Annotated in this window: 33 protein-coding genes (1 of these 33 cut by a window edge); 20 read left to right on the top strand and 13 right to left on the bottom strand. The window is 67.7% G+C overall.

Annotation, left to right across the window (positions count from 1 at the left end; all coding sequences use genetic code 11):
- Positions 1 to 771, top strand: partial view of a LamG-like jellyroll fold domain-containing protein gene (locus ACM0PK_RS13505; RefSeq protein WP_414607101.1) — the end only. The gene continues 798 nt to the left of window position 1, outside the view; only the last 771 of its 1,569 coding nucleotides appear in the window; the start codon falls outside the window, past its left edge; it ends in the stop codon at positions 769 to 771.
- 104 nt (positions 772 to 875) lie between these two features.
- Positions 876 to 1,379, top strand: a complete 504-nt coding sequence (locus tag ACM0PK_RS13510; protein WP_414607100.1) for a hypothetical protein — start codon at positions 876 to 878, stop codon at positions 1,377 to 1,379.
- Between the two features lie 248 nt (positions 1,380 to 1,627).
- On the opposite strand, the gene ACM0PK_RS13515 is transcribed toward ACM0PK_RS13510, so the two are convergent.
- On the bottom strand, positions 1,628 to 1,957 hold the full coding sequence (locus ACM0PK_RS13515) for a hypothetical protein (RefSeq protein ID WP_252745503.1): 330 nt from the start codon (positions 1,955 to 1,957) through the stop codon (positions 1,628 to 1,630).
- Between the two features lie 83 nt (positions 1,958 to 2,040).
- On the bottom strand, positions 2,041 to 2,193 hold the full coding sequence (locus tag ACM0PK_RS13520; RefSeq protein ID WP_227838078.1) for a hypothetical protein: 153 nt from the start codon (positions 2,191 to 2,193) through the stop codon (positions 2,041 to 2,043).
- Between the two features lie 1,033 nt (positions 2,194 to 3,226).
- Between ACM0PK_RS13520 and ACM0PK_RS13525 the strand changes: the two genes are divergently transcribed.
- Together ACM0PK_RS13525 and ACM0PK_RS13530 are read left to right on the top strand one after the other, a co-directional pair.
- Entirely contained in the window at positions 3,227 to 4,078 is an 852-nt protein-coding gene (locus ACM0PK_RS13525) for an alpha/beta hydrolase (protein ID WP_414607099.1), read from the top strand.
- A gap of 82 nt (positions 4,079 to 4,160) precedes the next feature.
- Positions 4,161 to 5,099: an alpha/beta hydrolase gene (locus ACM0PK_RS13530; RefSeq protein ID WP_414607098.1), complete on the top strand. Its 939-nt coding sequence runs from the start codon at positions 4,161 to 4,163 to the stop codon at positions 5,097 to 5,099.
- A gap of 37 nt (positions 5,100 to 5,136) precedes the next feature.
- Here the strand turns inward: ACM0PK_RS13530 and ACM0PK_RS13535 are convergent, their stop codons facing one another.
- Positions 5,137 to 5,562 (bottom strand): response regulator, encoded by a 426-nt coding sequence (locus ACM0PK_RS13535; RefSeq protein ID WP_414607097.1) that lies wholly within the window; start codon positions 5,560 to 5,562, stop codon positions 5,137 to 5,139.
- 94 nt (positions 5,563 to 5,656) lie between these two features.
- On the bottom strand, positions 5,657 to 6,424 hold the full coding sequence (locus ACM0PK_RS13540) for a CPBP family glutamic-type intramembrane protease (RefSeq protein ID WP_414607096.1): 768 nt from the start codon (positions 6,422 to 6,424) through the stop codon (positions 5,657 to 5,659).
- A 150-nt stretch (positions 6,425 to 6,574) separates the two neighbouring features.
- On the opposite strand from ACM0PK_RS13540, the gene ACM0PK_RS13545 reads away from it, so the two are divergent.
- Entirely contained in the window at positions 6,575 to 6,895 is a 321-nt protein-coding gene (locus ACM0PK_RS13545; RefSeq protein ID WP_061480338.1) for a TFIIB-type zinc ribbon-containing protein, read from the top strand.
- An 87-nt stretch (positions 6,896 to 6,982) separates the two neighbouring features.
- Here ACM0PK_RS13545 and ACM0PK_RS13550 read toward each other — a convergent pair whose 3' ends face one another.
- From ACM0PK_RS13550 to ACM0PK_RS13575, 6 genes are all read right to left on the bottom strand, one after another.
- Complete coding sequence (locus ACM0PK_RS13550) at positions 6,983 to 7,495, bottom strand: GNAT family N-acetyltransferase (protein WP_227838075.1); 513 nt, start codon at positions 7,493 to 7,495, stop codon at positions 6,983 to 6,985.
- An 81-nt stretch (positions 7,496 to 7,576) separates the two neighbouring features.
- Entirely contained in the window at positions 7,577 to 8,572 is a 996-nt protein-coding gene (locus tag ACM0PK_RS13555) for a copper resistance protein B (protein ID WP_414607095.1), read from the bottom strand.
- A complete protein-coding gene (locus ACM0PK_RS13560) occupies positions 8,569 to 10,380 on the bottom strand; it encodes a copper resistance system multicopper oxidase (RefSeq protein ID WP_414607094.1) in 1,812 nt (603 codons plus the stop codon). Before ACM0PK_RS13560 ends, ACM0PK_RS13555 begins: the two co-directional genes overlap by 4 nt.
- Positions 10,381 to 10,455: 75 nt before the next feature.
- Positions 10,456 to 10,839 (bottom strand): CopL family metal-binding regulatory protein, encoded by a 384-nt coding sequence (locus ACM0PK_RS13565; RefSeq protein WP_414607093.1) that lies wholly within the window; start codon positions 10,837 to 10,839, stop codon positions 10,456 to 10,458.
- A gap of 93 nt (positions 10,840 to 10,932) precedes the next feature.
- Positions 10,933 to 12,738 (bottom strand): DNA helicase RecQ, encoded by a 1,806-nt coding sequence (recQ, locus tag ACM0PK_RS13570; RefSeq protein WP_072167681.1) that lies wholly within the window; start codon positions 12,736 to 12,738, stop codon positions 10,933 to 10,935.
- Between the two features lie 511 nt (positions 12,739 to 13,249).
- The gene (locus tag ACM0PK_RS13575) at positions 13,250 to 13,798 is read right to left on the bottom strand and encodes a Dps family protein (protein WP_005418469.1); all 549 of its coding nucleotides are present in this window, start codon (positions 13,796 to 13,798) and stop codon (positions 13,250 to 13,252) included.
- A gap of 86 nt (positions 13,799 to 13,884) precedes the next feature.
- Here ACM0PK_RS13575 and hrpA point away from each other — a divergent pair, with 86 nt between their 5' ends.
- Positions 13,885 to 17,967: an ATP-dependent RNA helicase HrpA gene (gene hrpA / locus ACM0PK_RS13580; protein WP_414607092.1), complete on the top strand. Its 4,083-nt coding sequence runs from the start codon at positions 13,885 to 13,887 to the stop codon at positions 17,965 to 17,967.
- Positions 17,968 to 18,042: 75 nt separating this feature from the next.
- Here the strand turns inward: hrpA and ACM0PK_RS13585 are convergent, their stop codons facing one another.
- Positions 18,043 to 18,567, bottom strand: coding sequence for a hypothetical protein (locus ACM0PK_RS13585; protein WP_414607091.1), 525 nt, complete (start codon positions 18,565 to 18,567; stop codon positions 18,043 to 18,045).
- A 130-nt stretch (positions 18,568 to 18,697) separates the two neighbouring features.
- On the opposite strand from ACM0PK_RS13585, the gene ACM0PK_RS13590 reads away from it, so the two are divergent.
- The 7 genes from ACM0PK_RS13590 to tsaB all read left to right on the top strand — a co-directional run bounded on the left by ACM0PK_RS13590 (position 18,698) and on the right by tsaB (position 30,001).
- Positions 18,698 to 20,854, top strand: a complete 2,157-nt coding sequence (locus tag ACM0PK_RS13590) for a RelA/SpoT family protein (protein ID WP_061480346.1) — start codon at positions 18,698 to 18,700, stop codon at positions 20,852 to 20,854.
- 30 nt (positions 20,855 to 20,884) lie between these two features.
- On the top strand, positions 20,885 to 22,456 hold the full coding sequence (locus tag ACM0PK_RS13595; RefSeq protein WP_414607090.1) for a hypothetical protein: 1,572 nt from the start codon (positions 20,885 to 20,887) through the stop codon (positions 22,454 to 22,456).
- A 186-nt stretch (positions 22,457 to 22,642) separates the two neighbouring features.
- Positions 22,643 to 23,596: a glycosyltransferase family 2 protein gene (locus tag ACM0PK_RS13600; RefSeq protein ID WP_111202043.1), complete on the top strand. Its 954-nt coding sequence runs from the start codon at positions 22,643 to 22,645 to the stop codon at positions 23,594 to 23,596.
- Positions 23,597 to 23,672: 76 nt separating this feature from the next.
- Positions 23,673 to 26,099, top strand: coding sequence for a penicillin-binding protein 1B (mrcB, locus tag ACM0PK_RS13605; protein ID WP_072167685.1), 2,427 nt, complete (start codon positions 23,673 to 23,675; stop codon positions 26,097 to 26,099).
- Positions 26,096 to 26,632: a hypothetical protein gene (locus ACM0PK_RS13610; protein ID WP_050562713.1), complete on the top strand. Its 537-nt coding sequence runs from the start codon at positions 26,096 to 26,098 to the stop codon at positions 26,630 to 26,632. Before mrcB ends, ACM0PK_RS13610 begins: the two co-directional genes overlap by 4 nt.
- Positions 26,633 to 27,229: 597 nt before the next feature.
- Entirely contained in the window at positions 27,230 to 29,278 is a 2,049-nt protein-coding gene (yoaA, locus tag ACM0PK_RS13615; protein ID WP_414607527.1) for a DNA repair helicase YoaA, read from the top strand.
- 9 nt (positions 29,279 to 29,287) lie between these two features.
- A complete protein-coding gene (gene tsaB / locus ACM0PK_RS13620) occupies positions 29,288 to 30,001 on the top strand; it encodes a tRNA (adenosine(37)-N6)-threonylcarbamoyltransferase complex dimerization subunit type 1 TsaB (RefSeq protein ID WP_072168547.1) in 714 nt (237 codons plus the stop codon).
- Positions 30,002 to 30,457: 456 nt separating this feature from the next.
- Here the strand turns inward: tsaB and ACM0PK_RS13625 are convergent, their stop codons facing one another.
- Positions 30,458 to 31,342: an energy transducer TonB gene (locus ACM0PK_RS13625; protein ID WP_414607528.1), complete on the bottom strand. Its 885-nt coding sequence runs from the start codon at positions 31,340 to 31,342 to the stop codon at positions 30,458 to 30,460.
- Complete coding sequence (gene gshB, locus ACM0PK_RS13630; RefSeq protein ID WP_065196658.1) at positions 31,342 to 32,289, bottom strand: glutathione synthase; 948 nt, start codon at positions 32,287 to 32,289, stop codon at positions 31,342 to 31,344. Before gshB ends, ACM0PK_RS13625 begins: the two co-directional genes overlap by 1 nt.
- A gap of 240 nt (positions 32,290 to 32,529) precedes the next feature.
- On the opposite strand from gshB, the gene pilG reads away from it, so the two are divergent.
- From pilG to ACM0PK_RS13665, 7 genes are all read left to right on the top strand, one after another.
- Positions 32,530 to 32,931 carry a twitching motility response regulator PilG gene (gene pilG, locus ACM0PK_RS13635; RefSeq protein WP_005418455.1) on the top strand — a complete coding sequence of 134 codons (402 nt, stop codon included), beginning with the start codon at positions 32,530 to 32,532 and terminating at the stop codon, positions 32,929 to 32,931.
- An 18-nt stretch (positions 32,932 to 32,949) separates the two neighbouring features.
- Positions 32,950 to 33,312 (top strand): response regulator, encoded by a 363-nt coding sequence (locus ACM0PK_RS13640; protein ID WP_005410717.1) that lies wholly within the window; start codon positions 32,950 to 32,952, stop codon positions 33,310 to 33,312.
- Positions 33,312 to 33,842: a chemotaxis protein CheW gene (locus tag ACM0PK_RS13645; RefSeq protein WP_005418454.1), complete on the top strand. Its 531-nt coding sequence runs from the start codon at positions 33,312 to 33,314 to the stop codon at positions 33,840 to 33,842. The genes ACM0PK_RS13640 and ACM0PK_RS13645 overlap by 1 nt, the downstream gene beginning before the upstream one ends.
- 41 nt (positions 33,843 to 33,883) lie before the next feature.
- Positions 33,884 to 35,920 (top strand): methyl-accepting chemotaxis protein, encoded by a 2,037-nt coding sequence (locus tag ACM0PK_RS13650; RefSeq protein ID WP_414607529.1) that lies wholly within the window; start codon positions 33,884 to 33,886, stop codon positions 35,918 to 35,920.
- Between the two features lie 100 nt (positions 35,921 to 36,020).
- Positions 36,021 to 42,752 (top strand): Hpt domain-containing protein, encoded by a 6,732-nt coding sequence (locus tag ACM0PK_RS13655; RefSeq protein ID WP_414607530.1) that lies wholly within the window; start codon positions 36,021 to 36,023, stop codon positions 42,750 to 42,752.
- Positions 42,739 to 44,076, top strand: a complete 1,338-nt coding sequence (locus tag ACM0PK_RS13660; protein ID WP_414607531.1) for a chemotaxis protein CheB — start codon at positions 42,739 to 42,741, stop codon at positions 44,074 to 44,076. Before ACM0PK_RS13655 ends, ACM0PK_RS13660 begins: the two co-directional genes overlap by 14 nt.
- Positions 44,073 to 44,537 (top strand): chemotaxis protein CheW, encoded by a 465-nt coding sequence (locus tag ACM0PK_RS13665; protein ID WP_005418442.1) that lies wholly within the window; start codon positions 44,073 to 44,075, stop codon positions 44,535 to 44,537. The genes ACM0PK_RS13660 and ACM0PK_RS13665 overlap by 4 nt, the downstream gene beginning before the upstream one ends.
- Positions 44,538 to 44,608: the final 71 nt, after the last annotated feature.

The raw sequence follows: 44,608 nt of genomic DNA on the forward strand, positions 1-44,608 counted from the left end.
GTCGCTGATATCCGCGACTACGCTACAGAGGTCCTGCTCGACGCCCCGGTGGCTTACTGGAAGTTGGACGATGCTCTGGGCGCCGTGAGCTTTGCAGACAGCAGTGGGAACGGCATTTCGGCCAGGACGATCCGTACTTGGGCAGGTGCTGCTACCGAGCCCCTGATGCAGCGTGGGCCGCTGCGCACGGATGGCCAATCCGGCTGGTTCGACGGAATCTCGAACATCGGCGTTGAGCCTGGTGACAGTGGATTCTCCAATCTGGCCATCTCTCCTGCAGGCATGTTTGCCGTGGAGTGCGTGCTGGAAACGCCGACATTCCTGGGGAATTCCACACCGTACATTCTGCGCAAGCAGGCGGAGACGTCTACGGCCCACTACGAGGACTACCTGCTTGGCTTCGCTGGTAATCAGACGTTCCAGCTTGTGTTCGGCTGGACCAACAGCGGGGCAGGCAGCGCCCGGCATGTCACTGCGCCGTTTGCATTGGAGCCTGGGCGGATCTATCACATTCTCGGCGTGTGCGATGTTGTCGGCGGTGTGGTTACCGTCAGCCTCTACATCAATGGCGAGCTGGTCGCGATGCGCGACGACAGTTCGATGCAGCAGCTTCCCATCGATTCGGCAGGTGCCTTCACCGTCAATGCGCCACAGAACTGGGGCGCATGGAGCTTCTCGGGGCGGATTTCCGATATCGCCCTCTATGCCCACCCGCTGTCGGCGGCTCGGGCGTTGGCCCACGCGCGGGCGGCAGGCTTGGCCGCTCTGTGACCGGGGCGGCAGGGTCGAGCCAGAGCTCGGCTCTGCCCGAACGATTCAGGTAGGTGGCCGGCCCGTTCGCAGGATCTGCGACGGCTGGCCGTATCCTTCCGGCCATGCGCTCTTCCAACGGCTTCCGCACCGCCCCGATCCCCTCTGGCTGGGTCCAGACCGGCGAGCGCTGGGCGCTTTGGTACAACGGCCGCGAGACGGCCAGCGTCACGCCCGACGGTGGTCCCGGGGTCCGGCTATGGATGGAAGGGCAGAAGATGTGGCAGGTGAAGGAAGTGCGCGCGGCCAACGTCAGGCAGGCGAAGCGGTACGCCGAGCGCTGGTGTGCGGCTAGGCTCTATCCCGATCTGCCCCTGCGCCAGGCGGTTGTCCGGCTGACCGACAGCACCCCGATCCAGCCCGAGCCGCCGCTGCCCGGCCTGCCGCCGACCCGCGAGCAACAGCAACAGGCTCGGCGCCTGGCCGAGGCTGGGGCGAAGGAGGTCGAGCGGATCAAGGCGGCGCTCGAACCTCGCAAACCGCCGGCAGAGACGAAACCCCGCGCGAGGGACGTCCGCACCAAGGCGTGGGTGAGGGCAGGGCTGCAGCAGATGCGGCGGGGAGTCTGACCTGCCCCATGGCGCTCCGCAACGAGGGAAGGCGCCAAGCCACATAAGGGTTTCAGGGCGCCGTTGCAGATAGTGTTGCGGAGCGGATTTTGCGGCCAAAGCCTTGTGCCGCAACGGTTCTTCGTCAGACTTTTAATCTTTTGGTCGAAGGTTCGAATCCTTCACGGCCCACCAATGCGGTCAATGACCCAAGTCATTCAAAAAGGCACCGCTCAGCGGTGCCTTTTGTGTTGTTGCCCGCAAAATGCCTATTTCGCTTTGGCGCCGCGCGCCCGCGCCGCCTCGTGTTCGGCGGCTGCCTGCGCGGCGACCGCTGCGGCGTTGGCGGCAGCATTCGCAGAGCGTTCCGCTGTCGCACGATCCGCATCGAACCGCGCCTGCCGCTGGGCGCTGTAGGCGCGTTCCAGTTCCAGCGAGGCAAGGAAACTGTCTGGATGCTTCGCCGCACACGCCCGCTGTACCAGTTGCACAGCATGATCGGACAGCCCGGGCTGGATATTGCCCAGCAGGCAATCGGCATACGGTACGGACGCAGCGGGGCCAGCAGCCAGCGCGGCAACGATCACGACATTCAACACGCAAACCTCCTTGTAGGTTTCGATGGGACCCGGTACCGGCCGGTCCGGCCCCAGTATGGCCCGGTTTGCAGTACAGGGTGAGGCTACTCCGGCCGCACGTCCCGGCACACCAGCTCGGCCAGACTGCGGCAGGCAAAGAACAGCCCTTCAACCACGCCGGCATCCAGATGCCGGTCCGGCGTGGCCATTGCTCGGCAGCGGTCGGCGGCGTGCAGCATTTCCGCCACGGTCAGCATGCCAATGGCGGCTCGTTCCACCCGCGACAGGGCAACCCCGCGCCCTGCAGATAGGCTGGTTTCAGGCCAGGGCAGGCCATCGGCGCCTTCGCCCGCGCGGATGCGTTTGAGGCAGCCAGAAACGTGCTCAGTTCGGGCGCAGGGTTGTCGTCGTCATCGTGGGTGCTGGCGGCGTATGAAGCATAGGGCGGACGGTCGGTCATCTCGGCTTCCTCAGCTCTGGAGTGGGCGTGCCACCGCGCAGGGCGGGTGGCAGGCGATGCGTGGCTGCAAGCCGGAATGACATCACGTAGTAACCGGCGGGTCCGAAGACCCCCACGCACCGCCCGCCATGAAGGCCGACGGATCACCCGCCGGCACGGTCCAAAGACAGTGTCGGCGGGTGAGCGCAAACAACAGCGTGAATGTCATTACGGGCTTGCAGGCCCGCTGCCACCCGTTGTCGGTGGCGCAGTATGGTGTTTACGCCTGCGCCTGGAGCTCAATGAGGATTTTCCGAAGAACGATGCGGAATCCAGGCGCGCGACGATGGTGGCGCAGGCCGCGCCGACGCAGCAAGCGACAGGGCGCGACGCATGTGCTCATGCGCTCGGCCGGTCGCGTTGGACAATGTCGGCAACTGCCGCTGACGGCACGTTTGCCGTGGTGGGGAACATGGAAAGTGCGCGCCACGTTTGCCAGCCGTGGTGGTACGGAACAGCGGGTCACGCACTCAAAAAGCGGTGCATCTGCGACGTCCAAGGTGTTGTAGAGCCGAGCCATGCTCGGCTGCGGTTTGCGCGGTGGGCTGAGCCGAGCGTGGGCTCGGCTCTACAGTGATCCGTCCCATCCGCGACGGTTGAACTGTTGTAGAGCCGAGCCATGCTCGGCTGCGATTTGCATGGGAAACCGAGCCGTACCCGGTTGCGCGCGGGGAGGTCATCCCCCGCATGGCATGGATCTATGCATCTGGCAGGGATGCTGAGCGTGCAGAAGCCGCCAATGCCTGCCGCTGGGCGCTATGCTCGGCCTCTTTCCCAGGAGGGGCCGTCCCATGCGCTTGATCATGCTGTCGCTGTTGTTGTCCGCTGTCCCCGCCACGCCGTTGATGGCCGCCGAACCGGCGCCGTCCGTACAATCAACGGCCGCAACCCCGCTGGTGATCGGCGAAACCTTCACCCTCGAATCGAAGGCGTTGGGCGAGACCCGCCGCATCAATGTCTACCGCCCGCAGCCTTGGGGCCTGGACCCGAAGGCGCCGCTGCCGGTGCTCTACATGCCCGACGGCGGCATCGGTGAGGACTTCCTGCACGTGGCAGGACTGGTGCAGGTGCTGAGCGGCAATGGCAGCATGCGCCCGTTCCTGCTGGTCGGCATCGAGAACACCGAGCGCCGTCGCGACATGACCGGCCCCAGCAGCGATCCGCAGGACCAGAAGATCGCGCCGCGCGTTGGGGGTTCCGCGGCCTACCGCACGTTTCTGCGCGATGAACTGATGCCGCAGGTACGCCAGCGCTACCCGACCACCGACGAGCGCGCGCTGATCGGTGAGTCGCTGGCCGGCCTGTTCGTGGTTGAGACGCTGCTGCAGGAACCGGCGCTGTTCAACAGCTACATCGCGCTGGATCCCAGCCTGTGGTGGAACCGCGGCGCGATGCTGGCCGGAGCGGCCAGGCAGTTGCTTGCGGTGACGCGTGCGCAGCCGCATGTGTTCCTGGCCAGCAGCGGGCAGCCGGAGCTGGCCGCCTCTGCCGCACGACTGGCCGCATTGCTGCAGCACGCCTCGCCGTCGCCGCTGGTGAAGTACCTGCCACTGCCGGAGGAAACGCACGCGACGATCTATCATCCGGCCGCGATGCAGGCGCTGCGCACGCTGTTCCCGGCACCACCGCCGGCCTCGCCCTGACCGCACTGGCACCGGGCTGCACGCCATGCAAGGATGCGGCAGCGGTGCCATGCGGTGCGCCGCCCGCAATGGGAGAGTGTGGATGCAGCGTGTGCGTGGATGGAGTATGGCGGCCTGCCTGGCCATGAGTGGCTGTGCGATGTCGGTGGCGCCACCGGCAACGCAGAATGAAGCGAAGGAAAGCGCGGCCACCGCTGCGCCGGGCGTGGTGCTGCCGGATACCGAAGCGCTGCGCGTGCACGATCCGGTGGGCCGCGATTATCCGATCTGGGTAGCACTGCCGGCTGACTACGCGGCGCATCCGGAGAAGCGCTATCCGGTGCTGTACGTGACCGATGCGCTGTACAGCTTCCCGCTGGTGCGCAGCGTGCGCAACATGGTGGGGCAGAAGGGCGTGAACCTGGAGGATTTCATCCTGGTCGGGCTGCCGCCGCAGGAGGGCCTGACGTCCAAGCAGAGCCGCTCGCGCGATTACACGCCCAGCGATCCGATGCGCACCGATCCGCGTGACTACAGCGACGACGTCAGCTACGGCGGCGCGGCACATTACCGCGATTTCCTCGCCGAGCGCGTACTGCCGCTGATCGATGCACGCTACCGCACCGATCCGTCGCGGCGCGCCTATGCCGGTCATTCCTATGGCGGCCTGTTTGGCGCCTACGTGCTGACCACGCGCCCGGACATGTTCCACAGCTACATCCTGTCAAGCCCGTCGCTGTGGTTCGACAACCATCGGGTGCCGCGCATGCAGGCCGAGGCCAAGGCGCCCACGCAGCCGACCACGGTGGTCCTGTCGATTGGCAGCTTCGAAACGGTGAAGCCGGAGCCGCGCTATTTCACCCGCAACGACATGCTGCGCCACAACGCCGAGTTCGCCGAGCAGCTGCGCGCCAGCGGGCATTCGTTGAAGGTGGAGAACATGGTGATCGACGACGAGGACCACTTCACCGTGTATCCGGACATGATCACCCGCGCGCTGCTGAAGGTGTTCCCGGGTACCGGACCGTACAGCAGCGGTTGATTGCAGGTTCAATCCACGCCATGCGTGAATGATTGCCTCAGGCCGCGCTGGCCTGCGGCGGCGGCATCAACGTGGCATCCGCTGCATGGCGGAAGCACAGGCGGATGGCATCGAGCAGCTCGCTCATGCTGTACGGCTTGGGCAGGAAGTGGATGCCGGCGCGCAGCTGCGGCAGCACATGATGCTGGTCCATGCCGGAGGTGACCAGGATCGGCAGCTGCGGCAGATGCTCGCGCACGCGGTTGGCGGTTTCGATGCCGCTGATCCCGCCCAGGCAGACGTCGGTGAACAGCAGGTCGAACGGCTCGCCGGCGTTGAGCAGGCCCAGCGCGGCCTCGGCACTGCTGACAGCGGTGACCTGGCAGGCCTGGCTTTCCAGGGCGAGGCGGCTGAGTTCCTGGGTTTCCTCGGCGTCCTCGATCAGCAGGACGCGCGGTTCCACAAGGCGCTTGGACAGCAACATGACGCGGCAACTCCGGACAACAGGGGGAGCAAAAGGCGCGCAAGTATGCGCAAGCCGGGGGTGATCCCGGCGTGCACGCCAGGCTAAGTGGGCGTTACAGCCGATGCTGCTGCCGGCGGCGTACCTGCCAGGCCAGCACCGCCACCGCCAGCAGCGCGGTGCCGATACGCAGGCTGGTGGCCTGCCAGCCCAGCGCGACGGCGTCATCGAGGCTGAACGCGTTCCACGCCATGTTCATCGATACATGCAGCACCAGGCCGCACCACAGGGTGTCGCCGTCCAGATGGTCGAGCCAAGCGAAGATGAAGCCGCCCAGTGCGATGACCGCGCCGACGAACAGGGCAGTGCCGCCGCCGTCGAAGCCGCCGAAGCCCAGCCAGTGCACCCAACCGAACAGCAGCGCCTGCGGCAGCGCAAGCAGGGACCACGGGCCACGCATGAGCTTCACCAGCAACACGAAGCCGAGGCCGCGGAACAGCACTTCCTCGGCCAGTGGGAACAGCACGGCGGGCATCGTTGCATCCAGGGTGGTCAGTGCGGTGTTGGGCGTGCCCAGCAGCGCCAGGCCCAGCCAGCAGGGCAGGCTGGCCAGCAGCACCCACATCGGGCCGCGCCAGCCGTTGCCGCGCAGCCCCAGGCTGGCCATCAGGCCTACCCCATGGGGGCGCAGCAGTGCGGCCAGCAGCAGTGCCAGCAGCACGGCCAGTGCGTTGTCCAGCAGGCTGCCGCCGTAGGGCATGGGCAAGGCGGGAATCGGCGCGCCTGCGGCCGCAGCGACATCGCGCAGATTGAGGCCCAGGCCGACGCCGAGGAGCACCAGCAGCAGGCGCGCCGCGTTGGGCAGGCGGGACAGGACGGTCATGCACGCACTCCCTGCGGAACCAGCGTGCAGTGTGGAAGGCGGCCGGGGACGCTGGCACGCGCCGGAAGTCCCTGTGCCATCGGTCATGTGTTGCCGCACAGTCATCCGTGGGCAGGTAGAGTCGTTGCCAGACCTTCAGGAGCCATGCCCATGCTGTGCCCCGTGTGCAAGACCCAGACCCTGCAGATGGCCGAGCGCCATGGCATCGAGATCGATTACTGCCCCGGTTGTCGTGGCGTGTGGCTGGACCGTGGCGAGCTGGACAAGATCATCGAACGTGCCGGCGCCGGTGCTGCGGTGCCGCCGCCCGCCCCTGTGCAGGCACAGCCGGCCGCTGCGCCGCCGCCGGTGATGCATCGCGATACCCGCCACCTGGGCCAGCGCTACGAGGACAACCGGGGCCAGCAGTACGGCCATGGGTACAAGAAAAAGAAGAAGGACAGCTTCCTGTCGGAGTTGTTCGACTTCTAGGTGCTTCGCTTTTGTAGAGTCGAGCCATGCTCGACTGGCTGTTGCCAAAGCAGTCGAGCATGGCTCGACTCTACATGTGCAGCATGGTCACAGCCGGCGCAGGATGAACTCGCGGTCGCGCGTATCCCCGACGATGAAGTCGTACTCGCCGACCTTGCTGCAGCCGTAGCGCGCGTAGAAGCGCTGCGCGCCGAAGTTCTCCTCCCAGACGCCCACCCACAGGGTGCGGCGCTGCGGCTGGTCCAGCCAGGCCATGAACGCGTCCATCAGGCGCGCGCCGTGGCCGCCGTTCTGGTAGTCGGCCAGGATGTAGAAGCGCTTCAGTTCGATGTCGCCTTCGCAGGCATCGGCATGCGGCAGGGTGTTGGCACCGGCAGCCAGGTAGCCGACCACGTTGTTGCCGTCCATCAGCAGCCAGATCGCGCTGCGCGGGTCGGACAGTTCGGTGCGCTGCGGTTCGCTGCTGTAGTGCGCCTGCAGGAAATCCTGCAGCTCCTGCGCCGGATACGAGTCGCCCCAGGTTTCGTTGTAGGTGGTGATGGCGATGGCCGACAGCGCGTCGACATCGGCAAGGGTGGCGCGGCGGATCTGCAGCGACATGGCGGAGCCTGCATTGGAACGTGGCGCAGTGTAGCCGGCCCCGGCGTTTGCCGGGGCTGGCGGTTGCTCACACCCCGCTGATCAGAACCACATGCGAACGCCGGCCACCCAACGCGTGTCGCGCGCGTGGTCACCGGCGTAGTCGGCGGTGTCGCCAAACGTGCGCTCGTGGCTGATGCCGATGTACGGCGCGAAACGGCGGCTGAACTCATAACGCAGGCGCAGCCCGGCTTCGACCTTGTTCAGTCCGCGACCAATGCCGTACTCCGGTTCATCCTTGGCTGCGATGGTGGCTTCCAGCAGCGGCTGCAGGATCAGGCGGTTGGTCAGCAGCACGTCGTACTCGACCTCGGCCTTGGCCAGCACCTGGCCGCCGGAACCCATGTACAGCGTTGCCGAGCTCTCGAACTTGTACGGTGCAAGGCCCTGGATGCCGATGGCCGCCCAGGTGCGCGAGTCGGCCGGCTGGAAGTCCTGGCGCACGCCGACCAGCACGTCCCACCACGGCGATACGCTGCGACCATACAGTGCTTCCAGTGACGACGATTCCGTGCGGCCGCGGCTGCGTTCGCCATCGGTGCGCAACCACAGGCGGTTGATGTTGCCACCGATCCAGCCGGTGGCCTCCCAGGCCTGGCCGGTGCTGTTCTTGCCGTCCCAGTGTTCGAGGCGATCGATCAGCAGCAGGCTGTTGATCTGCGGTGCATGCTCCATCGCATCGTGCGCGATCGGTGGGAATGCGGCAGCGCGGTCGGCATCGGTGGGAACCGGGATCGGCTCGCGCGGTTCGATCGGTGCGGGCGTGCCGTGACCCATCCCCTCGTGGTCCATCTGTGAATGGTCCATCTTCGAGTGGTCCATCGTGGAGTGGTCCATGCCGGCGTGATCCGCCGCGCCCATGTCCATCTTTGAATGATCCATCTTCGAATGATCGACCGGTTCGGCCGGCGGGTTGGCGGTCTTTGCGGGCGGATCTATCGCGCCCATGTCATGGCCAGCATGCGACTGCGCGAATACCGGCCATGCCGCGGCCAGGCCCAGGGCCAGCAGGCTGGGGGAAAGCAGTGAGTGGCTCATTCTTCGATCCTCACTTCGCGCATCATGCCCGCTTCCATGTGGTAGAGCAGATGGCAGTGGTAGGCCCAGCGACCGAGCGCATCGGCACGCACGCGGTAACTGCGGCGGGTGCCGGGTGGCATGTCGATGGTGTGCTTGCGCAGCTGGAATTCGCCCTGCGCGTTTTCCAGATCACTCCACACGCCGTGCAGGTGGATCGGGTGCTGCATCATGGTGTCGTTGACCAATACGATGCGCATGCGCTCGCCGTAGTTCAGCCGCAGCGGCTCGGCGCTGGCGAACGGAATGCCATCGAATGACCAGGAGAACTTCTCCATATGGCCGGTCAAGTGCAGCTCGATCTCGCGGCTCGGCTCGCGGCCATCGGGGTCCTCGAACAGGCTGCGCATCGCGCCGTAGGTGAGTACCTGGCGACCGTTGTCGCGCAGGCCGATACCGGGATCGTCCAGCTTCGGTTCGGTGGCCGAGCTCTGCATGTCCACCAGCGGGTTGTTGCGTTCGCTGGCCGGGTGCTTCGGTGCCTTGCTGGCGGCATCGCTACCGCCGTGCGCACCGTGGCCCATGCTGGCGCCGCAGCCGCCTTCCATGCCCTTCATCGCGGCCATGTCATGGCCACCATGGCCACCACTACCCATGTTGTGCCCCATGTCGCTCATCGTCAGCAACGGGCGTGGGTCGCGCGCGGGAATCGGTGCCTGCAGGCCATGGCGGACTGCCAGCGTTCCGGCGGAAAAGCCGGTACGGCCCATGTCCTGGCAGAAGATGGTGAACGCGTCCTGCCCGGTCGGTTCCACCAGCACGTCGTAGGTTTCGGCCGGCGCGATGCGGAACTCGTCGATGCTGACCGGATGGATGTACTGGCCGTCGGCGGCGACCACGGTCATCTTCAGGCCGGGAATGCGCACGTCGAAGTAGGTCATCGAGGCGCCGTTGATGAAGCGCAGCAGTACTTTCTCGCCGCTGCGGAACAGCCCGGTCCAGTTGCCGGCCGGCGCGGTGCCATTCATCAGGTAGGTGTAGGTGTGCGCATTGATGTCGGAGATGTCGGTGGGCGTCATCCGCATCCGCCCCCACACGCCACGGTCGGACAACGCGGCCGACCAACCGTCGCGCTTCACGTCACGCAGGAAGTCGGGCAGGGTGCGCTTGTAGTAGTTGTCATGCTCGGCGAGCTTCTTCATGCGCCGGAACAGCGCGCCGGGGTCCATGTCGGTCCAGTCGGACAGCAGGATCACGTGCTCGCGGTCGTGCTGGTAGGGCGCCGGCTCGGCCGGGTCGATGATCAGCGCGCCGTACAGGCCGGCCTGCTCCTGGAACATCGAGTGGCTGTGGTACCAGTAGGTACCCGACTGCTTCAGTTCGAAGTGGTAGTGGTAGGTCTCACCGGGGCCGATGCCATTGAAGCTCAGGCCGGGCACGCCGTCCATGTTGGCCGGCAGCAGGATGCCGTGCCAATGGATCGAGGTCGGGTGGCGGTCCAGCGTGTTGCGCACGAACAGGTCCACGGTCTGGCCTTCGCGCCAGCGCAGGATGGGTGCCGGCAGCGATCCATTGACGGTGATCGCCGGACGGGTGCGGCCAGTGAAGTTGGCCAGCGATTCGCCGATGGCCAGTTCGATGCGGGTGTCGCTGAGCACGGCGGGGGCGCCGGCCAGGCGTGGGGCGGCAGTGGCGGCGGCGAGCGCGCGCTGCGGCACGCCGACAGCGGCGATGCCGGCAACCACGCCACCGGCGGCCAGGCCCTGCACGAACAGGCGGCGCGACGGCATGGGCACAGCGCCCGGACCGCGGGGGATGCGGGTATTCATGGTGGTGACTCCAGACACGTAAAGACGCCGGCAGGCGGCCGGCTGCGGTGCGCAGGGCGCACGGTGCGTGTGGAATCAGCCGATGGGAGGGCGTGAGATCGGCGGCAGCGGCGGCGCCGGCCGGCCGGTGGCCGGCATCGGCTGCGGGGCCAGCGACAGTGCCGGTCCGGCAATGAACGGCAACGGCTGCACCACCAGCAGCGGGTGCTGGGCGCAGCTGCGCACGCAGTCCTTGATCTGGCAGTGGGCGTCGTGGGCCGGGGCCTTGGCCTGCGGGGCCGGGTTGGCCTGCGTGCCGGCGTGGTGGTGGCAGTCGGCAGTGCCGCCATCAACAGCAGCGGCTGCGGCGTGGGCCATCCGCCCCATTTCTTCGTGACCACGGGCCATGGCCGCGTTCAGCCCGTTGAGCAACAGGCTGAGCATGAGCACGACGCGGAGCAGGGTCGAGGCCAGGGACATGGCGCTAATTTAGCCGCAAGCGGGTGCGGATGCACTTCCGGCTGAATGGCCGGTTCAAGGTTGGAGCCGCACCAATGTAGAGCCGAGCCCGGCTTACCCCTCTTCGCGCACGATCTCGACCAGGCGCGGGCCATAGCGGCTCAGCTTGGTACCGCCGATGCCGCCGACCCGGGCCAGTTCATCCAGGCTGGTCGGGCGCCGCTCGGCGATGTTGCGCAGCGTGCTGTCGTGGAAGATCACGAACGCCGGTACGTTCTGTTCCCGGGCCAGTTCGGCGCGCAGGCCGCGCAGCGCGTTGAACAGGGCCAGGTCCTGCGGCAGTACCGACAGGCCGGTGCGCTGCGCGCTGCGCTCGCGTCCGCTGCTGCTGCTGGCCGGGTCGCGGCGCATGCTGATCTGGCGGCGGCCGGTCAACACGTCGCGGCTGGCATCGGTCAGGCGCAGGCCACCGTGACCCTCGCTGTCCACTTCCAGCAGGCTGGCCGCGACCAGCTGGCGGAACACGCTGCGCCAGGTGCGTGCATCGAGGTCGCGGCCGATGGCATAAGTGCTCAGCTTGTCGTGGCCCTGCTGCCTCACCTTCTCGTTCTCGCTGCCGCGCAGGATGTCGATCAGGTGGCCGACACCGAAGCGCTGGCCGCTGCGGTAGACGCAGCTCAGCGCCTTCTGTGCCGGTATGGTCGCGTCCCACGAGGCCGGTGGCGTCAGGCAGTTGTCGCAGTTGCCGCACGGCTGGGGGTAGGTCTCGCCGAAGCCGGCCAGCAGCACCTGGCGGCGGCACTGCATCGATTCGCAGTAGCCCAGCAGATGGTCGAGCTTGGCCCGCTCCAGCTGCTTGCGCTCTTCGCCCGCCTCGGACTGCTCGATCATCTGCTTGAGCAGTACCACATCACCCAGGCCGTAGCACAGCCAGGCCTCGGCGGCTTCGCCATCGCGGCCTGCGCGTCCGGTTTCCTGGTAGTAGCCCTCCATCGACTTGGGCAGGTCGGTATGCGCGACGAAGCGCACGTCCGGCTTGTCGATGCCCATGCCGAAGGCGATGGTGGCACACATCACGATGCCGTCCTCGCGCAGGAAGCGGCGCTGGTTGCCGGCGCGCACTTCCGGCGGCAGGCCGGCGTGGTAAGGCAGAGCGTTGAAGCCCTGGCCGCAGAGGAATTCAGCGGTCTCCTCGACCTTGCGCCGCGACATGCAGTAGACGATGCCGGCCTCGCCACGGTGGCCGCGCAGGAAGTCGGTCAGCTGCTTGCGGGCGTTGTCCTTCTGCACCACGGTGTAGCGGATGTTGGGGCGGTCGAAGGAACTGACAAAATGGCGCGCTTCCTGCAGATCGAGGCGCTCGGCGATCTCGCGCTGGGTCGGCGGATCGGCGGTGGCGGTCAGCGCGATCCGCGGGATCTGCGGCCAACGCTCGTGCAGCACGGTCAACTGGCGATATTCGGGGCGGAAGTCATGGCCCCACTGCGACACGCAGTGTGCTTCGTCGATGGCGAACAGGGCGATCTGGCTGCGCGACAGCAGCGACAGGAAACGCCCGGTCAGCAGCCGCTCAGGGGCGACATACAGCATGTCCAGTTCGCCGGCGAGCAGCTCGCGCTCGACGCGGCCGGCGGTCTCGGCATCCAGGGTTGAATTCAGGTACTCGGCGCGCACGCCGAGCTGGCGCAGGGCTTCGACCTGGTCCTGCATCAGTGCGATCAGCGGCGAGATGACGATGCCGCAACCGTCACGCAGCAGGGCCGGGACCTGGTAGCACAGCGATTTGCCGCCGCCGGTGGGCATCAGCACCAGGGCGTCGTGACCGGCAGCCACATGCTCCACGATGTCCTGCTGCGGACCACGGAAATCGTCGTAACCAAAGACGCGTTGGAGCAGGTCGTGCGCGGGACGGGAAGCCATCGCGCTAGTTTACCCCGGCGGGGGAGTCGGCAGGGCTGCGCCCTGGGAACGCGCCATCGCATGCGCGCTGCCGCTCCCACGCTTCGCTCCGCGAAACGCGGGCCCCACTTACCAGCTCCCAGACCCCCGCCGCTTCGCGTCCGCCCCCTGACTCAGGGGGCTCTCCCCCGGACTTGGCCCGATGGGCGGTAGATCCACGCCATGCGTGGATGAAATCTGTCAGATATCGACAAACAAGATGGGGTCAGATCCGTTTTCCTGCGGAAAACGGATCTGACCCCAATGGCTTTGCTGGCAGATCGCGGAAAACTGTCGAAGGCGGGGTGGGTCCGGTTGCGGGGGCGTGAGCCGCATGGATGCGGCGACCGAGCCTACATGGACGTATTCACGGCGTCCCCCGCAACTGGACCCGCCCCGCCAACCCACGGATAGCCCGCTTTTGACGTTGACGTTGACGTTGCAGTTGCCTCTGCGAGTGCAGGGCGCAGCCCTGCCGCCCCCCCCCCAACCCTTACTGCAGCAGGGAACGCAGCATCCAGGCGTACTTCTCGTGGGTCTGCAGGCGCTGGGTCATCAGATCCTCGGTCGGGGCATCGTCACCCTTGGCCGCCACATCCAGCACTTCACGCGCCGTACGGCATACCGCTTCGTTGGCGACCACCAACTGGCGTACCATTTCACGCCAGTCCGCACTGTCGGTCAGGCCCGGTTCCTCGACGATCGAGGTCAGCGCAGCGAATTCCCGGTAGGAGCCCGGGGCATTGAAGCCTAGCGCGCGGATGCGCTCGGCCACGTCGTCCAGTGCCGCCCACTGCTCGGTGTACTGCGTCTCGAACATGGTGTGCAGCGAGTTGAACATCGACCCGGTCACGTTCCAGTGGAAGTTGTGCGTCTTCAGGTAGAGCGTGAACGCGTCGGCCTGGAAGCGCGACAGACCGTCGGCGATCTTCTTGCGGTCGCCCTGGGTGATCCCGATATCGATGTTCGGCGCCGACGGTGCCGCCGCTGCAAGCTTCTGCTTGCCGGTCTTGGCCTTGGTCGTGCTTTTGGTCTTCGCCATGGGGTTCCTCCTTGTGGAATCGTTGGCCTTCACAATAAACCGGTCGTGATGACTGGTCGCTTTCAAAGTTTTGAACGAACCGATTGATGAACTCTATCGATAAAAATCCATCGCCCCGCCTGCGCCAACAGCGCGCCGCCATCGACGGCGCCATGAGCCGCGACCGGGGCCGTTTGCTGGGAATGCTCTCGCGTTGCCAGGCCAAGCCGCAGGATGCGGCACTGGCCGCTACTTTCGAGCAGGCCTTGCAGGCGTCGGTGCAGCGCCGGCAGGTGCGGGCGCAACAGCAGCCGTCCATTACTCTGGACCCGCAGCTGCCGATTGCGCGTGAAGCCGACGCGATCATCAAACTGATCCGCGACCACCAGGTGGTGGTGATCGCCGGTGAAACCGGTTCGGGCAAGACCACCCAGCTGCCGAAACTGTGCCTGGCCGCAGGCCGTGGCCAGGCCGGCATGATCGGCTGCACCCAGCCGCGACGGATCGCCGCACGTGCGGTAGCCAGCCGCGTGGCGCAGGAACTGCAGAGCGAACTGGGCCAGCTGGTGGGCTACCAGGTGCGCTTCAATGACAAGGTCAGCGACGACAGCCGCATCAAGTTCATGACCGACGGCATTCTGCTGGCGGAGATCGCCAGCGACCGCTGGTTGTCGAACTACGACACGATCATCGTCGACGAGGCACACGAACGCAGCCTCAACATCGACTTCCTGCTGGGCTACCTGAAGCAGCTGCTGCGCAAGCGCCCGGACCTGAAGCTGATCGTCACTTCGGCCACCATCGACACCGAACGCTTCGCCCAGCATTTCGACAATGCGCCGGTGATCAGCGTCGAAGGCCGTACCTACCCGGTGGAAGTGCGCTACCGCGCGCTGGAAGGTGAGGGCGAAGACCAGGGCGAGCGCACCGTCAACGATGCCATCGTGTCGGCCATCGACGAGATCACTCGCCTGGACGCACGCGGCGACGTGCTGATCTTCCTGCCGGGCGAGCGCGAGATCCGCGATGCGCACCAGTCGCTGGAACGGCGCAAGTACCGCAATACCGAGGTGCTGCCGCTGTACGCGCGCCTGTCCAACCAGGACCAGGACCGGGTGTTCAACCCCGGGCCGAACCGGCGCATCGTGCTGGCCACCAACGTGGCCGAGACCTCTTTGACGGTGCCACGCATCCGCTACGTGGTCGATCCGGGCTTCGCCCGCGTCAAGCGCTACAGCCCGCGCAACAAGCTGGATCGCCTGCACATCGAGCCGATCTCGCAGGCCAGCGCCAACCAGCGCAAGGGTCGCTGCGGCCGTATCGCCGAAGGCATCTGCTACCGCCTGTACGCCGAGGCGGATTTCCAGGCGCGGCCGGAGTTCACCGATCCGGAAATCCGCCGCTCCAGCCTGGCCGGCGTGATCCTGCGCATGCTGCAGCTGGGCCTGGGCCGCATCGAGGAGTTCCCGTTCCTGGAGGCACCGGACGAGCGCGCGGTGGCCGATGGCTGGCAGCAGCTGACCGAGCTGGGCGCGATCGATGCCGAGCGGCGCATGACCACCATCGGCAAGCAGATGGCGCGCCTGCCGGTGGACGTGAAGCTGGCGCGCATGCTGGTCGCCGCGCAGGCCGCCGGCTGCCTGCGGCCGATGCTGGTGATTGCCTCGTTCCTGGGCATCCAGGACCCGCGCGAACGCCCGCCGGAAGCGCGCGGTGCGGCCGACAGCGCGCATGCGCAGTTCGCCGATGGCCGCTCCGAGTTCGTCGGCGTGCTGCGCCTGTGGGATGCCTACCGGCAGGCCCATGAGGACCTGACCCAGTCCAAGCTGCGCGACTGGTGCGGACGTCATTTCCTCGGCTTCCTGCGCATGCGCGAGTGGCGCGAGCTGCATCGCCAGCTGCGGCTGCTGTGCGAGGAACTGGGCTGGAAGGAAGAGGCCAGCGAGGCGTCGATGGCACCGTTGCTGGCCGGCAGCAGTGCGCCGGCACCGGCGCGTGATGACGCGGCCGCAGTAAAGGCCACCCGCGGCCAGTTGCATCGTGCCGCGCGCCTGGCCCGCGAAGGCAAGGCCGAGGCCGCACCGGCACCGGCGGCCGCGCGCGCGCAGAAGGAACAGGCGCCCGTCGGCGGCGGCTTCAGCGAACGTGTACGCGCTGCTGCCTACCAGACCCTGCACCGGGCACTGGTGGCGGGCCTGCCGACGCAGATCGGCCACCGCACCGAGAAGGGCGATTTCCAGGCACCACGCCAGCGCCGCTTCCTGCCGTTCCCCGGTTCGGCGCTGGCCAAGCGGCCACCGCCGTGGCTGCTGGTGGCCAACCTGCTGGATACGCAGAAGGTATGGGGCATGACCCTGGCCGCGATCGAGCCGGACTGGGTGATCGCCGAACTGCCGCACCTGCTGCTGCGCAAGCACTTCGACCCGCACTGGTCGCGCGCGCAGGGCCAGGTGCTGGCGTCCGAGCAGATCAGCCTGTTCGGCCTGGTGCTGGCACCGAAGAAACCGGTCCATTACGGCCGCATCGCGCCGGGCGAGGCGCATGACATCTTCGTGCGCCAGGCACTGGTGACCGGCGAGATCAATACCCGCGCCAGTTTCGTCGCCGACAACCAGAAAGTGCTGGAGGTCGCGCGCGAGGAAGAAGCCAAGCTGCGGCGCGCCGGCATCGTTGCCGACGAAGACTGGCAGGCACGCTGGTACCTGGACCGGGTGCCGCCGCAGATCCACTCGGCGGCGGGACTGGATAGCTGGTGGAAAGGGCTGGCGCCGGAACAGCGCAAGGCGCTGCACTGGTCGTTGGCAGACCTGTTGCCCGGTGAGGGCAGCGAACAGGAGCGCTATCCGAAGTACCTGGCGCTGGGCCAGGCGCGCTTGCCGCTGCACTACCGCTTCGAACCGGGGGCCGACGACGATGGCGTCACCCTGGACGTGCCACTGCACCTGCTCAACGCGTTGGACCCGGTGCAGCTGGGCTGGCTGGCGCCGGGCTTTGTTGCCGACAAGGCCTCGGCACTGATCCGCAGCCTGCCCAAGGCGATGCGCCGCAACTACGTGCCGGCGCCGGACTTCGGTCGCGCGTTCTACGAGGCCTTCCCGCAGCCCAGCGCCGATGCCATCACCGGCGAGCTGGCGCGTTTCCTGTCACGTGCGACCGGCGCGACGGTGACCGCACTGGATTTCGAGCCGGGTTCGATCGAGCCACACCTGCACATGAACCTGCGGCTGCGCGACGAACAGGGCAAGGTGCTGGCCACCTCGCGTGATCTGGAAGCGCTGCGCGCGAAATTCGGTGGCCGTGCTGGCGATGCCTTCGCCGCGCGTGCCGGGCGCGAGATGGCGGCTGACGGCCTGCGCACGTTCCCGGCCACGCCGATTCCGCTGCAGGTACCCGGTGAAGCCGGCGTGCCGGCCTATCCGGCGCTGCTGGACGAGGGCGACAGCGTGGCGCTGCGCATCTTCGCCGACCGCCAGCAGGCGCAGGACGCCCATCCGCTGGGCGTGCGCCGCCTGCTGGAGATCGCCCTGGCCGACAAGGTGAAGCAGGCACGCAAGCAGTTGCCGGTCGGTGCCAAGACCGGCCTGTTGTATGCCGCGATCGAATCGCAGGAGCGCCTGCGTGGTGACCTGGTCGATGCAGCGATGAACGCGGTGCTGGCCGAGGGCCTGGAAGACATCCGTGATGCGGCGGCCTTCGAGCAGCGCCGCGAGCATGCCGCCAAGGCCCTGTATGGCGAGGCGATGTCGCGGCTGAAGCTGGCCGAATCCATCCTGGCGCTGGTGGCGGAGCTGAAGCCGATGCTGGAGGCGCCGCTGATGGGCTGGGCGCGCGGCAACCTGGACGACATGGAAGCGCAGCTGGCCGGGCTGATCCACCCCGGCTTCCTGCGCGACACGCCGGCCGACGCGCTGGCGCAGTACCCGCGTTACTTGAAGGCGATGATCCTGCGCACCGAACGTGCCAAGCGTGATCCGCCGCGCGACCAGGCGCGCATGCTGGAACTGCATCCGTTCCTGGAAGCGCTGGAGGCGGGCGAGCAGCAGGGCCTGCGTGATCGCCCGCAATGGCAGGCGCTGCGCTGGGATCTGGAAGAACTGCGGGTATCGCTGTTCGCGCAGGAGCTGGGGGCACGCACCGGCATCTCGGCGAAGAAGCTGGCGCAGCGCGTGGCTGCATTGCGCCAGGCCTGAGCGCGCCCCGGCCGCCCCCTCGGGCGACCGGGGCCGGCCGGGCAGGGAGCCGGGCACGGCCGGAATGCCCGGACGTTACTTGGTGCGGCGAACCTTCGGCTGCACGTTCACCCCGTCCACCTTCATATACCAGGCGCCCATCACCCCTGGGCGCATGCTGACGCCCGGGGCGTCCTTGCGGCCACCGGAATAGTGCGTGGCGTCTATCTGCTCCCACTCCTGGCCGTTCTGCAACACGTAGCGGCGGCCCTGGCCGAATCCACGGAATTCACCCTGCAGGTTGCTTTCGATCGGTTCGCTGCTGCCGAAGTCCAGGAAGCCGCGGTTCTTCTTGATCACTTCCTGGCGGCCTTCTTCGCGCGCTGCGGCGACGGCCCGGTTGGTGGCCGCCTCGACCTTGCCCTGCAGCCAGCGGTTGAGCGTGGCCAGTTCACCGGCACTGAGCTTGTCCAGGCCGGCGGCCTTGAACTCGGAGGGCGACATCTGCTGCTGCAGGTCGCCCTCCACCACGCGCTGGGCCAGCGCAGGCGCGGACAGGGACAGCAGCACGGCGGCACAGGCCAGCAGCCGTGGACGGACGCGCGGGGCAATCGAAGGCATGGCGGGTCTCTCCTGGGTGTGTGGGCGAGTGTAGCGGCATGTCTTCATGCCGGGTGATGGTAGGTGCAGTGATTGTCCCTGAACGGCGCCGGCGCTAGTGTAGGGGCCTCTGTCTTGCCTGCTCGATGCTGTGAACCGCGCTTCCGTCCCCGGCCTGGATGCCTTGTTGAACCGTCCCTCGGCAGCGGTGCTGCCTGCTCCGCTGCGCCAGGCCCTGCGTGAGCATTGGGAAGCGCCGGATTGCGACCACCAGATGCGTGCCAGCTGGTCGGTGCTGGGCGATACCCTCGATGCGCTGGCGATGCTCTCGGCCGACGAAGGCGCGGTGGTGGCCGCATTGCTGTTCGACCTGCCGGGCCTGCGCGCCAGCCTGGACCAGCTGCCGCTGGGCAACCACAAGGCGGCGGTGACCGGCCTGCTGGATGGCCAGGATGCGGCCGATCCAGTGTGGGCGCTGCATGCCGGCCGTGAGGCGGGGCGCAACAGTGAGGGCCTGCGCCGGCTGCTGCTGGCGATCATCCGCGACCTGCGCGTGGTGCCGATCCTGCTGGCACGGCAGCTGGCGCGGATGCGCGCGGCCGACAAGCTGGACGAGGAGCAGCGCCGCGCGCTGGCCCAGCTGACCCGCGACATCCACGCGCCCCTGGCCAACCGGCTGGGCATCTGGCAGCTGAAGTGGGAGCTGGAGGACCTGGCGTTCCGCCACCTGGAACCGGAAACCTACCGCCGCATCGCCCGCGAGGTGGATGAAACCCGCATCGCCCGCGAGCGTTACGTCGAGAACGTCAAGAAGGTGCTGTCGCGCGAGCTGGTCGCCCAGGGCATCAAGGCCGAAGTCAGCGGCCGCCCGAAGCACATCTACAGCATCTGGCGGAAGATGCAGAAGAAGCGGCTGGCCTTCGACCAGCTGTATGACATCCGTGCGGTGCGCGTGATGGTCGACGACGTCGCCGCCTGTTATGCCGCGTTGGGCGTGGTGCACGCGCTGTGGGCACCGGTACCCAGCGAGTTCGATGATTACATCGCCAGGCCCAAGGCCAATGACTATCGCTCGCTGCATACCGCCGTGGTCGGCCCGGAAGGTCGCACCATCGAAGTGCAGATCCGCACCCATGAAATGCACTCGCAGGCCGAGCTGGGCGTGGCCGCGCACTGGAAGTACAAGGAAGGTGGCAAGGGCGCGGAGAAGTCCTTCGACCGCAAGATCACCTGGATGCGCCAGTTGCTGGAACAGGCGCAGGACGGGCAGGGCAATGAACTGGCCGGGGCGCTTGATGCTGAGCTGACCGAGGACCGGGTCTATGCGCTGAGCCCGAAGGACGAGGTGCTGGACCTGCCGCAGGGCGCTACGCCGCTCGATTTCGCCTACCAGGTGCATACCATGGTCGGGCACCGCTGCCGCGGCGCCAAGGTCAACGGCCGCATCGTGCCGCTGACCTACCGCCTGCGCAGCGGCGACCGCGTCGAGATCCTGACCGGCAAGGAGGCCGATCCGCGCCGCGACTGGCTGATGCCGGCCAACGGCTTCCTGGCCAGCAACCGCTCGCGCGAGAAGGTGCGCAGCTGGTTCCACAAGCTGGACCGCGCGCGCAACGTGCAGGCCGGTCGCGAGCTGCTCGAGCGCGAGCTGAAGCGGCTGGGCCTGCAGCACGCGGACCTGGCTGTGGCGGCGAAGAAGTTCCATGCCGACAGCGTCGATGACCTGTACATCCAGGTGGCGCTGGGCGATACCGGCCCGAACCAGGTCAGCCGTGCGCTGCTGGAGGCGGAGCGTGCCGCCAGCCAGCCCGCGCCCGCACCGGCTCTGCCGCGGCCGACCGCGCGCCGCGAGAACCTGGGCAAGTCCAAGTTCACCGTGCAGGGCGTGGGCAACCTGCTGGTGCAGCTGGCACGCTGCTGCCAGCCGGTGGCCGGCGAGCCGATCGTCGGCTACCTGACCCGTAGCCGGGGTGTCACCGTGCATCGTGCAGACTGCGCCGCGCTGGCCCGGCTGGCGGCCAGCAGCCCGCAGCGCATCCTGCCGGTGGAGTGGGGCCAGGCTGGGGGCGGCTACGAGGTGGACGTCGTGGTCGATGCGGTCGATCGCCGCTGGCTGCTGAAGGACATCACCAACCTGATCGCCCAGGAAGACGCCTACGTGCTCGACATCCACAGTGACAACGTGCGCAACAGTGGCCGTGCCCATCTGCGGCTGCGCCTGAAGGTCAGTGATTACGGGCAGTTGTCGACGCTGCTGGGCAAGCTCGATGCGCTGCCGGGCGTGAGCGAGGCGCGTCGCCTCGGCTGAGCTTCACGCTGCCCCGGCTACCCTGCACGCATGGAACGCGAGCCCCCGCATCGCCCGCATGGCGCTGAACATCCTGCGCTGGACCGTGTCCGTCGCGAGGGGCGTTGGTGGTGGCTGCAGGCGCGCCATGCGCGCCGGATCTGGCGCTGGGCGCTGCTCGCAGCGCTGGCCGTGTTCGTGCTGCTGGTCCTGCTGCGCAAGCCGTTGGCAGACTGGTTCTGGGATGAGCCGCAGATCGAACAGCTGCTGGCCGAGGGGGATCGTGCATTGGCGGCTGGGCGCCTGAGCGATGCCGACGGCAGTGGTGCGCGCGAGCGCTACCAGGCGGCGCTGGCGCTGGACGGTGATCGCCCGCAGGCGCGCCAGGGCCTCGCCAATACCGGCGCGGCAGCGCTGCAACAGGCGCGCGATCGCCTGCAGGCGGATGACCTGGACGGCAGCGCGCAGGCCCTGGCACTGGCCCGTGAGCTGCAGGTGCCGCAGGGCGACGCCGATGCGGTCGCCCGCCAGTTGCAGGCGCGACGTAGCGCCGGAGCCGGTATTGGTGCGTTGTTGGCGCAGGCGCGTAACGCGTTCGCGGCCGGACGCCTGGATGACGGCGACAGCAGTGCGTTGCCCTTGTTCCAGCGCATCCTGGCCCTGCAGCCGGACAACCTGCCGGCGCTGGAAGGGCGCGAAGATGCGCTGAGCGACCTGCTGCTGCAGGCACGCACGCTGGCAGAGCGTGGGGAGTTGGCCGAGGCGGCCGCGCTCCTGCGTCGTGCCCGTCAGTTCGATGCCGGTCATGCCGATCTGCCGGCGAGCGAGGAGGCCCTCGCGCGCGCGGCCGACCGGCGCCTGCGGCAGGCGCAGCGTGCGTTGCGACGGCAGCAGCTGGAAGCTGCGGCCAAGGGTTTCCAGGCGGTGCTGGTGGTGGCCGCCGATGATTCCAATGCGCAGCGCGGGCGTGAGCAGACCCTGCAGGCAGTGGTTGCACGCAGCCAGAAGTCCGCCGACGACTTCCAGTTCGATGCGGCGCAACGTGATGCGGCCCTGGCGGCGGAGCTGGGGGCTTCGCAGGCCGTCCGGCAACAACTGGCGCAGCGCCTGCAGCGCGCGCAGCAGGCGCAGCGGGCTCTGCAGCAGCCCGCGGTCAGCACGGCGCAGCGCGAACGCCAGCTGCGCGACCACCTGCGGAAGATCGAACGTGCCGAGCGCGCGGGGCAGTGGATCAGCCCACCCGGGCACAGCGCGTTCGACGCGTTGCGCGAAGCCCAGTCGCTGGCTCCCCGCGATGCGCGGGTGAAGGCAGCCGCCGCACGCTTGCTGCCCGCCAGCCGACGCTGCTTCGACGACAATCTGCGGCAGAACCGCGTGCAGGCGGCAGGCGCCTGCCTGCAGGCCTGGCAGACCCTGTCACCGACCGCAGCCGGACTGCCCTCGGCGCGGCTGCGGTTGGCCCAGCGCTGGCTGGCGATTGGCAGCGAGCGGCTCGGTAACGGTGACCTGGCCTTCGCCGCGCATGCCGCCGAACAGGCGCGGTTGCTGCAGCCGGATCTGGCCGAACTGCCGGCGTTTGAAGATCGCCTGCGCCGCGCCGGTGGTGAGCTGCCAACACGCTGATATCGACAGGATTCGTGCAGGTCGCACTGGTCGGGTATAGTCCAGCCGCTGCGTCACGCTCAAGCGGTGCAGTGAGTTGTCAGTCTTGCTGTCAATGCTATTGCTGCAGGCTTGGCGGGAGATGGCCTTTGGTCGTTTTCATCGTTTTTCACACAGCCTGCGTTCCGCAGCCAGCGACATGACGTCATGAATCCAGTGATTCCGCAAGGGCCAGGTCCGGGGCCCGCATTCGATGCCTCCCTTGTCTGCGCTGTCATCGTCACCTATGGGCCCGAGCCGGCCCTGTTGCGGCGGGTGGTTGACAGTGTGCTGCAGCAGGTGGGGCATCTGGTGGTGTTCGACAATGGCAGCACTGGTGTTGATGTCGACGAACTGCTGGCCGGAAGGGGGGGGATCAGCGTGGTTGCCTCGGCGCACAACGTTGGCCTCGGGAGTGCCTTGAACCGGGCCTATGAGCGGGCGCAGGCGCTCGGCTTCGCTTATGTGCTGCTGATGGATCAGGATAGTGTGTTGGCGCCAAAGATGGTGGATATCCTGGGGACTGCACTGATCGAACTCACCCGCGCAGAGCGCGTGGCCGCTGTCGGGCCGCAGTTCCGCGATTCGCGCAGTGGCATGCTTTCCCCGTTCGTTCGCTTTGGCTTCCCGTTCAACCACAAGTTGCGAGGGGGGGCGGGCCAGCGCATCTCCTGCGATTTCCTCATCACGTCCGGTTCGCTGGTGCCGATGTCGGCATTGCAGGATATTGGTGCAATGGACGAAGACCTGTTCATTGACAACCTGGACATGGACTGGTGTTTCAGAGCCAAGCGCCAGGGTTATTCTCTGTATGGCATCTGCGATGCGCAGATGACCCATAGCATCGGCGAGGAGCTGCTGCCATCACGTACGAAGCCGGATGGCGTGATCGTGCACAAGCCCTTCCGTCTTTACTTCATCATGCGCAATCGCGTTCTGCTCTATGGACGTGCCTATACGCCACGGGTGTGGATTGCCCAGGATGTGCCGCGCCTGTTGCTGAAGCTGGCAGGCAACGGTCTGTTCCTCGCCCCTCGCTGGATTCGGTTGCGGTTCATGCTGAAAGGTTTGTGGGATGGACTTCGAGGCAAGGCCGGGCCATTGCCTCCGGTAAATCGCTGAACAGGCGGTCTCGTGAACCTGCCTTGCGGAAATGGGCTGGGGTAGACTCCGCTGACGCCCCTGCCATGTTTCTCCCGTGCCCCGACGCTACGATTCCGACGACATCGACGATTTCGACGACGACCCGCAGGACAGCGGTCCGCTGTGGCGGCGCCGGCTGATCACCTGGAGCATGGCTGCGGTCGCATTGGGATTGGGTTTCCTCATTCCCTATACGCTGTACCTGAACCAGCAGGTGACCCAGCGTTTCGGCGAGCTGCGCTGGCAGATCCCGACGCGCGTGTATGCGCGCCCGCTGGTGCTCACCCCCGGCAAGGCGATGGATGCGTCCACGCTGAAGACCGAACTGGCCGCCTCGGCCTATCGTGATGACGGCCAGGGCAAGGAGCCGGCCACCTATGCGGTGAACGGCGGTCGCTTCGTGATCTCCAGTCGTGGCTACAACGATGTCGATGGCCGGGTGGCGCCGCGCCGGGTGGAGCTGTCGCTGGCCGATGGCGGCGTGGCCTCGCTGCGCGACGCCGACAGCCGCAAGGCACTGAAGGCCGCGCGGCTGGATCCGGCGCGCATCGCCACGCTGTACGGCCAGAAGCAGGAAGAACGCCGCCTGATCCGCATGGACGAGGCGCCGGACCTGCTGGTGACCGGCCTGCAGGCAGTGGAAGACAAGGACTTCAACCGCCATCACGGCATCGACCTGTCCGGCATCGCGCGCGCGGTGTGGGTGACGATCCGTTCCGGTGGCCAGAGCCGCCAGGGCGCCTCGACGCTCACCCAGCAGCTGGCCCGCAGCGGCCTGCTTGGCATCGGCAAGGAGCAGACGCTCACCCGCAAGTTCAACGAGGTGCTGTACGCGCTGATCATGGAGGCGCGCTACGACAAGCGCACGATTTTCGAGGCGTATCTCAACCAGGTGTACCTGGGCCAGCGCGGCAGCCAGGCGATCCATGGCATGTCCTCCGGTGCCGAATTCTGGTTCGGGCGTGACCTGCAGTCGCTGGAGACCGAGCAGATCGCCCTGCTGATCGGCCTGGTCAAGGGGCCGTCCTTCTACGACCCGCGGCGCAACCCGGAACGCGCGCTGGATCGCCGCAACTTCGTGCTGGGCAAGCTGCACGAGGCCACGCTGATCGACGATGCCGAGTACCAGCGCGCGCTGAAGGCTCCGTTGGGTGTGCCCAAGACACCGGGCCTGGTGGCAGCCAACCGCTTCCCCGCCTACGTCGACCTGGTCCGCCGGCAGCTTGCGCATGACTATCCGGAATCTGCGCTGCAGGGCGCGGGCCTGAGCGTGATGACCGGCATGTCGCCGTCCGCGCAGGCCTATGCCGAAGGCGCGGTGACCCGCACCATCAAGTCGCTGGAGAGCCAGCGTCGCCCTGAACTGCAGGCCGGCATGGTGCTTACCGACGTGCACAACGGCGACGTGCTGGCGGTGATCGGCAGCCGTGAGGTGTCCGAGGTCGGCTTCAATCGTGCGATCGAGGCGCAGCGCCCGGTCGGTTCGCTGCTCAAGCCGTTCGTGTACCTGCTGGCCCTGGCGCAGCCGGACCGCTATTCGCTGGCCAGCTGGGTCGATGATTCGCCGGTGACGGTGCAGCTCGGCCGCGGCCGCAACTGGAGCCCCGGCAACGCCGACAACCGCAGCCACGGCACGGTGCGCCTGATCGATGCGCTGGCGCATTCGTACAACCAGGCGACGGTGCGCTTGGGCATGCAGGTCGGCCCCGAGCGCGTGACCCAGCTGATCCATGTGCTGGCCGGCATCAAGGCCGAGGCCAATCCGGCGGTGATCCTCGGCTCGACCGACCAGAGCCCGTATGCGATGGCGCAGCTGTACCAGTTCCTCGCGTCCGGGGGTGAGATCCAGCCGTTGCACGCCGTGCGTGGCGTGCTCGATCCGCAGGGCAAGCTGCTCAAGCGCTACGACAAGACCCCGGCACCGGCACAGGAAGGCGATTCGATTGCCGCCAACCTGATCAGTGTCGGCCTGCAGCAGGTCGTCGCCAGTGGTACCGCGCAGCGGCTCAATGCTGATGGCCTCGGCCGTCTGCAGCCAGCCGGCAAGACCGGCACCACCAACGATGGCCGTGACAGCTGGTATGCCGGCTACACCGGCGACCACCTGGCGGTGATCTGGATCGGCAACGATCAGAACCAGCAGGCCGGCCTGTATGGCGCCACTGGCGCGATGCGGGTCTGGTCGGGCATCTTCCAGCGCCTGCCGAGTGCGCCATTGCGGGTCAGCAACAAGGGCCTGGATTGGCAGCCGGTGGCTCCCACCGGTCTCAACAGCACCGATGAAGGCTGCCCCGGCGCGCGTCGTTTCCCGTTCGTGGTGGGCTATGCGCCTGCCTATGCGCCGTGCGCGCCGGCCGCGTCGCCCGAGGGGCAGGGCGAGGCTGAAGGCGAGGGCGGTGGCTGGCGCAGCTGGTTCGGCCTGGACCGCAAGCCGGAAGCACCCGCCGAACCTGCCGCCACCACTCCTCCCCCGAGCCGATGATGCCGATGAACATGCGAACCCTGCTGCAGCCCCTGGCCCTGACCGGCCTAAGTCTGGCCCTGGCCGCCTGCGTGAGCAGCGCGCCGCCGGTAGTCAAGCCGGTCGACACCACCACGCCGGCGCAGCGCCTGGCGGCCGTGGATGCTGCAGCGGGTCCGGACGACAAGGAACTGTCGGTGCAGCCGCTGCGTGATTCGCAGGTGGAAGACCTGAGGCTGGCCGCACAGGCGCAGCGCCAGGCCAACGACCTCGCCGGTGCCGCCAGCAGCCTGGACCATGCGCTGGAGATCGTGGCTGGTGACCCGGCGGTGCTGCAGGAGCGTGCCGAACTGGCGCTGCTGCAGGGGCAGTGGGCACAAGCGGAGACGTTCGCGCGCAAGGCCGTGGATCTGGGCTCGAAGACCGGGCCGCTGTGCCGCCGGCACTGGGCGACGATCGAGCAGTCGCGGCTGGCGCGGGGCGAGAAGGAGAACGCGGTGTCGGCGCACGCGCAGATTGAAGGTTGCACGGTGCCGGGGATCAAGCGTTACTGAGTTTTCAGCCAACGGCACAGCCCCTCGTGGCTGGCTGCTTGGCCGAGTAAAGCAAAAGCCGCGCTTGGCCGGGCGGGGTGGGTTCGCGGGGGACGCCGTGAACCCGTCCTTGGGAGCTTAGCCGCGGCATCCATGCCGCGGACACCCCCGCGAACCCACCCTGCCCGGCCTCTGACAGTTCCCGTGTGCGTCCAGCCACGGAAAAGAAAAAGAAAATCAAAAGCGGGCCGCGCGCTACGCGCACTCGTTGTGGGGTCGGATCCGTTTTCCGCAGGAAAACGGATCCGACCCCTTCTTGTTTCCGTTCGACCCACCGCTTCTGAATCAGTCGAGCAAGCGCGACGCCACGAAGCACGTCCATCCGTCACCGGGAAACTGTCGAAGGCGGGGCGGGAGGGGCAGGCAGGACCGTTGGCGCCATGGATGGCGCCATCGAGCCCCCATGGACGGGTTTACGGCGTGTCCTGCCTGCCCCTCCTGCCCCGCCAAACACGCAGCAACCCAGAGCCATGAACCACGCTGTTGCTGTTGCTTTTGCCTGCGCTCTGGCTTGAAACGGGTGCCGGGCAGCGCCCGGCCGGGTATCCTTTCCCTCTGATGTCCGACCTTGTCCATGCCAGCCGCGAAGCCCTCAGCGAAGGCGGCGCGCTCGCCTCGCACCTGGATGCCTTCGTCCCGCGTCCGGCACAGTTGCACCTGACCGCAGCCATTGCCGATGCGCTGCAGCAGCGGGACCTGCTGCTGGCCGAGGCCGGTACCGGCACCGGCAAGACCTTCGCCTATCTGGTGCCGGTGCTGCTGTCCGGGCTGCGCACCATCATCTCCACCGGTACCCGCGCGCTGCAGGACCAGCTCTACCACCGCGATCTGCCGCGCGTGCGCCAGGCGCTGGGCGTCGGCCTGCGCAGCGCGCTGCTGAAGGGGCGCGCGAACTACCTGTGCCGCTACCGACTGCAGCAGGCGCGGGGCGAGCCGCGGTTTTCCAGTCCCGAACAGGCCGCGCAGTTCCAGCGCATCCTGGCGTGGTCCGGCCGCTCGGAGTTCGGTGACATCGCCGAACTGGAGGGCCTGGCCGATGACTCGCCGCTGCTGCCGATGGTCACCTCCACTGTCGACAATTGCCTGGGCACCGATTGCCCATTCTGGGACGACTGCTTCGTGGTGCGCGCACGGCAGCGTGCGCAGGCCGCCGACGTGGTGGTGGTCAACCACCACCTGCTGCTGGCCGATCTGGCACTGAAACAGGACGGCTTCGGCGAGTTGCTGCCGGGGGCGCAGGCCTTTGTCATCGACGAGGCACACCAGCTGCCCGAACTGGCAGCGCAGTTCTTCGGCGAAGGTTTCGGCATGCGCCCATGGCAGGAACTGGGTCGCGACTGCCTGGCTGAAGCGCGCGGCGTAGGGGGCGCACAATCGGCGCTGCAGGAGCCGGTCGACCAGTTGCAACAGGCGTTGCTGGCGTTGCGTTCGGCGATGGAGGGGCTGCCGCCGCGGGGTACGCAGTGGCGTGCGCTGGCCATGCCACAGGTCCGCGACGGCTTCGATACGGTGATGGCCGGCCTGGTGGCACTGGAGCAGGGCCTTCAGCCGCTGCGCGAATCGGCGGCGGGTCTGGACGCCTGCCATGCGCGGGCGCGCGAGGCGGTGTCGCGGTTGCAGCGCTGGCTGGGCGATGATGAACCCACCCTGGATTTCGATACCGATCCGGCGGACCACGCCAGTGCCGCCGATGTGCTCTGGTACGAGCTCACGCCGCGGGGTTTCCGCTGCCAGCGCACGCCGATGGATGTGTCCGGCCCGCTGCGCGAGCATCGCGAGCGCAGCCGCGCGGCATGGATCTTCACCTCGGCCACGCTGACCGTGGGCAATGGATTCGACCACATCGCCACGCGCCTGGGCCTGGACGATCCGCATACCCTGGTCCAGCCGAGTCCGTTCAACTGGCCCGAGCAGGCGTTGTGCTACCTCCCGGAAGGCCTGCCAGATCCGGCCGCACGGGGCTTCGGAACCGCGCTGATCCAGACCCTTCGGCCGGTACTGCAGGCATCGCAGGGCAGGGCATTCCTGTTGTTCGCCTCGCACCGTGCATTGCGCGAGGCGGCCGAAGCACTGCGCGACGGGCCATGGCCGTTGTTCGTGCAGGGTGAGGCACCGCGCGCGACGCTGCTGCAGCGCTTCCGTGAATCGGGCAATGGCGTGCTGCTGGGCTCGGCCAGTTTCCGCGAGGGCGTGGACGTGGTCGGCGAAGCGCTGAGTGTGGTGATGATCGACAAGCTGCCGTTCGCGGCACCGGACGATCCGGTGTACGAGGCACGCCTGGAGGCGATCCGCAGCCAGGGTGGCAATCCGTTCCGCGACGAACAGCTGCCGCAGGCGGTGATCGCACTGAAGCAGGGTGTCGGTCGCCTGATCCGCAGCGAAAGCGACCGTGGCGTGCTGGTCCTGTGCGATCCGCGCCTGCTCAACCGTGGCTATGGCCGGGTCTTCCTGGATTCACTGCCACCCTTCCGCCGCACCCGCAGCCTGGCCGATGTGCAGGCCTTCTTTACGCCACAATGGGTGCCCGTGGCTGATGATGCGGCTGACCCGGCCGCTGTTGCGCCGGGCCCGGAGCCGGCTCCTGGTGCCACGTTCCCCCTGTTCTGACCTGATCTGATGAAACTGCTCGCCTTTGAAACCGCCACCGAAGCCTGCTCCGTTGCCCTGCATGTCGATGGGCAGGTGCTGGAACGCTTCGAGATCGCCCCGCGCCGGCATGCTGACCTGAGCCTGCCATGGGCCGAGGCGCTGCTGGCCGAAGCCGGCATCAGCCGTCGCCAGCTCGATGGCATCGCGCTCAGTCGCGGCCCGGGGGCGTTCACCGGTGTGCGCCTGGCGATCGCCATCGCCCAGGGCATCGCGTTGGCGTTGGACCGCCCGCTGCTGCCGGTTTCGACGCTGCAGGTGCTGGCGCTGCGGGCACCGGTGGAAGAAACGCAGATCCTGTCGGCAATCGATGCCCGGATGGGTGAACTCTACGTCGCGCGCTTCGAACGCGTCGACGGCCTGCCGGTCGCGCGCGATGCCGAGCGCGTCTGCGCGCCCTCCGTGGTGACGTTGCCGGAGGGAATGTCGGCCTACGGTGTCGGTACCGGTTTCGGCGCGGGCGACGGCGCGCTGGTGGCACAGTTGGGCAGTAGCCTGCGCGGTTTCGATGCTGCGGCATTGCCGCGGGCGTCGGACGTGCTGGCACTGGCCGTGCCGGCGTTCGCGCGTGGCGAGGCGATCGCACCGGAGAAGGTCGAGCCGGCGTACCTGCGCGACAACGTGGCATTGACCCTGGTCGAGCAGCAGGCCGCGCGCGAGGCGAAGGCGAAGGCCAACGGCTGAGCCCCTCGTGGCGGGGCGCGAAAGCACGAGCCGCGCTTGGCCGGGCGAGGTGGGTGCGCGGGGGACGCCGTGAACCCGTCTCTGAAGTGACCCCCGCGAACCCACCCCCGCCCGACCTCTGACAGTTTCCGTGTGCGTCCGCCACGGAAAATAAAAAAAAGAAGATCAAAGTCAAAAGCGGGTCGCTTCGCTCGTATCCACGCCTGGCGTGGATGTGTGTCGACCAAGGTCGACACCTACCAACAGCAATGGTGCGCCGCGATCTGTCAGAGGCGGGGCGGTGTCGGGCGGCGGGGTATCCGCGGCATGGATGCCGCGGCTAAGCCTACACGGACGTACTTGCGGCGTCCCCGCCGCCCGACACCGCCCCGCCAAGCTTCAGGACACCAACCGCTGCTGTTGCTGTTGCTCTAGCCCTTCAGCGGGTCCCGGGCCGCAGGCCCGGGCACCAAAACCCTACCGGTCGTCGTGCAGGGTGCCGCCCGGCAGGAACACCCAGGTACGGGTGACCTGCAGGATGTCGATCTCGTCCTCGGTCTTCGGCAACGGCGGGAATGGCTGCGCCAGCGTCACCACCCGCAGCGCCGCTTCATCCAGCAGCGGCGTCCCGCTTGAACGCAGGATGCGGCTGCTCTCCACGCTGCCATCGCGCCGCACGCCCACGCTGATCACCACCTGGCCGCCGAGCCGTCGCTGCCGGGCCTCGTCCGGGTAATTCAGGTTGCCGACGCGCTCGGCACGGTCGACCCAGGCACGCAGGTAATTGGCATAGGCATATTCACGCGTGCTGGCCGACACGAACTTGCGATTCGGGCGCTTGGCATACTGCGCCGAGCGCAGATGCACTTCGGCAGCCAGTCGCGCCATCTCCACATCGCGCTGCTCGCGTGCACTCAACGGCGCGTCCGGCTCGGGGCGTTCCGGGGTTGGCTGGGCCTGCGCCTGTGCCACCGAGTCCTGTCCGTTGCGGCTGCTGACCACCCGTGCCTGCGGCGGCGGAACGGGCGCGGCCGATTGCTGTTGCTGGGGAACCGGGCTAAGTCCGGATTGCGCCTGCGGCACGATGCCGGCCTGGTTGTCGCGCGGACGCTGTGCGCGGTCGTGCTCGCCACCGCCTTCCTGGTTGGCGGCGGCAAGGAAATCAGCCTGCTTTGGCGTCAGTGCGGTGCGCGTCTGGCTGAAGATCACTTCCAGCGTCGGCACCAGCGGAGCATCGCCTTTCACGGCGAAGCCCACGCCCAGGATCAGCAGGGCGTGGACCAGCACCGACAGTGCGATGGTGGCCCCCAGCCGTTGCGCTTCGCGTGGCGGCGGGGGCAGAACGGCGGGTGCGGACGCCATCAGCGCAGGCCGGCCTCGAGCGCGTCGAACAGGGTGCCGGCAATGTTCAGGCCGTACTGCGCGTCGAGCTCGCGCACGCAGGTCGGGCTGGTCACGTTGACCTCGGTCAGGTAATCGCCGATCACGTCCAGGCCGACGAAGCGCATGCCACGACGCTTCATCTCCGGGCCGACCTGGCCGGCGATCCAGCGGTCACGCTCGCTCAACGGGCGCCCTTCGCCACGGCCCCCGGCCGCCAGGTTGCCGCGGAACTCGTCACCCTGGGGAATGCGCGCCAGGCAGTAATCGACCGGTTCGCCGTCGACCAGCAGGATGCGCTTGTCGCCGGCGCTGATGTCGGGAATGAACTTCTGGGCCAGCGCCAGCTTGCGGCCGCCGTCGGTCAGTGTCTCCAGGATCACGTTCAGGTTCGGATCGCCCTGGCCGCTGCGGAAAATCGAGCGGCCGCCCATGCCGTCCAGCGGCTTCAGCACGGCCTGGCCGTGTTCGAGGGCGAAGGCCTTCAGTGCCTTGGCATCGCGGCTGACCAGGGTCGGCGGGCAGCACTGCGGGAACAGCAGGGCAGCCAGCTTCTCGTTGTAGTCGCGCAGGCCCTGCGGGTTGTTGACCACGCAGGCACCGGCAGCGGCGGCCACGTCCAGCACCTGGGTGTCGTAGATGTACTCGGCGTCGACCGGCGGGTCCTTGCGCATCAGCACGATCTGGCCGGGTCCGAACTCGGTACGGCTGAACTCACCCAGCTCATACCAGCCGGCCGGGTCGTCGCGCACCTGCAGCGGCGCGGTCTGGGCCACCGCCACGCCACCTTCCAGGGCCAGTCCGCCCGGCCGCACGTAGTGCAGGGCATGGCCGCGGCGCTGGGCTTCCAGCAGCATGGCGAAGGTGGTGTCCTTGGCGATCTTGATGTGGGCGATGGGGTCCATCACCACGATGACGTTCAACGGCATGGGCGCACCTGTCAGGCAAGGCGTTGATGGTAGCGGCAACGCCGGTCGCGCGCCTCCCCGCCATACTGCAACGCAGCGTCCGCCCGGCGGTCGCGCACTCATTGCGAAACCCGTCACGTTCAGGAGGGGGCCATGCCCCGCGCCGTGGGGCGGCCTTGAAGCGGGCGCGGAAAGTGCGATATAGATACGCTTTCGCAGCGGCCCCCGCGAGAGATCGGGCCGTGCGCTTGGGGATAGGCAATGACTGAAAACACGACTGCGGGCGGGGAACTCGCAGGACTCCGGGTGATGGTCATCGATGACTCGAAGACCATCCGCAGGACTGCGGAAACGCTGCTCAAGCGCGAAGGCTGCGAGGTGGTCACCGCCACCGACGGCTTCGAAGCGCTTGCCAAGATCGCAGACCAGCAACCGCAGATCATCTTCGTCGACATCATGATGCCGCGCCTGGACGGGTATCAGACCTGCGCGCTGATCAAGGGCAACCAGCTGTTCAAGGCGACCCCGGTCATCATGCTGTCGTCCAAGGATGGCCTGTTCGACAAGGCGCGGGGACGCATCGTCGGCTCGGAGCAGTACCTGACGAAGCCTTTCACGCGTGAAGAACTGCTGGGTGCCATCCGCACATACGTCAACGCCTGACCAGGGGGGAAAGGCACAATGGCTCGTATCGTCCTGATCGAGGATTCACCGACCGACCGCGCGGTGTTCACCCAGTGGCTGCGCCGTGCCGGCCACGAAGTGCTGGAAGCGGACAACGCCGAGGATGGCCTGCAGCTGGTCCGCGACCAGGTGCCGCAGCTGGTGCTGATGGACGTGGTCCTGCCCGGCATGAGCGGCTTCCAGGCGACCCGTGCGATGGCCCGTGATGCGGCGATCAAGCACATCCCGGTGATCATCGTCAGCACCAAGGCGATGGAAACCGACAAGGCCTGGGGCCTGCGCCAGGGCGCCGCCGATTACATCGTCAAGCCGCCGCGCGAGGATGAACTGATCGCGCGGATCAACGAACTGGTGGCCTGATGCGCTCGCCCTTCGACATCCTTGAAGCCTATGAACGGCGCAGCCTGGCCCATGCGGTGCAGTTGCCCGGAAAACAGTTTGCCCAGGACCTGTGGCGTGGCGTGGGTTTCCGCGTCGGCCAGCGCCGGCTGGTGTCCGATTTCCGCGAAGTGGTGGAAATCGTACCGATGCCGCCGGTGACCCCGGTACCCTGTGCGCAGCCCTGGCTGCTGGGCGTGGGCAACCTGCGCGGCAACCTGTTCCCGGTGGTCGACCTGAAGTACTTCCTGGAAGGCACGCGCACCGTGCAGCAGGAAGGCCAGCGCGTGCTGATCATGCGCCAGGCCGGCGGCGACGTCGCACTGACCATCGATGAACTGTTCGGCCAGCGCAGCTTCGAGCTGGACCAGCAGATCGAAGCGGGCACGTTGGCAGAAGGCCGCTACGGGCATTTCGTCGATCGTGCTTTCCATGCCGACGGCCATGACTGGGGCGTGTTCTCGCTCTCGCTGCTGTCGCGCACCCCTGAATTCCGGCAAGCCGCGGCCTGAGGCCAGGCATCGCCCCCTGCATTGAAGATCGAGGTTGAACGATGAGTACTGCTTCGGACGCCACCAAGACCGGCAAGCTGCGGCTGGGCGGCAGCAACCTCTGGCTGTTCCTGCTGCTGGCATCGATGATCCTGTTCGGCGTCAACACCGGCGTCGCCACCTGGCAGGGCAGCCGCCTTGCCGACGCCGGCTCGAAGGCCGCCGACCTGCAGGTGCTGTCGCAGCAGTTGGCCAACCAGGGACGTGACGCGGTCGGCGGCAACGCCCAGGCCTTCACCGCCTTCAAGGCCACCCGCAACGCGATCGAGCAGAACGTGTCGACCCTGCAGGGACGCTACGGCAAGGAGCCGGGCGTAGCCGGTGCCATCGCCACCCTCGGCGAGACCTGGGCGCCGCTGGGCAAGCAGGCCGGGCAGCTGGTGGCCAGCGAACCGGCCGTGCTGGCGCTGGCCGGCAACGCGAACAACTTCACCGGCGCAGTGCCGGGCCTGCAGGCCCAGCTGAACGAGCTGGTGCGTGCGATGTCCTCTTCCGGCGCGCCGTCGTCGCAGGTGTACAGCGCGCTGCAGCAGGTTGTGGTGGCCGGTTCGATGGCCCGCCGCGTGACCGAAATGCGTGCCGGTGGCAGCGCCGCGGCGACCTCCGGCGATGCGCTGGCACGTGACATCACCGTGTTCTCGCAGGTGCTCGACGGCCTGCGCAACGGCAACGAGGAACTGGGCATCACCGCCGTGCGCGGTGCCGCCGCCGTGGCCGCGCTGGAACAGTCGCAGCAGAAGTGGGAAGCGATGAAGCAGGACGCCGACGCGATCCTGGCCAGCTCGCGCCAGCTGTTCGCGGCGCAGTCCGCTGCCACCGCGCTGGGCCAGGGTTCGGCCCACATGCTGGATGACAGCCGCAAGTTGTTCGACGCGTTCTCCTCGTTCGGCTCGGTATCCGACACCCGCCTGTTCCCGAACTTCTGGATTGGCGTGGTCTCCGGTGCGCTGTCGCTGATCGCGATCATCGGCTTCGTCTCCACCAACGTGCGCAGCCGCTCGCGCGAGCAGGAACTGCGCTACCAGACCCAGGTGGAATTCAACAGCCGCAACCAGCAGGCGATCATGCGGCTGCTGGACGAAATCTCCTCGCTCGGCGAGGGCGACCTGACGGTGAAGGCCTCGGTGACCGAGGACATGACCGGCGCGATCGCCGACGCGATCAACTACGCGGTTGACGAGCTGCGCCACCTGGTGACCACCATCAACGACACCTCGGCCAAGGTCGCGATGTCCACCCAGGAAACCCAGGCCACCGCCATGCAGCTGGCAGAGGCCGCGGGGCACCAGGCCAACCAGATCACCTCGGCTTCGGACCGCATCGGGGAGATCGCGGCGAGCATCGAGCAGGTGTCGCGCAACTCGGCCGAGTCGGCCGACGTGGCACAGCGCTCGGTGGTGATCGCTGCCGAAGGTGCCGGCGTGGTGCGCGAGACCATCCAGGGCATGGACCAGATCCGTGACCAGATCCAGGAAACCTCCAAGCGCATCAAGCGCCTGGGCGAGTCGTCGCAGGAAATCGGCTCGATCGTGGAACTGATCAACGACATTTCCGAGCAGACCAACATCCTGGCGTTGAACGCGGCGGTGCAGGCTGCGTCGGCCGGTGAAGCGGGCCGCGGTTTCGCGGTCGTGGCCGACGAAGTGCAGCGCCTGGCAGAACGCACCTCGGGTGCGACCCGACGCATCGAAAACCTGGTCCAGGCCATTCAGGCCGACACCAATGAAGCGGTCACCTCGATGGAGCAGACCACGGCCGAAGTGGTGTCTGGTGCGCGCCTGGCCGAGGACGCCGGTACCGCGCTGACCGAGATCGAACGCGTGTCAAACGCGCTGAACACCCTCATCAAGAACATCTCCATCGCCGCCCAGCAGCAGTCGGCCGCCGCCTCGGACATCACCCGCACCATGGGCGTGATCCGGCAGATCACCGGGCAGACCTCGCAGGGTGCCGGACAGACCGCCGAGTCGATCGGCCACCTCGCGCAGCTGGCGGCGGACCTGCGCCGTTCGGTCGCCGACTTCAAGCTGCCGGCGTGACGCGGGCAGGGCGGCGAGCAAGGAACCAGTCGATGAAGCATTTCCATTCCCCACGCCAGAACTCGCGCGGCCACCGCGCGGCGGCGAACGGAGCGCGTCCATGAGCAGTCTGCGCGATGCGATGAGCCACGCAGCGCTGGGCTGGGTCAAGCCCGAGCTGGACGAGACCCTGCGCCAGGTGCGCAACGAGGTCGAGTACTACGCCGAAGACCCGACCGATGCCAGCCGCATGCGCATCTGCGCCGGCTACCTGCACCAGGTGCAGGGCACCCTGCGCATGGTCGAGCTGTATGCCCCGGCGATGGTGGCCGAAGAACTGGAGCAGCTGGCCAATGCCATCGGCGCCGGCCGCGTGGCCGACCGTGATGAAGCCTGCGCAACCCTGATGCGTGGCAGCGTGCTGCTGCCCGACTATCTGGAACGCCTGCAGAACGGCCATCGCGACATTCCGATCGTGCTGATGCCGCTGCTCAACGAGATCCGTGCGTCGCGCGGCGAAGAAGGCGTCACTGACAGTGTGCTGCTGGCCTTTGCGCCGGAGAGCGTCACCGCCACCGAGGCCGAGCTGGACCATGCCCGTGGCAGCCTGAGCGGACGCAACCGTGAGCTGCTCGACACGGTCGGCAGTGCGGTGAAGGAAGAACTGCTGCGCATCAAGGATGCGCTTGACCTGCACCTGCGCACCGGTGGTGCGCCGGAACAGCTGCAGACCCAGGCCAACGAGCTCGGCGCCGTGGCCGATACGCTGGGCATGATGGGCCTGGGCGTGGCCCGCGGCGTGGTCGTGCAGCAGCGCGATGCGCTGCGCGGCGTGGTTGAAGGTCGCCAGCAGATTGACGAGAACCTGCTGCTGGATATTGCCGGTGCACTGCTCTACGTCGATGCCTCGCTGGACGACCAGGTTGCCCATCTGGGCGCCGGCGGCAGTGGCGAGGACGATCCGAGCGCGGTCGAGAACCGGCGCACGGTGGAGGTGCTGGCGCATGAAGCCATCGCCAACTTCGCCGCTGCCCGCGAGCATTTCGTCGCCTTCATCGAAACCAGCTGGAACCATGCCGAGCTGCAGGATGTACCACGCCTGCTGGGCGATGTGTCCGGCGCGCTGCGCATGCTCGACCTGGGTACCGCCGCCGATTACCTGCGCGGCGTGCAGCAGTACATCGAGGCCGAACTGATCGGCCGCCAGCGCGTGCCCAGTGGCCGCCAGCTGGACACCCTGGCCGATGCCATGGCCAGCCTGGAGTACTACCTGGAAGCCCTGCGCGACCGCCGCCCGGGCCGCGAGGACATCCTCGAAATCACCCGCAGCAGCCTCGAGGCTCTGCGCTACTGGCCGCTGCCGGAGCACAATGCCGTCGCGCCGGAAGCGCCGGCACTGCTGCCGGTCGAACGTGAGCCGGTTGCGTTGCAGGCCGAGCCGCTGCAGCCGGAGCGCATCGAGGTTCCGGTGCAGCCTGCGGCGCCCGCTGCCGGCGACGTGCCGGTGCCACTGCCGGACTTCACCTTCGATCCGCCGCCGGCCTCGCCGGCGCCGATGGTGTCCGACAACCGCCTGATGTTCGGCGCACTGGGCACCGTGGCCGCCGTGGCCGCCAGCAAGGCTGATATCGATGCTTCGCCGTCGCCTACGCACGACGATGCGGAGGCATCGTTGGTCTTCGCGGCGTCCAGCGCACCTGCGCCGGATGTCCCGCAGTGGGAGCTGGCGCCGTTCCATCCGGAGGCCGACGCCATCGTGCCTGCCGATGACGAGCGCAGCCCGACCTTCGCCAGTTTCGATCCGGTCAGCTTCGAACTGGCTGACAGCGGCCACCCCGGTGCACCGCAGTGGTCGCTGTCCGGGGCGCCGCAGATGCTTGAGGAAAGCGCAGCGCCTGTGATCGATGAGAGGAAGGACGCGGTGGATTCCTCCGCGACCGCTTTCGATGCTGCACCGGTATTCGACCCGGTGGCGGCCGAACAGGATGCGGCTGCCGTGGCCGACGACGTGGTGTTCCGCTTCGATGCCGACGCGCTGGACAACGCTGACGACGTGCTGTCGCTGCATGCGATGGAAACGCTGTCGCTGGACGTTGACGCCGCGTTGCATCCGTCGCTGGAGATCGTCGATGCCGTCGTCCCGCCGCTGGCCGATGTATCGCCCGCAGTGCTGGCCGAGGTGTATGAGGCCCCGGATGACCTGCCGGCAACGTTGATCACGCCGCCGTCGATCGAAGCGCCCATCCCGGCAGCGGAAACCTCGGCGCCGGCCGTGTCGGTGATCGATATCGACACCATCGCGCCGATCGATTTCAGCGAGGCCGACGCCCAGTTCTTCGCCGAGTTGAGTGCGGCCGCTGCCGGCTTCAATCCACAGGCGATGGCCGCTGCGGCAGCGCCGGAGGCGGTGGATTCGGCCGTTGCCGGGACCGATGCTGACACCAATGCGGGCTTCGACGCCGGTTTCGACGACGATGCCGAGAACATCGACGAGGACATCCGCGAGGTGTTCCTGGAAGAATTCGACGATGAGCTGGCCAATCTCGGCACGCTGCTGCCGGCATGGCGGATGCAGCCGGACAACATGGACCGGCTGCGCCCGATCCGCCGCATCTTCCATACCCTCAAGGGCAGTGGCCGCCTGGTCGGCGCACGCACCCTGGGTGAGTTCGCGTGGAAGATCGAAGGCATGCTCAACCGCGTGCTGGATGGCAGCCGCGCTGCATCCCCCGCCGTGCTGGCGATGGTCGACAACGCGCATGCGGCGCTGCCCCAGCTGAACGCGGCGCTGCGCCATGGCCAGCGCATCAGCGTCGACCTGCAGGCCATGCAGGCCATCGCCGATCGTGTCGGTGCAGGCGAGGAAACCTACTACGTCCCCCTGCCTGGGGCCACTGCACCGGTCGCACCGCTGGCCGAAGCCGAGGGCGAAGACGAGATCAGCCGCATTCTCGACGCGGAGATTGCCGCTTCGGCGCTGGCCGATACCGCCGAGGAGGCCGAAACCACCGGCACGCCGGCCAACATCGACAGCGTGCTGCGCGAGATTCTCGAGGCCGAGGTGGAAGTCCACCAGGCCACCCTGCAGGACTGGCTGCGTTCGGCGCAGCAGGCACCGCAGCCGGTCAGCGACGCACTCCTGCGCGCAGTGCACACCATGAACGGCGCCTTCGCGATGACCGAAGTGCCCGAGATCACGGCTGTAACCGGCGGTGCCGAGTCCTACATCAAGCGTGCACTGGCCGCCGAGGTGGTGCCGAATGATGAAGGCGTGGCCGCGCTGGATGCGACCGCGCAGGCGATCACCGCCACCATGGAAGCGCTGCAGGCCGAACAGCCGCGCATCGCACCGCAACAGGTACTGGCACAGCGCCTGCAGGCGCTGGCCAGCGAGTTGCCGGAAGCGCGCTGGCCGATGGTGGGCCTGGAGGACGACGAAGCCGAGCTGGCGCTGGATGACGAACCGACGGCGGAATGCGATGCGGACGCCTCGGCAGCCATCGCGCCTGAAACCGATGCGGTACCGCCTTCGTCCGTCGCGCCGGAGCAGGAACCACAGGCAGTTGCCGATGTCGCCGAAGCCCCGGTCGAGGATGCGGCGATTGAGGGCGAGGGCGCGCTGGAGGTCGGTGAGCTGACCGCCAGCGACGATCTTTCGCGCTACTTCGATGCCGGATGGCCGTCGGTACCGGGTGAGGGAGCGGCGTCGCTACCGGTGGTCGAATCGATCCAGGTGGCCGACGATGTTCCGGGCGTTGAGGTAGACGGTGTCGAGACGGAGGCCGAAAGCGCGCCGCTGTTGGCCGACGATGCCGGTTTGACCGTCGTGGACGATCTGTCGCCGTACCTGGATGCCAGTGCGCTGCCGGTCGACGACCGCGATGCCCAAGAGATTCCGGATGCTGTCGAAGCCGTCGCATCTGACCTGAATGCGTCCTCGTTCGATCACGTGCACGTCGCTGACCCTGAGGCATTCGAGACGCCTGCTGCACTGCCACTCGACAGCGAGCTGTCGAGCCTGCAGGATGAAATGGCTGCGCCGGGGTTTGCAGAACCGGTCTCGCTGGACGCCGCGCTCGAGGCCGGCCTGCACGTGATCGACGAAGAGCAGCCCCTGGCCGACGACGGGCAATGGTCCGTGCTCGGCCTGCAGGCCAGCGAACTCGCGCCGGGCGAGGCGGAAGCCTTCGCCGAGGATGCGGACGTCGGCGGGGAGGCGGCGATCGGTGAAGGAGAGAGCGCCGATCAGCCGTCCCCGGCGACGGTGAATGAGGAGATCGCGGAGGCCGCGGCGCCGGCCACCGCCGAACCGGTGCGGTTCTTCGAAATGGAAGACGCGCCGGGCCAGGAGGAAGTCTACGCCGAAGCTGCCGATGCCGATGCCGTGTCGGATGCCCCGGCCGTTGGCGCGCCTGACGCCGACGTGGCTGAAACCGTGGCACCCGACGTCCTTGACATCCCGGTGCCGGAAGACAACGCCGATACGCTCGACTTCAGCGTCTACGATCGCGAGCTGGTCGACATCTTCGTCGAGGAAGGCAAGGACCTGCTCGACCACTGCGATGGCCTGATCAGCGAGCTGCGCGATGCGCCGCAGGACCGCGAGGTGCTGGCCGGCCTGCAGCGTGACCTGCATACCCTGAAGGGTGGCGCACGCATGGCCGGCATCAACGCCATCGGCGATCTTGGCCACAGCATCGAATCGTTGCTGGAAGCCGTCGCCGCTGGTCGCACCGAGATCGAACGCCGCGATGTGCAGTTGCTGGAGCGCGGATTCGATCGCTTGCACCAGCTGCTCACCCGCACCGGTGACCATCGCGTGGTGGAACCGGCGCAGGACCTGGTCGATGCGTTCGAAGTGCGTACGACCACCGATCTCGCTGTGGCAGCGGCGGCTGCCGTAGCTGTAGCCAACGTGGCGAGCGTCGCGGAAACTGTTTCGGCAGCGGTCGCCAGTCCGGCGCCGGCACTGCTCGACGCGCCGCTGTCGGCACCGCTGCCGGCCGAAGGCGTGGTCGATGAAGATCCGCTGGCACGCCCGCAGCAGGAACAGGTGCGCGTGCGCGCGGATCTGCTCGACCGCCTGGTCAACCATGCCGGTGAAGTGGCGATCTACCGCTCGCGCCTTGAGCAGCAGCTCGGCGCGTTCCGTGGTGCGATGGGCGAGCTGGAGCGCACCAACGCGCGACTGCGCGACCAGCTGCGCCGGCTCGACCTGGAAACCGAAGCGCAGATCGTCGCCCGCTACCAGCGTGAGCAGGACCAGGCAGACCAGAAGTTCGATCCGCTGGAGCTGGACCGCTTCTCCACGCTGCAACAGCTCAGCCGTGCGCTGAACGAATCGGCGGCCGACCTTGGCGGCCTGCAAGGGGTGCTGGACGATCTGTCGCGCCAGTACGATTCGCTGCTGCAACAGCAGTCGCGCGTCAGCTCCGAGCTGCAGGACGGCCTGATGCGCGCGCGCATGGTGCCGTTCGATGGCCTGGTGCCGCGCCTGCGCCGCGTGGTCCGGCAGTCCGGCATGGATACCGGCAAGCAGGTGCACCTGACCCTGGAAGGCACCCACGGCGAACTGGACCGCAATGTTCTCGATCGCATGGTCGCGCCGCTCGAACACATGTTGCGCAACTCGGTGGCCCATGGCCTGGAAGCGCCTGAACAGCGCCGCGCCGCCGGCAAGCCGGAAGAGGGCGAAGTTGCCATCCGCCTGCACCGTGAAGGCTCGGAAATCGTGCTGGAAGTGGCCGATGACGGTGCCGGCCTCGATCGCGAAGCGATCCGCCGCCGCGCCATCGACCGTGGCCTGTTGGCCGCCGACGCACAGCCGAACGATCAGGAACTGGACAACCTGATTTTCGCCTCCGGTTTCTCCACCGCCGACCAGGTCAGCCAGCTGGCCGGTCGTGGCGTGGGTATGGATGTGGTGCGCAACGAAGTGCGCCAGCTGGGCGGCTCGGTCGACATCCAGTCGGTGCGCGGCCAGGGCGTGCGCTTTACCCTGCGCCTGCCGCAGACGCTGGCCGTCACCCAGGCGGTGTTCGTGCAGATCGGCGAGACCACCTTCGCCGTGCCGGTGGCCTCGGTCAGCGGTATCGGCCGCCTGTCGCGCGAACGTTTCGAGGCCGCCGACAGCAGCTACCGCTACAGCGGCGAAGACTATCCGTTGTATGACCTCGGCAGCCTGGTCGGGCAGGCCCCGGCGCGTGCCGATGGCCAGGACCAGGTGCCGCTGTTGCTGGTCCGTGCCGGTGACCTGCGTGCAGCCGTGGCGATCGACCAGGTGCTGGGCAACCGCGAAATCGTGGTCAAGCCGGTCGGCCTGCAGATCGCATCGGTACCGGGCATCTACGGTGCCACCATCACCGGCGATGGCCGCGTGGTGGTGATCCTGGACGTCGCGCCGCTGGTGCGCCGCTTCCTGGCCAATCCGACGGCACCGGTGCTGGCCAATGCGCCGCGCGACGAACGCCAGGTGCCGCTGGTGATGGTGGTCGATGACTCGCTGACCATGCGCAAGGTGACCGGCCGCATCCTCGAGCGCCACAACTTCGAAGTCAGTGTCGCCCGCGATGGCGTGGAAGCACTGGAGCGGTTGGAAGAGCGCGTGCCGGACCTGATGTTGCTGGACATCGAAATGCCGCGCATGGACGGCTACGAGCTGGCCACTGTGATGCGTGCCGATCCGCGCTACAGGGATGTGCCGATCGTGATGATCACCTCGCGCAGCGGCGACAAGCACCGCCAGCGTGCCTTCGAGATCGGTGTCCAGCGTTACCTGGGCAAGCCGTACCAGGAACTGGACCTGATGCGTAACGTGTACGACCTGCTGGGGATCGCCCGTGTCCGTGAGTGAAACCCATCCGGCCCCGGCCGTCGCCCTGCTGGCCCGCCCCGGTGCGGCGCGTGAACGCCTGCGCGAGGCGCTGGCGCATGCCGATGTACAGCTGGTCCTGGAAGATGATCCGAACGGCCTCGAGCCGCAGGTCCTGCAGGCCGCGGATCCGCAGTTCGTGGTGATCGCGCTGGAATCTGCCATCGAGGACGCACTGGAACGGTTGGAATCCGCGCTCTCGGCACCGGGGCTGACCCTGGTGTTCGATGAGGCTGAGCTGGCCGCCCGCCGCGACGGCTGGGAGGCGCAACGTTGGGGGCGCCACCTGGCCGCCAAGCTGCACGGCCACCAGCAGGTGTTGCCGCCGGGCGCCGAAGAAGAGCCCAGCCTGCAGCTGGAGCCTGGTCATCCGGCGCCCGCGCCGGCGCCGCAGGAAGAAGCCCTGCGGCCACACCTGGAACAGGCGCTGAGCTGGGCCGATGACGTTCCGGCCGACGGCCTGTATTCGCCACCGGCAGATCTGCACGAACCGATCGCGCTGGAGCAGGCCCTGGCGGCGCTGCAGCCGGTCGTGCCCGAGCCTCTGGATCCGCCTTCGGCACCGCAGGCACTGGCCGAACCGGCGGCGCCCGCGACACCGCCGGTTTCCTTCGATCACACCGCCTGGTCGCTGGTCGAGGAATCGATCGAAGCACCCGTATCGGCAGAAGCCGTGGCGCCGGTCGTCGCGCCGCAGCCCTCGTTCGATACCGATCATTTGAGCCTGGTCGATCTGGATGCCGCCGCCCCGGCCGGTGCGCGTGCCGCATCGCTGCTGGTGCTGGCCGGCATCGGTGGCCCGGATGCGTTGCGTCGCCTGCTCGGCGCACTGCCCGCGTCGTTGAGCGTGCCGGTCCTGGTGCACATGCGTCTGGATGGTGGCCGCTACGGCAACCTGGTCAAGCAGATGTCCCGCGTTTCGCCGTTGCCGGTGCAGCTGGCCGAGGCCGGCCAGCACGCGGTGCCGGGCGAGGTGCACGTGCTGGCCGATGATATCGGCGTGCGCGCGGCCAGCGATGGCCTGCATTTCCAGAGCGATGCCAATGGTATTTCGCTCGCTTCGCTGCCGGCCGAACACACCGCGCTGGTGCTGCTCAGCGGTGCCGACCTGGCCCACGTAGGCCCGGCGCTGGACCTGGCTGCCGCCGGTGCGTGGGTGGCCGGGCAGGTGGGCGAGGGCTGCTATGACCCGGCGGCGGCCACCGCCGTGGTGGCTGCCGGCATGGTGGCCGGTGAACCGCAGGAACTGGCGCAGGCGATTGCCGCGCGCTGGGGTGAGCAGGACGACAACGGAGACGCACCATGAGCTACGCCAGCAATGACGAAATCCGCGGCGTCCTGATCCAGGCCGGCAACGAGCGCGTGCTGCTGCCCAATGCCACCGTGGCCGAAATGATGTCGCGCGTGCCGGTGCAGCCGGTCTCCGATGCGCCGCGCTGGCTGGTTGGCGAGATCGGCTGGCACGGCTGGCAGGTGCCGCTGGTGTCGTTCGCACGCCTTTCGGGGCTGGGCGAAGAGACGGTGGCCGGCCACAACAAGGTGGTGGTGCTGAAGTCCCTCAGCGGCAACGCGCAGCGCCCGTACTACGCGCTGCTGACGCAGAACTTCCCGCAGCTGATCTCGGTGCCGCGCGACGGCCTGCTGGCCGACGCCTCCGAAGAAACCCTGCCGCAGACCGTGCACATGCGCGTGCTGCTGGGTGAGCAGAGTGCGCTGCTGCCGAACCTGGACGCGTTGGAAGCGGCGCTGGATTCGCTCGCCGCCTGATCCACCAGGCCGGTAGTGCCGGCCGCTGGCCGGCAACCTCATGATCCCGTGGATGCCGGCCGCTGGCCGGC

The organism is Stenotrophomonas sp. FR010 (assembly GCF_047520755.2).
GTDB classification, from domain to species: Bacteria; Pseudomonadota; Gammaproteobacteria; order Xanthomonadales; family Xanthomonadaceae; genus Stenotrophomonas; species Stenotrophomonas sepilia.

What these genes read in the sequence shown, in the direction of transcription:
- ACM0PK_RS13510 (WP_414607100.1), top strand. Translation starts at nt 876, where the DNA reads ATGCGCTCTTCCAACGGCTTCCGCACCGCCCCGATCCCCTCTGGCTGG.
- ACM0PK_RS13520 (WP_227838078.1), bottom strand. Translation starts at nt 2,193, where the DNA reads ATGCTGACCGTGGCGGAAATGCTGCACGCCGCCGACCGCTGCCGAGCA.
- ACM0PK_RS13525 (WP_414607099.1), top strand. Translation starts at nt 3,227, where the DNA reads ATGCGCTTGATCATGCTGTCGCTGTTGTTGTCCGCTGTCCCCGCCACG.
- ACM0PK_RS13530 (WP_414607098.1), top strand. Translation starts at nt 4,161, where the DNA reads ATGCAGCGTGTGCGTGGATGGAGTATGGCGGCCTGCCTGGCCATGAGT.
- ACM0PK_RS13535 (WP_414607097.1), bottom strand. Translation starts at nt 5,562, where the DNA reads ATGTTGCTGTCCAAGCGCCTTGTGGAACCGCGCGTCCTGCTGATCGAG.
- ACM0PK_RS13540 (WP_414607096.1), bottom strand. Translation starts at nt 6,424, where the DNA reads ATGACCGTCCTGTCCCGCCTGCCCAACGCGGCGCGCCTGCTGCTGGTG.
- ACM0PK_RS13545 (WP_061480338.1), top strand. Translation starts at nt 6,575, where the DNA reads ATGCTGTGCCCCGTGTGCAAGACCCAGACCCTGCAGATGGCCGAGCGC.
- ACM0PK_RS13550 (WP_227838075.1), bottom strand. Translation starts at nt 7,495, where the DNA reads ATGTCGCTGCAGATCCGCCGCGCCACCCTTGCCGATGTCGACGCGCTG.
- ACM0PK_RS13555 (WP_414607095.1), bottom strand. Translation starts at nt 8,572, where the DNA reads ATGAGCCACTCACTGCTTTCCCCCAGCCTGCTGGCCCTGGGCCTGGCC.
- ACM0PK_RS13560 (WP_414607094.1), bottom strand. Translation starts at nt 10,380, where the DNA reads ATGAATACCCGCATCCCCCGCGGTCCGGGCGCTGTGCCCATGCCGTCG.
- ACM0PK_RS13565 (WP_414607093.1), bottom strand. Translation starts at nt 10,839, where the DNA reads ATGTCCCTGGCCTCGACCCTGCTCCGCGTCGTGCTCATGCTCAGCCTG.
- recQ (WP_072167681.1), bottom strand. Translation starts at nt 12,738, where the DNA reads ATGGCTTCCCGTCCCGCGCACGACCTGCTCCAACGCGTCTTTGGTTAC.
- ACM0PK_RS13575 (WP_005418469.1), bottom strand. Translation starts at nt 13,798, where the DNA reads ATGGCGAAGACCAAAAGCACGACCAAGGCCAAGACCGGCAAGCAGAAG.
- hrpA (WP_414607092.1), top strand. Translation starts at nt 13,885, where the DNA reads ATGAACTCTATCGATAAAAATCCATCGCCCCGCCTGCGCCAACAGCGC.
- ACM0PK_RS13585 (WP_414607091.1), bottom strand. Translation starts at nt 18,567, where the DNA reads ATGCCTTCGATTGCCCCGCGCGTCCGTCCACGGCTGCTGGCCTGTGCC.
- ACM0PK_RS13595 (WP_414607090.1), top strand. Translation starts at nt 20,885, where the DNA reads ATGGAACGCGAGCCCCCGCATCGCCCGCATGGCGCTGAACATCCTGCG.
- ACM0PK_RS13600 (WP_111202043.1), top strand. Translation starts at nt 22,643, where the DNA reads ATGAATCCAGTGATTCCGCAAGGGCCAGGTCCGGGGCCCGCATTCGAT.
- ACM0PK_RS13610 (WP_050562713.1), top strand. Translation starts at nt 26,096, where the DNA reads ATGATGCCGATGAACATGCGAACCCTGCTGCAGCCCCTGGCCCTGACC.
- yoaA (WP_414607527.1), top strand. Translation starts at nt 27,230, where the DNA reads ATGTCCGACCTTGTCCATGCCAGCCGCGAAGCCCTCAGCGAAGGCGGC.
- tsaB (WP_072168547.1), top strand. Translation starts at nt 29,288, where the DNA reads ATGAAACTGCTCGCCTTTGAAACCGCCACCGAAGCCTGCTCCGTTGCC.
- ACM0PK_RS13625 (WP_414607528.1), bottom strand. Translation starts at nt 31,342, where the DNA reads ATGGCGTCCGCACCCGCCGTTCTGCCCCCGCCGCCACGCGAAGCGCAA.
- gshB (WP_065196658.1), bottom strand. Translation starts at nt 32,289, where the DNA reads ATGCCGTTGAACGTCATCGTGGTGATGGACCCCATCGCCCACATCAAG.
- pilG (WP_005418455.1), top strand. Translation starts at nt 32,530, where the DNA reads ATGACTGAAAACACGACTGCGGGCGGGGAACTCGCAGGACTCCGGGTG.
- ACM0PK_RS13640 (WP_005410717.1), top strand. Translation starts at nt 32,950, where the DNA reads ATGGCTCGTATCGTCCTGATCGAGGATTCACCGACCGACCGCGCGGTG.
- ACM0PK_RS13645 (WP_005418454.1), top strand. Translation starts at nt 33,312, where the DNA reads ATGCGCTCGCCCTTCGACATCCTTGAAGCCTATGAACGGCGCAGCCTG.
- ACM0PK_RS13650 (WP_414607529.1), top strand. Translation starts at nt 33,884, where the DNA reads ATGAGTACTGCTTCGGACGCCACCAAGACCGGCAAGCTGCGGCTGGGC.
- ACM0PK_RS13655 (WP_414607530.1), top strand. Translation starts at nt 36,021, where the DNA reads ATGAGCAGTCTGCGCGATGCGATGAGCCACGCAGCGCTGGGCTGGGTC.
- ACM0PK_RS13665 (WP_005418442.1), top strand. Translation starts at nt 44,073, where the DNA reads ATGAGCTACGCCAGCAATGACGAAATCCGCGGCGTCCTGATCCAGGCC.